General features: G+C 69.7%; 50 protein-coding genes and 2 pseudogenes (2 of these 52 cut by a window edge). 26 read left to right on the top strand and 26 right to left on the bottom strand.

What is annotated here, in order from left to right:
• Nucleotides 1-661 carry the 5' portion of a PaaX family transcriptional regulator C-terminal domain-containing protein gene (locus tag A5730_RS13395; RefSeq protein ID WP_067900856.1) on the bottom strand. The gene continues 146 nt to the left of window position 1, outside the view, so the window shows 661 of its 807 coding nt (coding positions 1-661); the start codon lies at nucleotides 659-661; the stop codon falls past the left edge of the window.
• Nucleotides 662-720: 59 nt separating this feature from the next.
• Between A5730_RS13395 and A5730_RS13390 the strand changes: the two genes are divergently transcribed.
• Nucleotides 721-1893, top strand: coding sequence for an SRPBCC family protein (locus tag A5730_RS13390; protein WP_067900853.1), 1173 nt, complete (start codon nucleotides 721-723; stop codon nucleotides 1891-1893).
• Here A5730_RS13390 and A5730_RS13385 read toward each other — a convergent pair.
• The 6 genes and pseudogenes from A5730_RS13385 to A5730_RS13360 all read right to left on the bottom strand — a co-directional run bounded on the left by A5730_RS13385 (nucleotide 1890) and on the right by A5730_RS13360 (nucleotide 8932).
• A complete protein-coding gene (locus A5730_RS13385) occupies nucleotides 1890-2699 on the bottom strand; it encodes a polysaccharide deacetylase family protein (RefSeq protein WP_067901129.1) in 810 nt (269 codons plus the stop codon). The two genes, A5730_RS13390 and A5730_RS13385, sit on opposite strands and share 4 nt — an antisense overlap.
• Before the next feature lie 194 nt (nucleotides 2700-2893).
• Nucleotides 2894-4285 (bottom strand): alpha/beta hydrolase family protein, encoded by a 1392-nt coding sequence (locus A5730_RS13380; RefSeq protein WP_067900850.1) that lies wholly within the window; start codon nucleotides 4283-4285, stop codon nucleotides 2894-2896.
• A 118-nt stretch (nucleotides 4286-4403) separates the two neighbouring features.
• The gene (locus tag A5730_RS13375; RefSeq protein ID WP_067900848.1) at nucleotides 4404-6638 is read right to left on the bottom strand and encodes a cation-translocating P-type ATPase; all 2235 of its coding nucleotides are present in this window, start codon (nucleotides 6636-6638) and stop codon (nucleotides 4404-4406) included.
• The gene (locus A5730_RS13370; RefSeq protein WP_067900846.1) at nucleotides 6635-6844 is read right to left on the bottom strand and encodes a heavy-metal-associated domain-containing protein; all 210 of its coding nucleotides are present in this window, start codon (nucleotides 6842-6844) and stop codon (nucleotides 6635-6637) included. The genes A5730_RS13375 and A5730_RS13370 overlap by 4 nt, the downstream gene beginning before the upstream one ends.
• A 116-nt stretch (nucleotides 6845-6960) precedes the next feature.
• Nucleotides 6961-8037 carry a hypothetical protein gene (locus tag A5730_RS13365; RefSeq protein ID WP_067900842.1) on the bottom strand — a complete coding sequence of 359 codons (1077 nt, stop codon included), beginning with the start codon at nucleotides 8035-8037 and terminating at the stop codon, nucleotides 6961-6963.
• A 74-nt stretch (nucleotides 8038-8111) separates the two neighbouring features.
• Nucleotides 8112-8932: pseudogene (locus A5730_RS13360) on the bottom strand (mycofactocin-coupled SDR family oxidoreductase).
• A 142-nt stretch (nucleotides 8933-9074) separates the two neighbouring features.
• Between A5730_RS13360 and A5730_RS13355 the strand changes: the two are divergent.
• Nucleotides 9075-9545: an SRPBCC family protein gene (locus A5730_RS13355; protein WP_067900839.1), complete on the top strand. Its 471-nt coding sequence runs from the start codon at nucleotides 9075-9077 to the stop codon at nucleotides 9543-9545.
• Between the two features lie 95 nt (nucleotides 9546-9640).
• A complete protein-coding gene (locus A5730_RS13350) occupies nucleotides 9641-10129 on the top strand; it encodes a DUF417 family protein (protein WP_067900836.1) in 489 nt (162 codons plus the stop codon).
• On the opposite strand, the gene A5730_RS13345 is transcribed toward A5730_RS13350, so the two are convergent.
• Complete coding sequence (locus A5730_RS13345; RefSeq protein WP_067900833.1) at nucleotides 10053-10727, bottom strand: TetR/AcrR family transcriptional regulator; 675 nt, start codon at nucleotides 10725-10727, stop codon at nucleotides 10053-10055. The genes A5730_RS13350 and A5730_RS13345 overlap by 77 nt on opposite strands.
• A 101-nt stretch (nucleotides 10728-10828) precedes the next feature.
• Here A5730_RS13345 and A5730_RS13340 point away from each other — a divergent pair, with 101 nt between their 5' ends.
• The 3 genes from A5730_RS13340 to A5730_RS13330 are packed head-to-tail and all read left to right on the top strand — an operon-like array spanning nucleotide 10829 to nucleotide 14920.
• On the top strand, nucleotides 10829-11464 hold the full coding sequence (locus A5730_RS13340) for a TetR/AcrR family transcriptional regulator (protein ID WP_067900830.1): 636 nt from the start codon (nucleotides 10829-10831) through the stop codon (nucleotides 11462-11464).
• Between the two features lie 49 nt (nucleotides 11465-11513).
• On the top strand, nucleotides 11514-13307 hold the full coding sequence (locus tag A5730_RS13335) for an NAD(P)/FAD-dependent oxidoreductase (protein ID WP_067900827.1): 1794 nt from the start codon (nucleotides 11514-11516) through the stop codon (nucleotides 13305-13307).
• Nucleotides 13304-14920 carry an NAD(P)/FAD-dependent oxidoreductase gene (locus tag A5730_RS13330; protein ID WP_067900824.1) on the top strand — a complete coding sequence of 539 codons (1617 nt, stop codon included), beginning with the start codon at nucleotides 13304-13306 and terminating at the stop codon, nucleotides 14918-14920. Before A5730_RS13335 ends, A5730_RS13330 begins: the two co-directional genes overlap by 4 nt.
• Here the strand turns inward: A5730_RS13330 and A5730_RS24315 are convergent.
• Nucleotides 14804-15961 carry a Zn-dependent alcohol dehydrogenase gene (locus A5730_RS24315; RefSeq protein ID WP_082946824.1) on the bottom strand — a complete coding sequence of 386 codons (1158 nt, stop codon included), beginning with the start codon at nucleotides 15959-15961 and terminating at the stop codon, nucleotides 14804-14806. The genes A5730_RS13330 and A5730_RS24315 overlap by 117 nt on opposite strands.
• A gap of 235 nt (nucleotides 15962-16196) precedes the next feature.
• Here A5730_RS24315 and A5730_RS13325 point away from each other — a divergent pair.
• Together A5730_RS13325 and A5730_RS13320 are read left to right on the top strand one after the other, a co-directional pair.
• Nucleotides 16197-17269 (top strand): annotated as a pseudogene (locus tag A5730_RS13325) (sulfate ABC transporter substrate-binding protein); the annotation flags it as partial.
• Nucleotides 17239-19005, top strand: coding sequence for a SulP family inorganic anion transporter (locus A5730_RS13320; protein ID WP_067900818.1), 1767 nt, complete (start codon nucleotides 17239-17241; stop codon nucleotides 19003-19005). The pseudogene A5730_RS13325 and the gene A5730_RS13320, both read left to right, overlap by 31 nt.
• A gap of 10 nt (nucleotides 19006-19015) precedes the next feature.
• On the opposite strand, the gene A5730_RS13315 is transcribed toward A5730_RS13320, so the two are convergent.
• From A5730_RS13315 to A5730_RS13295, 5 genes are all read right to left on the bottom strand, one after another.
• Nucleotides 19016-19852 (bottom strand): SDR family oxidoreductase, encoded by an 837-nt coding sequence (locus A5730_RS13315; protein ID WP_082946823.1) that lies wholly within the window; start codon nucleotides 19850-19852, stop codon nucleotides 19016-19018.
• Between the two features lie 41 nt (nucleotides 19853-19893).
• Nucleotides 19894-23055 (bottom strand): adenylate/guanylate cyclase domain-containing protein, encoded by a 3162-nt coding sequence (locus tag A5730_RS13310; protein WP_067900816.1) that lies wholly within the window; start codon nucleotides 23053-23055, stop codon nucleotides 19894-19896.
• Between the two features lie 109 nt (nucleotides 23056-23164).
• A complete protein-coding gene (locus A5730_RS13305) occupies nucleotides 23165-24457 on the bottom strand; it encodes a sodium:proton exchanger (protein WP_067900813.1) in 1293 nt (430 codons plus the stop codon).
• 261 nt (nucleotides 24458-24718) lie between these two features.
• Nucleotides 24719-25537: an SDR family NAD(P)-dependent oxidoreductase gene (locus A5730_RS13300; protein ID WP_067900811.1), complete on the bottom strand. Its 819-nt coding sequence runs from the start codon at nucleotides 25535-25537 to the stop codon at nucleotides 24719-24721.
• On the bottom strand, nucleotides 25538-25951 hold the full coding sequence (locus A5730_RS13295) for a nuclear transport factor 2 family protein (RefSeq protein ID WP_067900808.1): 414 nt from the start codon (nucleotides 25949-25951) through the stop codon (nucleotides 25538-25540).
• Nucleotides 25952-26021: 70 nt separating this feature from the next.
• On the opposite strand from A5730_RS13295, the gene A5730_RS13290 reads away from it, so the two are divergent.
• The 5 genes from A5730_RS13290 (at nucleotide 26022) to A5730_RS24955 (ending at nucleotide 30348) form a co-directional block, all read left to right on the top strand.
• Nucleotides 26022-26939, top strand: coding sequence for a helix-turn-helix domain-containing protein (locus A5730_RS13290; RefSeq protein ID WP_231994681.1), 918 nt, complete (start codon nucleotides 26022-26024; stop codon nucleotides 26937-26939).
• A gap of 53 nt (nucleotides 26940-26992) precedes the next feature.
• A complete protein-coding gene (locus tag A5730_RS13285) occupies nucleotides 26993-28381 on the top strand; it encodes an MmgE/PrpD family protein (RefSeq protein ID WP_082946834.1) in 1389 nt (462 codons plus the stop codon).
• A 55-nt stretch (nucleotides 28382-28436) separates the two neighbouring features.
• A complete protein-coding gene (locus tag A5730_RS13280) occupies nucleotides 28437-29201 on the top strand; it encodes a DUF2127 domain-containing protein (protein WP_067900802.1) in 765 nt (254 codons plus the stop codon).
• A 13-nt stretch (nucleotides 29202-29214) separates the two neighbouring features.
• Nucleotides 29215-30057 (top strand): SDR family oxidoreductase, encoded by an 843-nt coding sequence (locus A5730_RS13275; RefSeq protein ID WP_067900800.1) that lies wholly within the window; start codon nucleotides 29215-29217, stop codon nucleotides 30055-30057.
• 132 nt (nucleotides 30058-30189) lie between these two features.
• Nucleotides 30190-30348, top strand: a complete 159-nt coding sequence (locus A5730_RS24955; protein ID WP_197506251.1) for a hypothetical protein — start codon at nucleotides 30190-30192, stop codon at nucleotides 30346-30348.
• A 6-nt stretch (nucleotides 30349-30354) separates the two neighbouring features.
• Here the strand turns inward: A5730_RS24955 and A5730_RS13270 are convergent, their stop codons facing one another.
• Nucleotides 30355-30963 (bottom strand): CGNR zinc finger domain-containing protein, encoded by a 609-nt coding sequence (locus A5730_RS13270; RefSeq protein ID WP_231994680.1) that lies wholly within the window; start codon nucleotides 30961-30963, stop codon nucleotides 30355-30357.
• Nucleotides 30964-31048: 85 nt separating this feature from the next.
• Here A5730_RS13270 and A5730_RS13265 point away from each other — a divergent pair, with 85 nt between their 5' ends.
• From A5730_RS13265 to A5730_RS13255, 3 genes are all read left to right on the top strand, one after another.
• Complete coding sequence (locus A5730_RS13265; RefSeq protein ID WP_067901118.1) at nucleotides 31049-31744, top strand: SDR family oxidoreductase; 696 nt, start codon at nucleotides 31049-31051, stop codon at nucleotides 31742-31744.
• Between the two features lie 249 nt (nucleotides 31745-31993).
• Nucleotides 31994-32467, top strand: a complete 474-nt coding sequence (locus tag A5730_RS13260; protein ID WP_067900797.1) for an SRPBCC family protein — start codon at nucleotides 31994-31996, stop codon at nucleotides 32465-32467.
• A gap of 1 nt (nucleotide 32468) precedes the next feature.
• A complete protein-coding gene (locus tag A5730_RS13255; protein ID WP_067901115.1) occupies nucleotides 32469-33275 on the top strand; it encodes an SDR family oxidoreductase in 807 nt (268 codons plus the stop codon).
• 12 nt (nucleotides 33276-33287) lie between these two features.
• Here A5730_RS13255 and A5730_RS13250 read toward each other — a convergent pair whose 3' ends face one another.
• The 3 genes from A5730_RS13250 to A5730_RS13240 are packed head-to-tail and all read right to left on the bottom strand — an operon-like array spanning nucleotide 33288 to nucleotide 36118.
• The gene (locus A5730_RS13250) at nucleotides 33288-34031 is read right to left on the bottom strand and encodes a methyltransferase domain-containing protein (RefSeq protein WP_067900795.1); all 744 of its coding nucleotides are present in this window, start codon (nucleotides 34029-34031) and stop codon (nucleotides 33288-33290) included.
• A gap of 57 nt (nucleotides 34032-34088) precedes the next feature.
• Nucleotides 34089-35483, bottom strand: a complete 1395-nt coding sequence (locus A5730_RS13245; protein WP_067900792.1) for an adenylate/guanylate cyclase domain-containing protein — start codon at nucleotides 35481-35483, stop codon at nucleotides 34089-34091.
• A gap of 41 nt (nucleotides 35484-35524) precedes the next feature.
• On the bottom strand, nucleotides 35525-36118 hold the full coding sequence (locus A5730_RS13240) for a TetR/AcrR family transcriptional regulator (protein ID WP_067900790.1): 594 nt from the start codon (nucleotides 36116-36118) through the stop codon (nucleotides 35525-35527).
• 104 nt (nucleotides 36119-36222) lie between these two features.
• On the opposite strand from A5730_RS13240, the gene A5730_RS13235 reads away from it, so the two are divergent.
• Entirely contained in the window at nucleotides 36223-37143 is a 921-nt protein-coding gene (locus A5730_RS13235) for an oxygenase MpaB family protein (protein ID WP_067900787.1), read from the top strand.
• On the opposite strand, the gene A5730_RS13230 is transcribed toward A5730_RS13235, so the two are convergent.
• A complete protein-coding gene (locus tag A5730_RS13230; RefSeq protein ID WP_067900784.1) occupies nucleotides 37140-38117 on the bottom strand; it encodes an amidohydrolase family protein in 978 nt (325 codons plus the stop codon). The two genes, A5730_RS13235 and A5730_RS13230, sit on opposite strands and share 4 nt — an antisense overlap.
• 168 nt (nucleotides 38118-38285) lie before the next feature.
• On the opposite strand from A5730_RS13230, the gene A5730_RS13225 reads away from it, so the two are divergent.
• Together A5730_RS13225 and A5730_RS13220 are read left to right on the top strand one after the other, a co-directional pair.
• On the top strand, nucleotides 38286-39380 hold the full coding sequence (locus A5730_RS13225; RefSeq protein ID WP_067900782.1) for an AMP-binding protein: 1095 nt from the start codon (nucleotides 38286-38288) through the stop codon (nucleotides 39378-39380).
• A gap of 35 nt (nucleotides 39381-39415) precedes the next feature.
• Nucleotides 39416-40777, top strand: a complete 1362-nt coding sequence (locus A5730_RS13220) for an aldehyde dehydrogenase family protein (RefSeq protein ID WP_067901111.1) — start codon at nucleotides 39416-39418, stop codon at nucleotides 40775-40777.
• Between the two features lie 7 nt (nucleotides 40778-40784).
• On the opposite strand, the gene A5730_RS13215 is transcribed toward A5730_RS13220, so the two are convergent.
• On the bottom strand, nucleotides 40785-41525 hold the full coding sequence (locus tag A5730_RS13215) for a cutinase family protein (RefSeq protein WP_067900779.1): 741 nt from the start codon (nucleotides 41523-41525) through the stop codon (nucleotides 40785-40787).
• Between the two features lie 269 nt (nucleotides 41526-41794).
• On the opposite strand from A5730_RS13215, the gene A5730_RS13210 reads away from it, so the two are divergent.
• Together A5730_RS13210 and A5730_RS13205 are read left to right on the top strand one after the other, a co-directional pair.
• A complete protein-coding gene (locus A5730_RS13210; protein WP_067900777.1) occupies nucleotides 41795-42703 on the top strand; it encodes an SDR family NAD(P)-dependent oxidoreductase in 909 nt (302 codons plus the stop codon).
• Nucleotides 42700-44265, top strand: coding sequence for an AMP-binding protein (locus tag A5730_RS13205; protein ID WP_067900774.1), 1566 nt, complete (start codon nucleotides 42700-42702; stop codon nucleotides 44263-44265). The genes A5730_RS13210 and A5730_RS13205 overlap by 4 nt, the downstream gene beginning before the upstream one ends.
• A gap of 14 nt (nucleotides 44266-44279) precedes the next feature.
• Here the strand turns inward: A5730_RS13205 and A5730_RS13200 are convergent, their stop codons facing one another.
• Together A5730_RS13200 and A5730_RS13195 are read right to left on the bottom strand one after the other, a co-directional pair.
• Entirely contained in the window at nucleotides 44280-49103 is a 4824-nt protein-coding gene (locus A5730_RS13200; RefSeq protein ID WP_067900773.1) for a cation-translocating P-type ATPase, read from the bottom strand.
• A 159-nt stretch (nucleotides 49104-49262) separates the two neighbouring features.
• The gene (locus A5730_RS13195; protein ID WP_369829879.1) at nucleotides 49263-50261 is read right to left on the bottom strand and encodes a sigma-70 family RNA polymerase sigma factor; all 999 of its coding nucleotides are present in this window, start codon (nucleotides 50259-50261) and stop codon (nucleotides 49263-49265) included.
• Nucleotides 50262-50363: 102 nt separating this feature from the next.
• Between A5730_RS13195 and A5730_RS13190 the strand changes: the two genes are divergently transcribed.
• Nucleotides 50364-51122, top strand: a complete 759-nt coding sequence (locus tag A5730_RS13190) for an SDR family oxidoreductase (RefSeq protein ID WP_067900769.1) — start codon at nucleotides 50364-50366, stop codon at nucleotides 51120-51122.
• Nucleotides 51123-51153: 31 nt separating this feature from the next.
• Entirely contained in the window at nucleotides 51154-51891 is a 738-nt protein-coding gene (locus A5730_RS13185; protein ID WP_067900767.1) for a DUF899 domain-containing protein, read from the top strand.
• A 79-nt stretch (nucleotides 51892-51970) separates the two neighbouring features.
• On the opposite strand, the gene A5730_RS13180 is transcribed toward A5730_RS13185, so the two are convergent.
• Together A5730_RS13180 and A5730_RS13175 are read right to left on the bottom strand one after the other, a co-directional pair.
• The gene (locus A5730_RS13180) at nucleotides 51971-52195 is read right to left on the bottom strand and encodes a hypothetical protein (RefSeq protein WP_055404709.1); all 225 of its coding nucleotides are present in this window, start codon (nucleotides 52193-52195) and stop codon (nucleotides 51971-51973) included.
• 60 nt (nucleotides 52196-52255) lie between these two features.
• Complete coding sequence (locus A5730_RS13175) at nucleotides 52256-52618, bottom strand: nuclear transport factor 2 family protein (protein ID WP_067900765.1); 363 nt, start codon at nucleotides 52616-52618, stop codon at nucleotides 52256-52258.
• Nucleotides 52619-52716: 98 nt separating this feature from the next.
• On the opposite strand from A5730_RS13175, the gene A5730_RS13170 reads away from it, so the two are divergent.
• Genes A5730_RS13170 through A5730_RS13160 form a run of 3 tightly spaced genes read left to right on the top strand, consistent with a single transcriptional unit; the run spans nucleotide 52717 to nucleotide 55216 of the window.
• Nucleotides 52717-53583, top strand: coding sequence for a rhomboid family intramembrane serine protease (locus A5730_RS13170; protein WP_067900762.1), 867 nt, complete (start codon nucleotides 52717-52719; stop codon nucleotides 53581-53583).
• Entirely contained in the window at nucleotides 53580-54059 is a 480-nt protein-coding gene (locus A5730_RS13165) for an SRPBCC family protein (RefSeq protein ID WP_067900758.1), read from the top strand. Before A5730_RS13170 ends, A5730_RS13165 begins: the two co-directional genes overlap by 4 nt.
• Nucleotides 54056-55216 (top strand): NDMA-dependent alcohol dehydrogenase, encoded by a 1161-nt coding sequence (locus tag A5730_RS13160; RefSeq protein ID WP_255385180.1) that lies wholly within the window; start codon nucleotides 54056-54058, stop codon nucleotides 55214-55216. The genes A5730_RS13165 and A5730_RS13160 overlap by 4 nt, the downstream gene beginning before the upstream one ends.
• Before the next feature lie 56 nt (nucleotides 55217-55272).
• Here A5730_RS13160 and A5730_RS13155 read toward each other — a convergent pair whose 3' ends face one another.
• A complete protein-coding gene (locus tag A5730_RS13155) occupies nucleotides 55273-56055 on the bottom strand; it encodes an SDR family NAD(P)-dependent oxidoreductase (protein WP_082946821.1) in 783 nt (260 codons plus the stop codon).
• Nucleotides 56048-57267, bottom strand: the 3' portion of a protein-coding gene (locus A5730_RS13150; RefSeq protein ID WP_067901105.1) for an AMP-binding protein. 397 nt of this gene lie beyond the right edge of the window; 1220 of the gene's 1617 nt are visible here — the last part of the coding sequence; the start codon falls outside the window, past its right edge; its stop codon occupies nucleotides 56048-56050. The genes A5730_RS13155 and A5730_RS13150 overlap by 8 nt, the downstream gene beginning before the upstream one ends.

Below are 57267 nucleotides of genomic sequence, written 5' to 3'. Positions count from 1 at the left end.
CAACCGACAACGCGAATTCGGACGTGAACCTTCGGGTCGAACCGTCGCCCCGCCCGGCCTCGAGCGCGGCGTTCATGGCATCGATGAGCGACGCGGCGTCGTCGGCCCATTCGTCCAGCGAAAAAAGTGTTCGCACCTTGTCGGCGGCGATGTCGGTGGCGGCTCCGTGAAAGTGCGTGCACTGCCGGTCCACTACCGCCCGGAGGGTTGGAAACCGTTGCGGGTCAAGGTTATCCGGCCGAATCCACACGCCTTCCCGAAGCTCGGCGAGGTGCAGTGCCGTCGCGGCCTTTCTCAGTTCGAGGCGATCGGTGGCCGACCTGCGCTCGAGCGCGACGATCGCCAGTTCCCAGGTTCCGTCCCAGGCGGCCGCATCGTCGATCCGGGCCGCTTCGTCGACCCGTTGACGGCGCTGGAAGAGTCGGCCCGCGAGCGCGTAACTGCCGTCGTCGGCGGTCAGTTCGCCGTTGGACACCATGCGCCACAGGCAGGTGCGCGTCGCGCCCGGACTGATACCAAACAGCGAACCCACCGCGACCAGTTCCGCCACCGTGAGCCGTCCCCCGTCCGACCCGAGCAGCGCCGAGGCCAGCACGGACCGCGCACTCAACGGCCGGCCGTCGATCGGGTAGCTCGCTCGGGATCGCGATGCGGCGGGCACGGCTGAAACCGTATCACCATTTCATTGACGCGTGACATTAATAGTGTGATACTGCTCCAATGAGTTCGCCGACCAAGTCGGTGCTCGCCGACGATGCGGAGATCGTGCGGCGGGTCCTCGCCCATGTCGACGCCGGTACCACCGACGAGGGGGACGCCTGGCGCGAGCCGGTCGAAAATTACTTGAACCCAGGCCGATTCGCCGAGGAGCTGCGGCTGCTACGTGCGATGCCGAGCGTCTTCGTGCCCTCGGCGACGATCCCCAATCCGGGTGACCACGTCGAGCGCATCGCCTTCGGGGTGCCGCTGTTCGCCGTGCGGGGCCGTGACGGACAGGCGCGGGTGTTCCGCAACGCATGCCGGCATCGCGGCTTCGCGCTCGTCGAGGGGGCCGGCTGCTCGCACGCCTTGGTGTGTCGCTACCACGGCTGGACCTATCGCCTGGACGGAGCGCTCTCGCACGTGCCCCATGCCGAGGCGTTCCCCGGCCTGGACGCGTCGACCCGCGGCCTGGTCGAGGTTCCCAGCCGCGAGGTCGACGGGCTCGTCGTGATCGGCGCGCTCGACTCTGCCACGGGCACAGAGGTTTTGCTGGAAGAGGCGCTTGCCGCCTTGTGCGACGGGACCGCCTGGCGGGACAAGCTGCTGCCGGCGAGCCGGCTCGTGTACGTGGAGTCCACGCGCAAGGCAATGAACTGGAAGGTGCTGGTCGAACAGTTCCTGGAGGGCTACCACATCCGGTCGACGCACAAGGAAACTTTCTTCCCGGTGCAATACGACGACCTCAACGTGGTTGAGACGTTTGGCCCGAACAGTCGAATCACCTTCCCGTACCGCAACATCGAGCGGCTGCGTGAGCGAACGGAGAGCAGCTGGACGACGGACGCGCGGGTGACGTACCTGTACCAGCTGTTCCCCAATGTCATGGTGGCGACCTTTCCCGACCTGGTGCTCGTGATCGTGGTCGACCCGCTCGACATCGACCACAGCACGCTCGTCGTCTACACGATGGTCAAACCCGGGTTCGATTCGGCCCATGCCCCGAGCAACCCGGCGGGTGCCGGTAGCTTCATCGCCCTGGGCGCGGTGGAGGACAACGAGATGTCCGAGGGCGTGCAGCGCGGATTGCGCTCGGGTGCAAACGAATTCGTGGAGTTCGGTCGGCACGAGAGCGCCGCCGGGCACTTCCATGCCACCCTTGACGAGCGCCTCGCCGCGATCGCCGGCCGCTAGGGCGTTTTGAGGAAGACGTCGTTGAGCGTAACGGTGCGCAGGTTTCGGTCCCGGATGAAGTCGACGAGCTGCGGGTAGACGTGCGTGACGGGCAGGTGATTGAGGTGCCCGATGACGATGGCCTGCGGGGTGAAGTACTGATCGGCCATCTGCACGATGTAGTCCTCGGTGATCAGCGTCGAATCCGACAGCGACCCCGACCACAACGTGGGCACGGTGTAGCCGAGGTCGGCCGCGACGGCGTCGACGACGGCGTTGCGCTTCGCGTACGGCGGCCGCCAGTACGGCTTCGCGCCGATCCCGTACGTCTTCTTGAGGAACTCGTCGTTGCGGGTGAGCTGCTGGGCCACCTGCTCCTTGGTCAGCGTTGTCAGGTCGGGGTGCGACCAGGTGTGGTTGCCGAGCTGGATCTGCCCGCTGTCGACCAACGGCCGCAGCATTTCCTTGTTCTCGGTCCAGGAGTCGTAGGTGCCGTTGACGAAGTACGTCAGGCGCACCCCGGTGTCCTTGGCGAACTGGGTGTAGGCGCGCACCACCTCGCTGTTGACGCCGTCGTCGACGGTCAGCGCGAGCAGGTCACCTTCGCCGGGGATCTTCATCAGCGCGCCCCCGCCGGGCAGCTGGATGCGGGCGTCGGGCGGTGGGGGCGGCAGCAGGGCCGCCGGGGCGGTGGGGGCGGAAACCGGAACGGACGCCGACGGTGCCTGAGCGAAGGTTTGCGGTTGGGGGTCGACCACCAGCCGGGCGGCGCCCACGCCGGCGACGACGGAGGCGGCGAGCGAACCCAGGAATTGGCGGCGGCTCATCGCGGGCAGCCGAAGGCCCGGGGCGATGGAGCCGGACTGGTGCCGGGGTTGGCGGTGCCGTTGCGAGCGCCGGGCCGACCCGTGAAGGGGTCGCCCGTCGTACGCGAAATCGCCAGCCATCAGCAGCGAACCGTACCACTACCAGGATCAATATGTCGGATGCGTTACGGGAGGGTCAGCTGTGAATTTTGTGATTAATGTGGTTCGCCGCCGCTGCGGTGCGGCAGCGGCGTCGGTTCGACCCCGGGGGTGCCCAGCGTCGAGGCCAGCCAGGGCAGCGCCGCCTCGAGCGCCTGGGCGGCAAACGGCCAGTCGTGCTTGCCCGGCTGACTGACCACCGCGCAGTCGATGCCGTTGGCGGCGGCGGCCGAGCACAAGGCGTTGGCGGCGGCGTCCTGCCCCTCGGGGTTGGCGGCGGGGTCGGTGTCGGAAGCGCCGGCGGTGGGGTTGGCTTCCTCGGCGACGTTGCGCGGCTCCGAGGACCCCGGGACGTCGAACCATCCCGACAAGCCGGTGTAGCGACCGTGGCGCGCGATCACGGTGAGCGGGTCGAACGCCGCCCAGGCGGTCCGGTTGCCGCCGAACAGCTTGGCGATCGTCTGGTCCTTGGGGCCGACGTTGGGGCTGCGGTCACCGGCGATGTCCACGAACGCGCTGAACAGCTCGGGATGCATGACGGCCAGGTCGACCGCGCAGGTGCCGCCCATCGACCAGCCGGCAACGCCCCAGTTGGCCCGGTCGGCGCTGACGCCGAAGTTCGACACCATGAACGGGATGACGTCTTTGGTCAGGTGGTCGGCGGCGTTGCCGCGGCTGCCGTTGACGCACTCGGTGTCGTTGTCGAACGAGCCGGTGGGGTCAACGAACACCAGCACGGGGGAGAAGCCGTGGTGCGCGGCGGCGAAGTTATCGATCGCGGTGAAGGCGCCGCCGGGGCCCAGCCAGTCGGCCGGGGTGTTGAACGCGGAGCTGATCATCATCACCGTCGGCAGCCGGGGCGGCGGGTTGCTGTTGAACCATCCCGGCGGCAGGTACACCAATTCCCGGCGGTGCGGGAAGTGGGACGCGTCGGAGTCGATGTCCACCGGCACGACCACGCCCTTACTCGGCCTGGTGCCGGCGACCTGCATCTCGGTGACCCGCAGTCGGTCGATCTGGTCGGGGAGCGGCACCGAGGTCAGTTGGTTCCAAGCGGCGAGCGCCGTCGGGAAGTAGCCCACCCACCCGTTCAGGGACAGGGCCGCGCACAGCACGCACAGCGGGACGGACAGCACCGCCAGCCCGCGCCGCCACCAACGCGTGCCCGGCCAGCCGACCAACACCACCGCGGCGGCCAGGCCGCTCAGCGCGATCCAGAGCCACAGCGTGGTCGGGGCCGGGTCCCCGGCCACCCCGAGTGACGTGATGTACCAGTACGACAGCGCGGTCACCGCGGCGGCGGCGATCAGCCCCGCCGGCAGCACCCACTTGTGCCAGCGCCGCGCGCGCCATTGGATGGCGAAGACCAGCACCAACAGCGTCAGTCCCTGCACGGCCGGCGGAAACCAGCCGTGCAGCAAGGACAGTCGTCCGAAGAATTGGTCCAACGGTCGTTGCCTTTGCTAAGTCGATCGCTGCGGGCGGGCCCGTGGTCGAAGGTCGGAACAACTATCCCACACCAGCCTCACCAGCCCGCCTGCCAACGTGGCGCGCGGGCGTGGCGAACTACGCGGCCGCGGCGCTGTTGAATGAGCGCAGCCGCAGGCTGTTGGTGACCACGAAAACGCTGGAAAAGGCCATCGCGGCGCCCGCGAGCATCGGGTTGAGCATGCCGAGCGCCGCGAGCGGAATCGCGGCGACGTTGTAGCCGAAGGCCCAGAACAGGTTGGCCCTGATGGTGGTCAGCGTGCGGCGGGAGAGCCGGATCGCGTCGACGGCCGCGCGTAGGTCGCCGCGGGTGACGATGAGGCCGGCGGCTTCGATCGCGACATCGGCGCCGGTGCCCATGGCCACCCCGAGATCGGCGGTCGCGAGGGCCGCGGCGTCGTTGACGCCGTCGCCGACCATGGCGACGACCCTGCCCTCGGACTGCAACCGCTTGATGGCGGCGACCTTGTCCGCCGGCATCGTGTCCGAGATGACCCGCGCGATGCCGAGCTGGTCGGCGATCCGACGCGCGACGGTCCCGTTGTCGCCCGTGAGCAGGATCGGCGTCAGGCCCAGCCGCTTGAACTGGCCGACCGCTTCGGCGCTGGTCGGTTTGACGGTGTCGGCGATGACGAAGCATCCGCGGGCCCGGCCGCCCCAGCCGACGGAAACGGCGGTTTTGCCCTCGTCTTCGGCGCGGACGAGGGCCGCCGCGAGCGCGGGGTCGGGCGACTGGTCCCATTCGGCCAGCAGGCTGGCGCGCCCGACGACGACGGTGTGGCCGTCGACGTTGCCGCGCACGCCGTGGCCCTCGAAGCTGGTGAACCCGTCGACGGCGGGCAGGGCGCCGACCTCGGCTTTGGCGGCGGCGGCGACGGCTTGGGCGATGGGATGTTCGGACGCGTCCTCGAGCGCCCCGGCGTATCGAAGGAGGGTCTCGCGGTCGGTACCGGGGCCGGCGATCACGTCGACCAGGGTCATCTTGCCGGTGGTGACGGTGCCGGTCTTGTCCAGCACGATCGTGTCGACGGCGTGGGCGGACTCCAGCACTTCGGGCCCCTTGATCAGCACCCCGAGCTGGGCGGCGAGGCCCGTGCCGACCAGCAGGGCGGTGGGGGTCGCCAGCCCGAGCGCGCACGGGCAAGCGATGATCAGCACCGCGACGGCCGCGGTCAGGGCCGCGGCGGCCGGGGACCCGAACGCCAGCCATCCGCCGAGCGTTGCGAGGGCGATGCCGATGACCACGGGAACGAACACCCCGGAAATGCGGTCGGCGAGCCGCTGCACCTCGGCCTTGCCCGATTGGGCCTGCTCGACCAGCTTCGCCATGTGTGCCAGCTGGGTGTCGTCGCCGACCCGGGTGGCGCGCACGACCAGGCGCCCGCCGGCGTTGACGGTGGCTCCCGTGATGTTGTCGCCCGCACCTACCTCGACGGGGACGGACTCGCCGGTGAGCATCGAGGCGTCGACGGCCGAGGAGCCCGAGACCACGATCCCGTCGGTGGCCACCTTCTCCCCGGGCCGCACCACGAACTCGTCGCCGACGGCGAGGCGGTCCACGGGTATGCGGGTCTCGGCGCCGTCGCGCAGCACGGCGACGTCCTTGGCGCCCAGCTCCAGCAAGGCGCGCAGCGCCGCGCCCGCGGTGTGCTTGGAGCGCCGCTCAAAGTACCGGCCGGCCAGCACGAACAGGGTCACCCCCGCGGCGACCTCAAGGTAGATGTGGCCGGCGCCGTCCGAGGGCCGGGCGGTCAGGCCGAAGCCGTCGCGCATGCCCGGTCCGCCGGCCGTGCCCAGGAACAGCGCGTACAGCGACCACAGGAATGCCGCCAGCGTGCCGATCGAGACGAGGGTGTCCATGGTGGCGGCGCCGCGGCGCAGGTTGGTCCAGGCGGCGGCGTGGAAGGGCCGGCCGGCCCATACGACGACGGGGGCGGCCAGCACCAGCGACGCCCACTGCCAGTAGCGGAACTGCAACGCCGGGGTCATCGCCATGGCGATCACCGGGCCGGCGAGCAGCGCCGCGGTGATCAGGCGGGCGCGCAGCGCGCTCAGCTCGGGGTCGTCGGCCTTCGCGCGGCTTACCCGCGGCTGTGGCAAGGCGGCGGCGTAACCGGCCTTTTCGACGGCGGCAATCAACACCTGCGGGTCGTACCCGGGGGGAACCGTGAGGGCGGCCTTCTCGGTGGCGTAGTTGACGGTGGCGGCCACCCCGTCGAGCCTGTTCAGCTTCTTTTCGATCCGGGCGGCACACGCGGCGCAGGTCATCCCCCCGATCTGCAGCTCGATATGGTGCACCGGCGCCGCGCTCATGCGACCAGCGAAGCCTCGTAGCCGGCCTCGTCGACCGCGGCGAGTACGGCGGCGGCGTCGACGGGACGGGAACTGGTGATCACGAGCCGGCCCGTTTGCGCGTTGACCTCGACGCCGTCGACCCCGGGGATGTGCTCCACCTCGGCCCGGACGGCGGCCTCGCAGTGCCCGCAACTCATCCCGCTGACCTGGTACTCGCTGACCATGCCACTCCTTCCATCGCCACGGGCATACCCGTCGGGGATTTGCCCTCGGGCGCTACTTCCATCATGGGGCACAAATAGGAGTGCCATTCGCGGCAGAACGATTGTGCCCGATCGGCTCAGGGCTGGGACAACAGCAGCATGACCCGGCCCTGGGCGCCGGGCGCGGGAAACGCGCTCTCATCGAAGCCGTAGTACTTGCGCTCGTCGGGCGTGACGGCGGCGATCACCTTGCCGGTGGCCGTGAGCTCGCCGTGGTGAACGCGCGCCATCATGCCCTTGAAGTCGGGGACCGCCATGGACTCGGCGAGCACCAGCGCCTCGCCCCCGCTGGCCAGCGCCACCAGCACCCCGGCCCCGGCGTAGTTGTTACCGCCGCGGCCCGCCCCCCGCGGCGACCAGTAGACGGGCCCGGCGGCCACCGCGCCTTTTACCCGGCGATACTCGCCGGGATGTTCGGCGTCGGCGGCGGTGGCGACCGGTAGGCCGGCGATCGTCCGTTGCTCCTTCAGCCACAGTGCGCCCAACGGGATGCAGGCGATGGCGTACATCAAGACAACCAGGACCAGCACCGGTTTCCAGGCGATCTCCCATCCGAGCCGACGCGGCGAGATCGCCAGGCCGCGCAGTTGCGCGTCGAGCTGACGGCGCCCGAATCGGAAGACGTACCAAGCCAATACGCGTGCCAGCGCCATGCAGGCGATGATGATCAGGCCGACGATGCCGCAGACCCGCCAGTAGAACGTGCTGTCGCCCTGGTTGACGGTGGCCGCCAGCATCACCGCGGGGATCGGGGTGGTGATCAACAGGAGCAGCGCGTACGACGGGTGACTGGTCAGGTACGGGTACGTGACGCGCCAGGCGGTGTTGCCGCCGTAGACGGTCACCGGGCCGACGTCGGCGCGCACCGTCGGCGTCCAGGTCCCCTGCACCACGCGGGGCCTGACGAGGGAGCGGACGAAGAAGAACCCGAACACGAGCGAGACCACGAGCGCGCCCCAGAAGGTCCCATCGAGCCGTTCGCCGGTGCCGGGCACACCCAGCGCGCCGTGGATGTCGATGACCTTCCCGATGAAGAACGTCAACGGCATCACGACGAAGAACTCCAGCAGCCAGATCTGGATTAGCTGAGGGATGCGTGAACCGAGCCGGTCGAAGGCAAGCACGCGTTGCCAGAGGAACCGCAATATGCCCATGACCGGCGACCATATCGATCGGGAGCGATAGCGGCAACGGTTTGGGTGATCCGCGATGCGCTTTGCCCGCGGCCTCAGACGTAGCCCACGCCGATGTCGACCGAAACCTGGCTGGCCGTGACCAGGCGGGACTGGTCGGAGGCCAGCCAGGCGACCGCGTCGGCGATGTCCTCCGGCTGGGCCGTGCCCTCGGGCAACAGCGGCTTGTGCAGCCCGCGCAGGTGCGGGTAGCTGTCGGCGGCCGCGTGCAGGGCTTCACGCATGCGCCCGGTGCCCATCGGTGTGGCCACCGCCCCGGGGTTGAGGCTGTTGACGCGGATGTTGTACCGGCCGAGCTCGGCGGCGAACGCGCGCGCCATCCCGACGACGGCGTGCTTGCTCGCCGTGTAGTGGATCATGAACGACTGCATGTTGATGCCGGCCGCCGATCCAATGAGGATGATCGACCCGCCGCGACCGCCGTCGACGATGTGCCGAGCGCCGGCCATCACCGTGTTCCAGGTACCCGTCACGTTGGTGTCGATGGTGTCGCGGAATGCCTCCGCGGTGATTTGGTCCCAGGGCGCGGGCTGCAGATCCCGGCATTGGCGACGATGATGTCGAGCCGGCCCAGCTCCCCGACCGCGCGGTCGACGGCGTCTTTGAGCGCGTCCAAGTCCCGGATGTCGACCGCTGCGGGGATGACCCGTTTGCCGTTGGCTTGCACCAACCGGGCCGTCTCGGCCAGGTCATCCTCGGTCGGGGAGTCGTAGGGAACGCTCGGTGGCAACGGCCCGGCGATATCCACCGCGATGATGTCGGCGCCTTCGGCGGACAGCCGTGCCGCGTGCGCGCGGCCCTGTCCCCGCGCGGCGCCGGTGATCAGCGCCACCTTTCCCGAAATCGATTGAGTCATTGGCTGTTTGCTCCTCTCGGCGTGGGCTCCGCGTCGCGCCCACCGCGGCCCCCGGCCAGGCGGGGGCAATTCCGGTGTTCTGAATTCGACTCGGCGAGCGTAGCGTCGAGTCGACGCCGCCGGACAGCCGAAAGGAAAGAACATGACCGTCACCGTTGTCGACGCGGGTCCACGACAGGTAAGCCGGTCGGTCGAAGTGGCCGCGCCGGCCGCCGAGCTGTACGCGATGGCCGCAGATCCCCGCCGGCACAGCGAACTGGACGGGTCGGGCACCGTCCGGGACAACATCAAAGTGCCGCCGGAAATGGTTGTGGGGTCGAAGTTTTCGACCAATATGAAGATGTACGGCCTGCCGTATCGCATCACCAGCACGGTGACGGCCCTCAAACCGAACGAACTGGTCGAATGGCGCCACCCGCTCGGCCACCGGTGGCGGTGGGAATTCGAGGCGCTTTCGCCGACCCGCACCCGCGTCACCGAGACGTTCGACTATCACGACGCCGGAGCGGTCAAGAACGCGGTGAATTACTACCAGCTGATCGGCGCGGTGAAGGCCAACGCCGCCGGCATTGAGGCGACGCTGGCCCAGTTGCGCGATCGCTTCCCGGGATAGCCGGCCGCCCGGTTGAACGGTATTGCCGCGGCGATCGTGATCCATCGGGAGCGATTGCCCCGCAGCATCGTTGAGCGCCGGAAGGAAATTCCTCGATGATCGACCGCACCGTTGCCGCCGCCAGGATACTTCCGGACTCCCAGTCGTTGACCCGGCTCGGGCAGCTCGTCGGCCGGTACGGCCTGGTCGTGGTGTTGGCCTGGATCGGGTTCGGGAAATACGTGAAGATGGAATCCCGCGTGCTCATCGAGCACAGCCCGCTGATGAGCTGGATCTACGACGTGCTGAGCGTGACCGCGGTGGCGCGGCTGCTGGGGACCATGGAAATCGTTGCGGCGGTTCTCATTGCGCTGCGGCCGGTGTGGCCGCGTGGGTCGGCCATCGGCAGCGCGCTGGCGGTGGTGCTGTTCCTCGGCACGCTGAGCTTCCTGTTCACCACGCCCGGGGTGGTCGCGAGCCACGCCGGCGGCATACCCGTGCTGTCGGCGCTGCCCGGCCAGTTCCTGCTCAAGGATGTGGTGTTGATCGGCGTCGCGTTGTGGAGCTGGGGCGATTCGCTGGGCGCGCGAACAGCGTCCCACTGATCAACTCCTTCGCCGCAACCAGCGTGGCCCCGTATGCGTCGGCGTCCAGGCTGGCGGCGCGTTCGGTGAGGCCGCGCGCCAGCGCATGGATCGCGTCGGCCGCGGCGCCGGGGTCGGTGCCGGGCGGCAGCGCGCCCCGCATCCGGGCGTCGCGAAGGATCTCGGCGATCATGTCGCGCAACGCTTTCAGCCCCGGGTACTGCGGGCGCCCGCGCGCCGGGTGCTCGTTGCTTTCGACGCGGACCGCGCGGTCGAATGCGGCCAGGTGGGGATGCTCGCGCATTAACCGGCTCGTCTCGTCCAACACCGCCGCGAGGCGTTCGACCACGCCGTCGGCCCGTTCTGCGGCGGCCCGCAGCCGCGGCAGCGCGATTTGCTCGATCTCCTCGACGGCGGCGTCCAGCAGCTCGGACTTATTCGGAAAGTAGTGATACAGGCTGCCGCTGGTCATGTCGGCGGCCCGCGCGATCTCGCGAATAGTGGTGCGGGAGTAGCCCATCTCGGCCACGCACTGCATCGCCGCGGCGATGATGCGCGCGCGGGTCTGCTCGCCATCGGCGCCCACCGGGCGCCCCAGCGGTGACGGCAGAACGCTCATTTGCCTCCGCGCAACCCGGGACTAATCGATCAGTCGATTATATTCGATGTTGTCGGGCTTCGAGAGCCCGGCGGACAGGACACGCGAGTGGGCGGAGCACGGTGACGCGGGCGCAGCGGGGACGCCCGGTCGGCGCCAGCGGCGAGGACACCCGTCAGCGAATCATCGTGGCCACCATGCGTTGTGTGGCCAGGGCGGGCTACTCCCGCGCCACCATCCGTGAGATCGCCCGCACCGCGAACGTCACCAGCGCCAGCCTGTACAACTACTTTCCCAACAAGGTCGAACTGATCAAGGCCGCGATCGCGGCGCGAACCGACATCGCGCTGCCAAGGCTGCGGGCGGCCGCGGCGGGATCCGGCGGCGCCGTCGACCGCGTCGAGGCGGTGCTCGACGAATCGGGCCGGTTGATGCGCGAGTATCCCGACCTCGCCGCCTTCGAGTGGGTGATCCGCGCGCAGGGCACCGGCGCGCTGGATCCGCACCTCGAGGCCGGCGCGGGATTCCAGGCGTTCCGCGAAATCATCGAGGGCGTCATCGACGAAGCCGTCCGCAACGGGGAGCTCCCGGCCCGCGCCGATCGGGACAGCGTGGTCGAGGCGGTGTACGCGCTCATCTATGGGCTGGTCGAGCTGGCCGCCACGTCGCCGCCCCGGGACTACCACGCCGCGCTGGACTCGGCCAAGAAGATGATCAGGGGAACGTTGTTCAGCCAGGCCGGCCACGGCCGGCCTTGATATGATCAAGCGATTGATTATATAGTCGGGCCCACGAGAGGATCGGGTCGTGACTGAGACAGTTGGCGTGCCGTTCGACGTGGACGCGCTGCGGCGCAAGTACGCCGAAGAACGCGCGCGGCGACTGCGCCCGGATGGCATCGCGCAGTATGTGGAGATCGCGGGCGCGTTCGCCCACTTCGCCGACGACCCCTGGGCCGACGGGCAATTCGTCCGCGAGCCGCTGACCGACGACGTCGACGTGGCGATCATCGGCGCCGGCTTCGGCGGGCTGTTGACCGGGGTGCGGCTGCGCCAGCTCGGCGTCGAGAGCGTGCGCCTGATCGACAGGGCGGCCGACGTGGGTGGCACGTGGTACTGGAACCGCTACCCGGGCATCGCCTGCGACGTCGAGTCCTATGTGTACATGCCGCTGCTGGAGGAGCTCGGCTACGTCCCCAGCGAGAAGTACGCCAAGGGACCCGAGATCTTTGCGCATTGCCAGCGCATCGCCCGGCGCTACGACCTCTACCGCGACGCGTGCCTGCAGACCGATGTGCGCGAGATACGTTGGGAAGCGCAGCAATCGCGCTGGATCATCCGCACCGACCGCGGCGACGAGATGCGGGCGAGGTTCGTGTCGATGGCCAACGGTTACCAGGCCAAGCCCAAGCTGCCCGGCATCGAGGGCATCGGCGCGTTCCGCGGGCACGCCTTCCACACCAGCCGGTGGGACTACGCCTACACCGGGGCGAATCTGGAACATCTCGCCGACAAGCGCGTCGGCATCATCGGCACGGGCGCAACGGCGATCCAGTGCGTCCCCCACCTGGCCGGGGCGGCGCGGCGCCTCTACGTCTTCCAGCGCACGCCGTCGTCGGTGGACGTGCGGGCCAACCGCGCCACGGATCCGCAGTGGGCCAGCACATTACGGCCGGGCTGGCAGCGCCAACGCATCGAGAACTTCCAGATCCTCACCGCCGGCGGCCAGGCGGAGGAGGACCTCGTCGCCGACGCCTGGACGAGCATCACGCGCAAGCTTCCGGTGATGCGCCATGACGGGGACGGCGTCGTGGACCCGGCGCAACGCGGACGCGACATCGAAATCGCGGACTTCGCCAAGATGGAGGAGATCCGGGCGCGGGTCGACGAGATCGTCACCGACCGGGACACCGCGGAGGCGCTCAAACCCTGGTACGGGTACTTCTGCAAACGGCCCTGCTTCCACGACGAGTATCTGCACACGTTCAACCGCGACAACGTGACGCTGGTCGACACTCGCGGTCGCGGGGTGCAGCGCATCACCGAGTCCGGCGTCGTCGTCGACGGCGTGCCCTACGAGCTCGACTGCCTGATCTTCGCAACGGGTTTCGAGGTGGGCACCGACTACTGCCGCCGCACCGGGTTCGAGCTCATCGGCCGCGACGGGGTGTCGTTGACCGATCACTGGGCCAACGGGGTGCGCACCTTTCAGGGCCTGTGCACCACGAACTTCCCGAATTGCTTCATCGAGAGCATCGCCCAGGCGGGCCTGACGGTGAACTTCCCCTACCTGCTGGACGTGCAGGCCACCCATGCCGCGTGGATCATCGCCTGGGCACTCGAGCATGGCGTCACCGAAGTCGAGGCCGCACCCGCCGCCGAGGCCGCCTGGGTGGACACCGTCGTCACCCGCTCGGCCGCCAGCGCCGAGCGGTCCCAGACGTGCACCCCCGGCTACTACAACCGGGAAGGCAAGGCGGACAACAAGACTCGGCAGGGCAGCTTCTTCTTCGGCGCGCCGACCGAGTACGCCGACATGTTGCGCGCCTGGCGGGCACGCGGGGACCTGGACGGCTATCTGATTCGCGGGGCCGGGCCGTGACCAGCCGCCGGGCCCGCTGGCGCTATGGCGTCGGCCGCCTGCGGGCCGCGACCCGGCGCCGGCGGCCGCCCAGGGTGGCCATCATCGGCGCCGGCTTCGGTGGCCTCGGCGCCGCCGTCGCGCTACGCCGGGCCGGCATCGACGATCTGGTGATCATCGAGAGCGACGACGGCGTCGGCGGCACCTGGCGGCGCAACACCTATCCCGGCGCCGCGTGCGACATCCAGAGCCATCTCTACTCGTTCTCGTTCGCGCCCAACGCATCCTGGAGCCGCACCTACGCCCGCCAACCCGAGATCCTGGCCTACCTCGAATCGGTGGCCGACGACTTCGACCTGCGCCGGCATCTGATGCTCGGCACCCGGGTGCGCTCGCTCCGCTGGACCGGCGGGGCCTGGGAGTGTCGGCTGGACCGCGCGCGCGGGAGCGCCAGCCTGACCGCGGACGTCGTCGTCTGCGCCGTCGGATTGTTCGGCGCGCCCAGGCTTCCGGACATCGCGGGCCTGACCGAATTCACCGGTGCGCTGATGCACACCGCGCGGTGGGATCACCACGTCGACCTGGCGGGCAAGAAGGTGGCGGTCATCGGCACGGGCGCGAGCGGGGTTCAGGCGGTTCCAGAACTGGCCAAGATCGCCGATCGCGTGAGCGTCTTCCAGCGGACACCGCCGTGGATGGTGCCCAAGGACGATCGCCCCTACAGCGCAACCGAATTGGCGACGTTTCGGCGCAATCCCCTTGCCGTGCGCCGCGCCAGGTGGCAGATCTGGAAATTCCAGCACGACAACACGGCGACCTTCGCCGACGACCCCGTGGTCACCACGCGCACCCAGGTCGCCACGTCGTTCTTGGAGCGCACCGTCGCCGACGATCGGCTGCGCCGCGCGCTGACGCCGGACTACCCGTTCCGGTGCAAGCGGGTGTTGCTGGGCGACGAGTTCTACCGCGCGCTGCAGCGGGACAACGTCGAGCTGATCACCGACCCGATCGAGCGGATCGGCGAGTCATCGGTGCTCACCTCGGCGGGCCGCGCGGTGGACGCCGACGTGATCGTGCTGGCGACGGGGTTTGAGACGTCGCGCTACCTGTCGGGCATCGAGGTGATCGGGGCGGGCGGACGGCGGCTGCACGAGCGGTGGGGCGACGACCCGAGCGCGTACCTGGGCGTCGCGGTGAGCGGCTTCCCGAATTTCTTCATGCTCTATGGCCCCAACACCAACCAGGGGGGCAACTCGATCGTCTACATCCTCGAGGCCGGCGCGCGGCTAGTCGCCAGCGCGGTCAGCGGGGTGGCGCGCAAGGGCGGCCACGTCGACGTGCGCCCCGAAGCCGAAAAGCGCTACAACGACTGTCTTTCCGTGGACCTCGAACGCACCATCTGGACCAAGTGCGACAGCTACTTCCGGTCGCCCAGCGGGCGCATCGTCACCCAGTGGCCGTACACCGAGCTGGAGTATGCGCGGCGGACCTGGCGCCTGCGGCCGCGGGACTGGCTGCTAGGCAAGGCCGAAGTCGATGACTCCGCGGATCAGGCGGCCGGCGGCCAGGTCGGCGTAGGCGTCGTTGATGTCGTCGAGCCGATAGCGTCTGGTGATCATCTCGTCGAGGAGTAGCTGACCCGACTCGTACAGCGTTGCCAGCAGCGCGACGTCGCTCCTGGGGTTGCACGAGCCGAACACCGTGCCGCACAACGTCTTGTTCATCAGGATGAAGTCCTGCAGTGCGACGGCGATCGAGTGCGTGGCCGGCGCCGGCAGTCCGGTCAGCACGCACGTGCCGCCCTTGCGGGTGAGCGCCAGCGCCGCCCCGACGTCGGTGTCGCCGATCATGGCGGGGGAGACGACCACCGCATCCGCCAGCACGCCCCGGGTCAGGTCCCGCACCAGCTCGAGCGCGTCTGCGGCGGTCGCGGCCGTGTGGGTCGCCCCGAACCGGATCGCGGAGGTGCGCTTGAAGTCGCTCACGTCGACCGCGACGATGCGGGCCGCGCCGCTGATGCGCGCGCCCTGCACGGCCGCGGTGCCGATTCCCCCGGTGCCGATCACCACCACCGTGTCGCCGCCGCGCACCCCGGCTCGCCGCGCCGCCGAGCCGTACCCGGTGGGAACCGCGCAGGCCAGAAGCGCCGCGGGCACCAGCGGAAAACCCGGATCGATCTTCACCAGTGAATTCGCCGCCACCACAGTGTGTTCGGCGAAGGCGCCGATCTTGGACACGTGGCCGAGGTTTCGCCCGTCGCGCGTGTGATGGCGGAAGGTGCCGTCGGTCGGCATGCCCGGCGCGAGCGTCCCCGACCCGGTGTCGCACAGGTACTCCATCCCCGAGGCGCACCATCGGCAGCGGCCGCAGACCGCTACGAACGACGTCACGACGTGATCGCCCGGCGCGAACCCGTCGACGCCGGGCCCGACGTCGACGACCACCCCGGATCCCTCGTGGCCGCCGATCGTCGGAGACATGGCCGGTAATCCCATGGCGCGCAACGTCTCCGGTGGCGCGGCGAGGCGGCCCTGGCGGATGTGTTCGTCGGAATGGCAGAGACCGGTGGCGGCCAGCCGCACCAGGACCTCGCCGGCCTTCGGCGGATCCAGTTCGAACTCCTCGACCGACCACGGGCTGCCGTAGTCGTGGAGGATGGCCGCGCGGCTTCGCATCGCCTCGTGCCGCCTTTCTGCCGGGCGTTGACAGCGGCACAAATACTATCAATCGATTGATTCGGTGAACGCGGCGCGGCGGCAGTTATTTTCAGGCTGATTCTCACCGCTGCGCCCGGACGAGCCGATCGTTAACATGCTTAAAAAGTTTGGTGCCAGAGGAACGGCCATTGCCGCGGGAGGACGCTGGATGCTGGACGCGCGTCCGAGACTCCGGCGGTGGCGGGTCAACTGGCTCACCGTCCTCGGCGTCGTGGCCATCTTGGTCGCGGCCGGGGCGATCGCGGTGAAAAACATTTCTCCCCAGGGAGCCACCCGGATCCTCAACGTTTCCTACGACCCCACGCGCGAGCTCTATGCCGCCATCGACCGGGCATTCGTCGCGCAATATCGCGCGCAGACCGGAATCACCTTAAATATCAAGGAATCTCACGGCGGGTCGGGGCGGCAGCTGCGCAGCGTGCTGGACGGCAGCCAAAAGGCCAGCGTGGTCTCGCTGGCGCTGATCAGCGACATCGACACGCTGAGCAAGCGCGGGCTCGTCGCGGCCGACTGGCGGCAACGCCTGCCGAACCGTTCGGTGCCGTACACGTCGACCATCGTCTTCGTCGTCCGCAAGGGCAATCCCAAGGCCGTGCGCGACTGGCCCGACCTGATCAACAGTGACGTGTCCGTGGTGACCCCGAACCCGCGCAGCTCGGGTAACGGTCAGCTCAGCGTGCTGGCGGCCTGGGGCTCGGTGACCACCCGCGGCGGCAGCCAGGCCCAGGCGGCCGACTACGTGCGGACGCTGTTGCGGCACGTCGCGGTTTCGGACGCCGGCGCCCGCAGCGCCGGCGACAGCTTCACGCTGGCGAAGGTCGGTGACGTGCAGCTGACGTGGGAGAACGAGGCGCTGCGTGAGGTCGCGGCGAACCAGGACGAACTCGAGCTCGTCTACCCACCGGTCAGCATCCTCGCCGAGCCCGCGGTGGCGTGGGTGGACGCCAACCTCACGGACGCGAAGACGGCGGGCTACGCGAAGGCCTACCTCGACTACCTGTTCACCGACGCGGGTCAAGAACAGGCGGCCCAGTACGGCTACCGACCGTTCAAGGCGGAAATCCTTGCCCGGCACGCGGATCGGCTGCCTCCGCTGGCCCTGTTCCCCATCGGTGCCATAGCCAAGGACTGGGCCGACGCGCGCGAACAGTTCTTCGGCACCAACGGAATCCTCGACGCGATCTCCGCGCCGCCCGGCGCGGCGTCGGGAACATAGCGGAAGACGAGCACACACGGTGGCCATCGGTTTCAACTACGACCTGGTGAAGGGTCGGCATGATGTGATCGCCGGGCTCACCGTGGCCGCGATCTCGTTTCCTCAGGCGATGGCGTACGCGCTGATCGCCGGGGTGGATCCCCGGTTCGGCGTGTATTCGGCGATCGTCGTGACGATCGTCGCCTCGGTCTTCGGATCGTCGTCGCATCTGATCAACGGTCCGACGAGCGCGATCTCGCTGCTGGTGTTCACGGCGCTGGCGTTCATCGACTCCGAGAACGCGACCGAACTTTTCGAGGCACTGTTCCTGTTGGCCGTGCTGGTCGGCGCGTTCCAGATCGTGATCAGCTTGTTCAAGCTCGGCAACCTGACCCGCTACATCTCCGAGTCGGTGATCATCGGCTTCATGGCGGCGGCGGCGTTTCTGCTCGCCATCGGCCAGCTGGGCAACGCGCTCGGCGTGCGGGACAAGGGCAACGGCCACATGCAGGTCTTGCGCCGGGTGTGGCTGACGCTGGCGCACGGTGACCACATCAATTACCGTGCCCTGACGTTGAGCGCCGCGGCGGTGGTGCTGGCCGTGGTTCTGCGGAAGTTGGTGCAGCGCTACCGATGGCCGCAGATCGACATGCTCGCCGTGCTGATCGTCACCGGGCTGGTCGCCTATCTGGCGGGCTGGTCGGTTCCGGGCTCGAACGGGCACACCGCCGTCGCGGTGGCCGCCAAGATCCCGCGCAGCCTGCCCACCGCGCACGTTCCCGAGGTGCACACCGACTGGCTGCCGCACCTGTCGAGCGGCGCGCTGGCAATCGCCTTCGTCGGCATCATCGAGGCGCTGTCGATCGCCAAAGCCATTGCCTATCAGACCAACCAGCAGATCGACTACAACCGGCAGATCATGGCCGAAGGGCTGGCCAACCTCGCGGGCGGCTTCTTTCAGAGCCTGCCGGGCTCGGGCTCGCTGTCGAGGTCGGCGATCAACTTCCAGGCCGGCGCCCGCACGCGGTTCTCCGGAATCGTCTCGGCCGCAACGGTGGCCGCGGCGCTGCTGTTGTTCGCGCCGTTGCTACGGTACGTCCCGCAGGCGGCGCTGGCCGGTTTGCTGCTGGTGACCGCCGCCCGGCTGGTCGACTTCAGGCGCCTGGTCTACACGCTCAAGGCGTCGAAGTATGACGCCGGGCTGGTCATCGTGACCGCGTTCACCGGCGTGGCGATCGATCTGGACAAGTCGGTGTTGCTCGGTGTGGTCCTCTCGATCCTGCTGTTTGTGCCGCGCGCGGCGAAGCTGAAGGCCAGGGAGCTCGTCGTCACGACCGAACGCGTTGTGCGCGAACGCATCCCCGGGGACCCGGTGGATCCCTTTATCGTGATCTACGACTTGGAGGGCGAGTTGTTCTTCGGTGCCGCGCCGGAACTGGACCGCTACCTTTCCGAGATCAGCCGACGGGTCGCCGACGACGGCATCACGTTCGTGGTGTTGCGGCTCAAGCGGGTGCGACATCCCGACGTCGTCTGCATCGAGCGCATCGAGCATTTCCTGCGCGACGAGACCGCCCGCGGGGTGACGATCCTGTTGGCCGGCGTGCGCCCGGACACGCTCGGTGTTTTGCACAATGTCGGATTTCAGGGCTGGTTTCCCGCCGAGCAGGTCTTCCCCGAGGAGGACGAGGAATTCTCGGCGACACTCAAAGCGGTGCGCTACGCGCACAACAAGATCGACGTGCAGGCGCCCGTCACCACCCCGACCGAACTCGCCCCGCACCCGGAGCTGTACTACCTGGTCTGACCCGGCGGGCTCAGCCGGCGGCGGCCACCCGCGCCCGCTCGGTCATCGAGGCGATCACGCCGCCGTCGTTGAGGATGTCGGTGCCGGTGAGGTAGCCCGCCTTCTCGCTGGCACAGAACGCGAGCAGCTCGGCCATCTCCTCGGGCTTGCCCCACCGCGGGACCGCGGCGTTGCTCACCATCGCGCCGGCGCCGGCCTGCTCCTCGAGCCGGCCCATCTCGGTGTCGATCGAGCCCGGCGAGACGGAGACGATGCGCAGCCCGCGGCCGTTGAATCTCTCCGCCTGGGACTGGCTATACCACTTGACGAAGCTCTTGCTGACCGCGTAGGCGATGCCGGACTGCGCCTCCTCGGGCACGATGCCGCAGGTCGTCATCATCGCCTCGAGGAAGGCGTCGGCGTCTTGCAGCGCCAGCGGAAACTGGTCTGCCGGAACCATTTCCGCGGGCAGAATGTGGGCCGCCATCGACGCCACGTTGACGATCGCGGACCCCTCGCCGGCCGCGGCGTAGAACGCCTCGTTGACGTTGAGCGTGCCAATCGCGTTGGTCCGCATGACGTAGTCGGCGGGGCCCATGCTCGGGCTCACCCCCGCGGTATGGATGACCGACGCGAGCGTGCCGAGGCCCTTCGCGGTGTCGAGCAGCTCAGTCACCGCGCCCCGGTCGGTGACGTCGCAATTGACCGCGGTGGCGTTCGCCCTGAGCTCTTCCAGGGTTGCCGCAGCGGCCTTCAACCGGTCCTTCCGGACGTCGCAGAGGACGACGGCGTGGTCGCGCGCGACGAGTTTGGCCGTGGCCAGACCCATGCCACCCGCGCCGCCGGTGATCACCGAAACTCGATTCATACCTGGACCGTATACGTAGCGCGATTCGGGCCGGAAGCGGGTTACTCCATAGCGTTCGCCCATGCGATATGCCGTTGGAAGCCAAGCGAATTCGCCTTGGCGCGATAGCGGTCGCGATAATCCCGATACGCGGGTTCGTCGCCGCGTGCCTGGGCCTCGAGCGCCCGCATCTGCAGCAGCCAGAGATCGTTCAGCACGAACCCCGGTTCGGTAGGCACTGCAGCCAGCCGGTCGATGGCCTGGCGCGCTTCAGGGACGTCCGACGGACCGCCCCTGCGGAGTAGCGCCTGCACCAGCGCAGCGGTGGTGGGACCGAGAATGAGCATTTCGGTGGTGGCGTACCCCTCCTGGAGAGTCGGGCGCAGCACTTCGATTGCGCCGTCGAGATCGCCCGTGCCCAACTTCTGGTTGCCGACGAACAGGTTTACGAACGCCGCCGCGCCCAGCGTGAAGCGCTCCTGGAGAGCGGCCTCACGCGCGGCGGCGAGCAAGCCAAACGCGTCCGCGGATCGAGATGCGTCGTACGTCGCGAGCACGACGCCGTGGACGTATTGCGCGCAGGCCAGCGTGAGATCGTCGCCGGATCGCTCCGCGATCTCGAGCATTTCGGCCGTCTCCTGGACGGCCGCGGCGTCCGGTGACCAGACACCGATCGGGATCAGGTTGTATTTGAACAGCAGCATGATCGCGCGCAACGCCGGTTCGAACGCGCGGGCCATGCCCACGGCAGTATCGATGTCGGTCTTCCAGTCCGGGTCCCCGGTGAAGCACCGCGCACACCCCCGGAGCATGATCGCGCATGTCAACGGGGACCCGATTATCAGGTTGCCCTTCGTGGCGTCACCGTCGGCCAGCTCGATAGTCCGTTGCGCGAGCCGTAGGGCTTCGGTCATCTCGCCGCGCTCTAACTTGGTCGGCAGCGCGGCGTACAGGAGACCGACGATCAATGCCGGATCGCCGATCGAGTCGAGCAGGCTCTCCAGCTCGGAGGCCAGCTCCGTGGCTTCGTCAAATCGGGAGTGAACGATCAGCGCCGGCAACCATCCGCCCATCGCCATCGCGAGAGACGCCTTGTCGCCGGCCGCGGTCGCGAGGTCGTGGAGTTCGTCGAAGCCGGTGTCAGCCAGGCTGCCACCGGCCAGCCACGCGCTCGCGCACAGCAGAGTTCGCGGAGCGATCCGCATGGCGGACCTGTCCGCATCATCATCGGCCAGTCGGTCGGCGACGTCGCGCGCTTGGCGCCAACTGGCGCGCGCTGCTGCGAGATTGCGGTGAGTCAGCCACGTCCCCGCCCGCATGTACCAGTCGAATGCGGCGTGCAGATCGCCCGCCGCTTTGAGGTGTTCCGCGATCAGCGCGGCGTTTTCGTCGTTTGATGCCGGCTCTTGCTGCTCGATCAGGGCGGCAAGCCGCCGGTGCAGCTCGTCGCGATCCGATTTCAATTGCGATTCGTAGGCCACGTACCGGATCAGTGGATGCCGAAACGCGTATTCGACCGTGGGTGTGAAGGCGACCTGGTCGATCAGCTCACCCTTGACCAGTTCGTCCAAGACCGGTTCGACACCCACCGCGCTGACCAGGTCCGGGCTGAACCGCGTGCCGATGACAGCGGCCGCGCAGAGGGTGTGTTTCGCTGGGAAGCTGAGGCGGTCGATGCGCGCGGCGATGACGGCGTGCAATGTCGGCGGGGCGGTGATGTCGGCGATTCCACCATGCAGCCGGTAGGAACCGCGCTTGCCGCGAATTGAGCCCCGCTCGGCGAGGTCACGCACGATCTCCTCGGCGAAAAAGGGGTTGCCGCCGGCCCGCTCGGAGATGACTTCCGCGAGCCCATGAACCGAGGCGTCGGTGCCGAGCAATTCGCCGATCAATGCCACGGTCTGGCTGTTGTTCAGCGGACGCAATGCGATGGTCTGGGTGCCCGGAATCGCGGTCAGCGCACCCTGGTACTCGGGCCGATAGGTGATCAGCATCATCGAGCGCGTTTGCCGGATCACCGTCAGAAAGTCGGCGAGCATCGACTCGCTGACCTCGTCGATCCAGTGGGCATCCTCGATCACATACAGGGCCGAGCCACGGCGATTCACCCAGGCGGCAGTCACGAGCGCGGTGAGGCGCCGTCGTCGGGCATCACCCTCGATGGTCGGCGCCTCGACGGCGGGATCCGCAATGCCGAGCAGGTCGTCGACCAGCCACAGATCCTCCCCATCGGCGTTCGGAAATCGGGCCACCAGCTGTCCCCGCGCGGCCACATCGTCCAGCCCCTCGACCCCGAGGGCGGCGCGCAACAACCCCGTGACCGCGTGGAACGGAATATCGCTGGTATGGGACTCGCAGTAAACGGTGATGACGTCCATGCCGCGACTTTTCGCCAATGCCGCCGATTCCCGAACAATACGGCTCTTGCCGATGCCCGGCGGTCCAACGACACCGATGAGGCATCCGGCGCCGCCTATCGCCTCGTCGAGGATGCCGGCGATGCTGTTGAGTTCCCATGTGCGCCCAACCAATTGCGGATCTTTCCGCCGGCTGTGATGGCTCGTGGCAGCTATCAGGCGGCGAGCGGGGACCGGATCCCTGCCGCCCTTGACGTACACCATTTCTGGATCCGCAAGGGTTGCGGCGTCGTCGACCAGCCGGGCGGTCGATTCGCTGAGCATCACCCCGCCCGGGGGCGCGACCGACTCCATCCGCTGGGCCATTCCCACCTGCTCGCCGATGGCCGTGTACCCCAGGGCGCCGGATCCGATCTCGCCGGCGATCACCTGACCCGAATTCAGCCCCACTCGCAGTCGCAGCTCGACCTGGTCTCGGCGCGCGACTTCACCGGCCACCAACCCGGCCTCAGCCTGGATCCCCAGGGCCGCCAGACAGGCGCGAAAAGCGTGGTCCTCCAAGGCGATCGGGGCACCGAACACAGCCATGATCCCGTCGCCGGTGAACTTGTCCACCCTGCCGCCGAATCTCTGCACCACCGTCGCTGCGCGCTCGACGAGTTCGCCCATGATCTCGCGGAGCCGTTCCGCGCCGACCGCGGCGGCGATATCCATCGAATGCACGACGTCCGCGAACAGCACGGTCACCTGCTTGTACTCGGCAGCCGCCGAAGTGGCCGCGATTTGCGATCCGCACGCGTCGCAGAACTTGGCGGTGGCACGCAGTTCCTCGCCGCATGACGGGCACGCCAGGCTCGACGTCGTCATGGAGCACCACCCATCCAGGTCGTACCACCCCGGCTGTTAACAATAGGTGGCTTGGCGGTGCGAAACGCGGGTATCGGCGCTTTGCTGGAAGGGCCGCGCTACGCCGCGACTAGGAGTCCGGCACCGGATGGTGCGGGTGACCGCTGTGCCGGACAGCCGTCCCGACGAACGGCGCCTTGACGGTGGCGGGCACGTGATGGCGGTAGCGGATCAGCGCGGCGACCGCCACGACGGTGTAGACCGCACAGAGCAACAGCCGGCCGTGCGTCGAGGCGATCGGGAACTGCACGACGAACAGGCCCAGCAGCGTGCACGCCGCGGCGCGCTGGAAGCGCAGCGCCAACAGCAGCGCGACGCCCATCATGGTTTGGGTGGCGGTCAGCAGCACTTCCTCCACCTGACGCGTGTCGAGCTGCAGCGAGTACCCGCCGCCGCCCAGCAGGTGGGCGATCGGTAGCGACCCGATCAGCAGCGTCCACTGGTTGACCTTGGACGAGATCAGGGTGGCGATGGCCGCGGTGCCCTTGCCCCTGGCGGCGAAAATGGTGGCGACGATGAACTCCGGGGCCTCGGACGCGAGCGGTGCGAGCCACTGGACCAGCAGGAACCGGTCGACGCCCAGCTCGGTGCCCGCGGCGACCAAGTTGTCGGCGAACGGCTTGGCGCACAGCAGAATCACCGCGCCGGACGCCAGGAAGAGGCCGACGACGACGATGCGACGCCCGCGGTCGGGCAGCTCGCCGAGGGCGGCGGCCGTCCCGATCAGATCGGGCTCCTCCACGTCGCCGTGGCCGACCTTGTACAGGTAGAACCCGAACCAGGCCAGCAGCGCCAGCCCGAGGCCGAAATGGATCTGGCCGCTCGCCGGAATCGCGAAGGCGATGACCCCGGCGATCAGCAGGAAGCCGAGTTCGACGCGATTGGTCGGTTGCAGCGCCAAACCTTTGGTGTCCTTGGCGCCGGCCTTGCGGGCCACCACGATGCTGACCAACACCACCACCGGCCAACCCAGCCCCATCAGCAACCGGTTCGAGCCGGTCATGTTGGCCGCGGCGTACTGCGTGTACTCGGCGTTGTGGCCGGAGACGTACGCGTAGTACAGGTCGACGGCGTATTCGGGCAGCACCGCGATCAACGCCAGGATCGCGGTCGCCAGCCCACCGGAGACGTCGATCTGCGCGGTCTCCGCCGCCCAGGCCAGCAGGAAGCTCGCCGATACGACGGCGGCCCCGTAGATCAGCAGGGCGACGACCGGGTCCGGGTGCAGTCCGACGATGCGGATGATCACCGCGGGGGCGACGAACGCCCCGGTGATCAGGCCCGACCGGGTCAGGGTGCGATGCCGCGACCGTGCTGCCGTCGCGGTGGCGACCGCGGCCCTGTCGCTGGCGAGCATCGTCATCCTTCGATCGGGAGGGGTGGCGAATCGGAGCGGCTACTCCGGCTGGATTAGCCGTGCCTAACGCCTTCTCAAACTACCCGCCGAGCGCGTGGCCAGCAACGTCGTCGATCAGGCGAGCGGGGACGCAACCGGACGTATCTTTGCTGGCCAGAAGCGCAGCGTCGGAAAGTTAGGCTGTCCTGATTTCGAAGTTTGGCAAACCTTCCGGATCGAAAACCGCCGCTACCCAGTACGACGCGCCGCGAGCGGGGCAGCTGCGCCCTACTTGTCCGGGCCCATCGCCGCCGCCGCGGCCTGTGCGAACAGTTCGACCGCTTGGTTGCGGGTGAGCGACGTCAGCATTTGTTCGGCGGCGCGCATCATGTCGCCGACCATCAGGGTCGGCCCGTCGCCCAGGTTCTCGAACGCCTCCGCGATCACGTCCGGCACGGCGGCCGAGCCCGGCGGCATCTCGTCGAGCGAAGCGATCTGGCCGCGGCTGTGCTCGAGTTGCCGCAGGGCGGGCGTATCGGTCTTGCCCAGGATCAGGCCGAGGACGTCGACGCCCTTGTCGTGCAACTCGGACCACAGCGCCTCGGCGAAGACCATGTCGAACGCCTTCGTCGCGCCGTAGGCGACCATGTTGGCCCCGCCGGCCAGGCCGGCTCCGGAGCCGAACAACACGATCCCGCCCCGGCCGCGTTCCACCATTCGGGCGGCGAAGTGGTGGCACAGCTGCATCGGCACCATGCAGTTGCGCTGCACCATCGCCTCGGCAACTTCGATCGGATTGGCCAGGAACGGTTCGAAGTTCGGGTCGGCGCCCGCGCAGTACACCAGGAAGCCGATCTCCAAGTCGGCGGTCGCCGCCGCGATCTCCGCCGCCGCGCCGGGTGCGGCCAGATCGATGGCGAGGGTGCGGGTGGCCGCCGAGGTGCCTTTCTCGATCGCGGCCGCGACTTCGTCCAGTACGGCTTGCCGACGGGCGAGGAGCACCACGTTGACGCCACGCTCGGCGAGCCCGCGGGCGAAGGCCGCGCCCACCCCGTCCGAGGCGCCGGCCACCAGCGCCCACGGCCCGTACTTGGACGCGAACTCCACCTAGGGGCTCCCAACGGTACTCACGCGCACGACGGTGAAGCGCCGCCGCGCGATGCGCCAACCGTCGGTGGTGCGGACGATGTCGTCGTCGTAATAGCCGATCCCGTTGGCGCCGGATTGGTTGTCGGCGAACATGATCAGGGCATCGACGTAGGTGCGCGCCGTCGCCGTGTCGCCGGCTACCGTGATGGCCTGGTTGGTCAAGCGGTGCAGCGTGTGGCCCGCCAGGGCATGCGTCTTCTCCATGAAGTCCGTGACGGCGTCGACGCCGCTCCACGCGCCGATCTCGCCGTAGTCCAGCTCGCAGTCCGCGGTGAACACGGTGCGAAACAACGCCCAGTCGCGGCGGTCTATCCCGGTCGCGTAGCGGACCAGCAGCTCGCAGATGTCCTGGCGGTCATCGCGTTCGGTCATGCCAGCGCGCAATGTGCTACTTTCTCGAATAATCGATATAGAATCTCGAATGTTCGCCTAACTCTAAATCGTGCGGCGAAGGAGTCAAGCCATTCGCGGATCGACGTCCGCCCCCACCGCCCGGGTACTCGACGTTGTCGAGTTGCTGGCCCGGTCCGGAAACGCGCGGTTGCGGTTCTCCGACATCGTGCGGGAGCTCGATCTCACGCAGGCGACGGCGCACGCGATCCTGAAGACGCTGTGCGACCGGGGGTGGGCCAGCCGCGATCCGGTAGCCAAGACGTTCACCCTCGGCCCCGCGCTGGCCGTCGTTGCGGCGCGAACCGACACCGCCCGGCCGTTGGCGCACGCGGCCCGCGCCGCGGCGCTGCGCCTGTCCCGCGAGGTCGGCTACGCCTGTTCGGTGGTCGAGCGATTCGGGGATTCGCTGGTGCTCACCGCGGTTGAGGGCGAGCCCGCGACCCAGCCCTCCGGGATCCCGGGAGACCGCATCCCGTACGCCCCGCCGTTCGGCGTCGCGCTCGCCGCCTGGGACGACGAGGAGGAACAACGCGCGTGGATCCGCCGCGGTGCGGGCACCAACCCCGACCGCGCGCGGCGACTCGAGCAGGTGTTGCAACACACGCGGGAGCGGGGCTTCGACGTCGACTGGACCACGCCCGCGCTGGCCCAGGCCGCGCAGCTGGTCGGCACGCTGGACAGCGACGAGATGCCGACGCCGGTGCGCCACATCATGGATCAGTTGCTCGTCGAATTCACCACCATCGGCTTCCTGTCCGACGACAACCCGGGCCGCCGCAAGCAACCCGTGGTGACCATCGCGGCACCGGTCTTCGATGAACGACACGTTGCCCTGATGGTGGCCGTGCATCCGCTGTGTCCGTTGTCCGCGCGGCAGATTCGGGTGATCGGGAAACACCTGACCGACGAAACGACGGCCATCAGCGGGGTCGCCCCGCGACCGGGTGCGGTCGATCGCGCCGTCTAGGCTCGGCGTCACGGCTGCCGGGGAGGCGAAAAGTCATGGCGCACGACTATCTTGTGGATCGGCTGGCCGGGTTCGTCGTCGCGGCTCAGGATGCGGATCTGACCGGACGGCCGCGCGCGCTGATGAAGCGCAATGTGCTCGACAGCATCGCCTGCGCGGTCGGCTCCCTGAACGGGGAGCTGATCGGGACGATCCGCGAACACACCGACCAGTTCAGCGGCGCACCCACCGCCACCCTGGTGGGCGGGGGCCGGGCATCGGTGGACCAGGCCGCCTTCTTCAACGCGGTGCTGGTGCGCTATCCCGATCTGCTCGACACCTATCTGACCGTCGGCGGGCTGTGCCACCCCGCCGACAACTTCGGCGCCGTGTTGGCCGTCGCCGAGCACGTCGGTGCCAGCGGAGCCGATTTCCTGCTGGCCTTGGCGGTCGCCTACGAGGTGCAGTGCCGGTTCAGCGCCCGGGTGCCCGTCATGGCGCGCGGCCTCAATCACGCGTTGCAGCTGGCGATGTCGGTCGCGGCGGGTTCGGCGAAGTTGCTGGGACTGAACGCCGAGCAGACCGCCAATGCCATCGCGGCGGCCGCGGCCGACAACGTGTCGCTGGCGACGGTGCACGCCGAGCCGGTCTCGAACTGGAAGGGCATCTCGCCGGCCATCACCGGCATGCGCGCCGTCTACGCGACCATGTTGGCCGCCCGCGGCGTCACCGGGCCGAAGTCGTTGTTCGAAGGCCCGCACGGCCTGGTGCAGCTCTTCGATCAACCCATCGATCTCGCCACCGACGACCCGGTGCTCGACTGCGTCGAACAGACCTACCTGAAGCAGTACTGCGCGCTCATCCACGGCCAGGTCGTCATCGACACGATCTTGGCCCTGCGCGACGAGAACGGCCTGTCCGGGGGCGACGTCGACCGGGTGACCCTCGAGGTTTTCCAGGGCGCCTACGACTTCGCCGGCGGCGGAGCCTACGGCGCCAAGGACGATCCGCGCACCAAGGAGCAGGCCGACTACAACCTCAAGTACCTCGGCGCGGTCGCCCTGCTCGACGGCGGGGTCGGTCCCGAACAGCTGGAAACCGAGCGGGTTCTGCGGCCCGACGTGCAGGAGCTGGTGACGCGAGTCGACGTCAGACCCGCCGCCGACCTGACGGCCGACTACCCGAACCGCACGGCCGCCCGGGTGCATCTGCGGACGCGGGACGGACGCGAATTCGACCGTGAGCAAGCCGATTTCGAGGGGTCCCCGACCCGGCCCATGACGTGGGACCGCGTCGCCGACAAGTTCGGCTGGCTGGCCGAACCCTTCTGCGGGGAGGGGCTGCGGGCCGACATCATCGCCGCGGTCCACCACATCGACGAGATCCCCGTCGCCGACCTCACCGGACTGCTGGGTGCGGCGAGCCCCAGCGCCCAACGCCCGCGCGCCAAGCCCCGGTTCTGACGCCGGCCGTGCGCGCCCCCTTGCGTGGCCCGGTTGCGGCGGTCGATGATCGGCCATGCGCAAACGTCAGGGCATCAATCGGTGGGAGCTGGTCACCTGCGCAATCGCGGGGCACGCCACCTATGCGCCCGAGGAACAGGACCTCGCCGCCCGCTTGAGCGGCACCACCGGACTCGGCGAGGTGTGGCGCTGCCTGCGCTGCGGCGAATTCACCGTGGGCGAGCCGCACGGGCGAGGGGCCGCCGAGGATGCGCCGATGATCATGCGCGGCAAGGCTTTACGCCAGGCCATCATCATCCGGACCCTGGCCGTGGAACGTCTGTTCCGGGCGGTGGTGATCGCGCTCGCCGCGTATGCGGTGTGGAAGTTCCGCGGCGCGCGGGGGGCCATCCAGGCGACCCTGGACCGAGACCTGCCGATCTTCCGCGCGGCCGGGTTCAAGGTCGACCAGATGACGATCGTGCATGAGCTGGAGAAGGCGCTGGCGGCCAAGCCGTCGACACTGGCCCTGCTCACCTTGATGCTGGCCGGGTACGCGCTGATCGAGGTCATCGAAGCCGTCGGCCTGTGGTTGCTCAAGCGCTGGGGTGAGTACTTCGCGGTGATCGCCACCTCTGTCTTCCTGCCTCTGGAAATCCACGACCTCGCCAAGGGCATCACGATGACCCGGGTGGTCACCTTCGCCATCAACGTGGCAGCCGTGGTATACCTGCTGTTCTCGAAACGCCTGTTCGGCCTGCGCGGCGGCCGCGCGGCCTACGACGAGGAGCGACGGGGGGAGCAGCTCCTCGACGTCGAGAAGGCCGCGGCGAGCGCCTGACGAGGACGGAACGATGGGCACCTATGCGGTCACCGGATCGGCTTCCGGGATGGGTCACGAGACCGCGCGGCGGCTGAGGGCCGACGGGCACACCGTGATCGGTGTCGACATCAAAGACGCGGACATCGTCGCCGACCTGTCGACGCCGCACGGACGCCAAGGGGCCGCCGACGGCGTCCTGGCGGCCGCGGGCGGCAAACTCGACGGCGCCGTGCTGGCCGCCGGCCTGGGGCCCAGCCCCGGTCGGGACCGGGTACGCCAGATCGCCCAGGTCAACTACTTCGGCGTCGTCGAGCCGCTGCTCGCCTGGCGGCCGGCGCTGGTCGCGGCCGAACGCGCGAAAGTGGTTGTCGTGGCAAGCAACTCGTCGACGACCGTGCCCCTCGTCCCGCGCCGAGCGGTCAAGGCGTTGCTCGCCCACGACGCCGAGAAGGCCCTGCGGTCGGTGCGGCCGTACGGACCGGGCGCGCCGACGATGATCTACGCGGCGTCGAAGATCGCCGTCAGCCGGTGGGTGCGGCGAAACGCGGTGCTGCCGGAGTGGGCCGGCTCGGGCGTCCGCCTGAACGCCCTGGCGCCCGGAGCGATCATGACGCCGTTGCTGCAGGAACAACTCGCGAATCCGAGGCAGGCCAAGGCCGTTCGGTCCTTCCCGGTACCGGTCGGGGGCTTCGGCGAGGCGCGGCACATGGCCGACTGGATGTGTTTCATGCTCTCCGATTCCGCCGAATTCCTCTGCGGGAGCGTCGTGTTCGTCGATGGCGGGACCGACGCGTATTTCCGTGCCGACGATTGGCCGAAAGCCCTACCCGTGCGCGGGTTACCGGGCTACCTGCGCCGCTTCAGGCGTTCGTGACGCCCGTCGGGTGTGGGCCTCGCCACAGTGCGGCTTTTCGTGGCGTTAACCCCGGCGCGGCGGATGCGTAAAGCGACCCCGGTGGAATTCAATGGATCGGCGCACAGGCCGAACAGACGAAGGACCGAAACCATGGCGACACTGCCGTCCTGGATCAGCCAGAGCCAGACCAATCTCGATATGATTGCGCCGATCAAGGCGCGCGCCTGTCACGCGTTGCGGGTGGTGCTGCGCAGCGAACCAAGCCGCCCCGGCGTGACCCTCATGCGCCGGGGCGCCGAGCGCTGCTGACGCCGCCTACCGCGGCGAAGCGGCTGAGCCCGTCGCGCGCTCGCGTTCCCGACGACGCGCCCGCGAGGCGCGCAGATTGGCGGCGTTGCCGCACGTCTTGACGTCGTGCCACACCCCGCTGTTGTTCTTTGAGCGGTCGTAGAACGTCGACGCGCAGCGGTGGTTGTGGCACTGCTTGAGCCGCCGCCAGGTATCGGCGTGCTGGCTGAGCAGAATCTCGGCCCACAGCGCCGAGGCGAGCCAACGCCAGCCGGTGCCGGCGGGGTCCAGCCGCACCTCGCCGGCGTCGGATATCCGCAGGGATGCGGGCACCGGGCCGCCGTCGCGTGCGCTCGCGGGCTCGCCCGCGACCAGTGCGCCGATCCTGGACCGCAACGCGCGCAGCCTGGCCAGGTCCGTCTCGCCCAGCGCCGGCGGTGGCAGCTCCACGCCGCGCGCGGCCGACCAGCCGCGCACCGCGCCCGCCACCCAGTCGCGGGCGAGCGTGGGGTCGGAGAGCAGGTCCGGCCCGTATCCCGCGATGTCCCTCGTGTTGAGGAAGTCGTGCACCAGGGCCAGGCCGCCCGGCGCGGGGGCTATGCCGTAGCGCTGTGACGCAGACCATGAAATAGACATAACTAAAACATACTTGAGTATGTCATCACCGGCAACTATGGTGACAGAGTCAAAGTATCTATACATACGTCAAGGAGTGCGGATCATGGTAAACATCAACGGGTCGACGGTCGTGGTCACCGGCGGGCAGCGCGGGCTCGGCAAGGCCATCGTGGACGAGTTCTTGCGGCGCGGCGCGGCCAAGGTGTACGCGACGGCGCGGGCGCCGAAGCGCAGTGATGACCCCCGCGTGGTCAGCCTGGAGTTGGACGTGACGAGGCCGGAGTCCGTTGCGGCCCTGGCTGTTTCGGCGCCGGACGCCGAGATCGTGATCAACAACGCGGGCGTGCTCAGCGGGCGCAAGTTGCTCGACAGCGACATCGAGGACGTGCGCGCGGTGTTCGAGACGAACTACTTCGGTGCGCTTCGGGTCGCCAAGGCGTTCGCGCCGATCCTGGCCCGCAACGGCGGCGGCGCCCTGGTCGACATCGCCTCGATCCTGTCCTGGATGCCCGGCTCCGGTGCCTACGGTGACTCCAAGGCGGCCCTGTGGTCGACGACGAATTCGCTGCGCATCGAACTCGAGAAGCAGGGCACCCTGGTCGTCGCCGCGCACCTCAGCTTCACCGACACCGACATGGCCGCCGGCTTCGACGCGCCCAAGAACGACCCGCGTGAGGTGGCCCGCGCCATCGTGGACGGCATCGAACGCGACGAGGCCGAGGTGTTGGCCGACGACGACACCCGCTACGTCAAGGCCGCGCTGTCCGGACCGGTCGAGGCACTGCCCCGGATGCCCTGACCCCCCGGACGCATGAAGGTCTGCCCGAAGGCAGATCCCCGTCTTAAGACGGTGGGTCAATCAGGCCCTTGCGGATGGCCTCGCCCAAAAATGGGCTTGCTGCACTTCGGGCAGACCACCGGGTTATCCGGCACCCACCACGTTCGCACCGACTCGGCGGCGCTTCGACGGCCGAAGGTCCTCAACCCTTCGGCCGAAGGTCACAATCCATCGGGGCGCCGCGACCGGTCGACGTGTTTGGATAGCGATATGTCCGACATGGAAGCCGAACGCGTCGTGAGCGCCACCCGCGTGATCGCGGCCAACGCCGCCCGGATCTTCGAGCTGATCGCCGATCCCGCTCGCCAGCCCAGCTGGGACGGCAACGACAACCTGGCCTCGTCGGCCCCCGGACAACGCGTCCGTGGGGTCGGCGACGTGTTCAAGACGACGCTGACCAACGGCGCCGTGCGGGAGAACCACGTGGTGGAATTCGTCGAGGGCAGCAAAATCGCTTGGCGCCCCGCGGAACCCAGGAAGGAACCGCCCGGTCACCTCTGGCGTTGGGAGCTCAGCCCGGTGAACGCCGAACTCACCACGGTGACCCACACCTACGACTGGACGGCGCTGAACGATGCCACCCGCATGGAGCGCGCTCGCGCGACGACGCCGGACATGTTGCGCGAATCCATCGACCGGCTCGCGGTCGTCGCGCAAACCCCCGATGCGGGAGGGCAAGCCTGACATGGCCCTCCCCCCACCGGGCGACGACCGCGCGGCCATCATCACCGGCGCTTCGTCGGGCATCGGCGAACAGTTCGCTCAAATCCTCGCCCGGCGCGGCCACCACGTCGTGCTGGTCGCCCGCAGCGCGGATCGACTCGAGGCGCTCGCCGGGCGGCTGGGCGAGCGGGCGCACCCGCTACCGGCCGACCTGTCCGACCGAACGGAACGAGCCGCCCTGCCCGACCGTATCGCGGCCCTCGGGCTGGTCCCCGACATCCTGGTCAACAACGCCGGATTCTCCACCCTCGGGGTCGTCGCGAAATCCGTTCCGGCACAAGAGGTCAAGCTGGTCGAGGTCGACGTGGCGGCCGTCGTGGACCTGTGCAGCCGGTTCCTGCCGGGCATGGTGGACCGGCGTCGAGGCGCCGTGCTGAATGTGGCGTCGGTGGCCGGCTTCGGGCCGCTGCCCGGCCAAGCGGCGTACGGCGCCGCCAAGGCGTTCGTGCTGTCCTACACGCACAGCCTGCGCGGTGAACTGCGCGGCACCGGAGTCGGCGCGACGGCGCTGTGCCCGGGGCCAGTGGACACCGGGTTCGGGGAGGCGGCCGGCTTCTCCAAGGAGGAAGCCGAGGCCGCCCTGCCGCGGGTGATGTGGGTGCCCGCCGACAAGGTGGCACAGGCGGGGATCGACGGGCTGGCGGCCGGCAAGGCCGTCGTCGTTCCGGGTCGGGTGAACCGCGTGGCGGCGGCCCTGTTCCGGGTCACACCGCCCGAACTCCTGCTGCCGCTGCTGACGCGCGGTCACCCCGCGATGAAAAACCAATGAGCCCAGCCTGATTCAGCCCTTCTTGCCGCGCACCCATTGAACCGTGCCGTAGTTCTTCACCCGTACGCTGACGAATCCGTGGTTTTCCAAGATGTCACCGATCTCGTCGTCGTCGAAGACGTGCGCGCCGACGTTCGGCAGCTTCTGGAACAGCCGCGCGGCCGGGCCGACGGTGGGCACCATCACGGCCAGCCTGCCGGGCCGCAGCACTCGGGCCATCTCGCCGAGCGCTATCGCGGGGTGCGGGATCAGTTGCAACACGGCCGTGGAGATGACCGCGTCGACCGTATCGTCGCGCAGCGGAAGTCGTTGTGCGTCAGCCTTGATGAAGCCGACCTGTGGCCCCGCTTCGTTGCGGACGGCGCGCGCGAGCATGGGGTCGGAGATGTCGATGCCCAGGGCCAGCCCGTCGGGGCCGGCCGCGCGTGCCAGCGACGCGGTCACGTTGCCGGGCCCGGATCCGACGTCCAGCGCGATGCCGCCCGGCGGGATGTTCAGCCACTCGAGCGGGGTCTGCCAGGCGCTGATCAGCCGCCGCGACAGGGCCTGGGCGTTGTCGTAGAGCATCGACCCGATCGGTGACGCCCACGCCGCCTGGATCGGCCCGGTGTTCCTCGCGACGCCGTCGGCACCGGCGGATTCGGCGCCCAACAGATCGAGGTAACCCTTGCTCACGTCGGGATCCGCCGGTGGTTCGGCGAGCAGTTCCAGCGCACGCCGCAGGGCGGGCGGCAGCGAGATGTGCACGTCGGTCATGCGTACTCCTTCGGCGAAAAGCCAAGCTGTGGGCAGGAATCGAGGCCCACCGGCAGCCTACGCCGAGCCGCGCCTGGTCACCGCCCTGACGATCGCGTGCTCGCGCACCAGGGAGTACAGCCGCCAGTGGCCGGGCACGCCCTTGAGCGCGCTCTCGCCGCGGTCGTCGAAGCGGTGTCGCGATCCGGTGACGATGTCGCGCAGCGTGGAGGACACCAGCACTTCGCTGGGGCCGGCGAGCGCGGCGACCCGCGCGCCGATGTGCACGGCCATGCCGGCGACGTCGTTGCCGCGCACCTCGACTTCGCCGGCGTGGATGCCCACCCGCACCTCGATCCCCAGCACGCGGACCGCGTCGACGATGGCGTCGGCGCAGGCGATCGCGGCGCTCGGGCTGCTGAACGTGGCGACGAATCCGTCTCCGGCCGTGTTGACTTCGCGCCCGGCGAACCGCTGCAACTCGTGGCGCACCAGGGTGTCGTGGTTGTCCAGCAGGTCGCGCCAGCGGTGGTCGCCGAGCGTCGCGGCCCGCTCGGTGGAGCCGACGATGTCGGTGAACACGATCGTGGTGAGCAGGCGCTCGGCGTCGGAACCGCCGCGCACGCCGGTGATGAACTCCTCGATCTCGTCGAGCATGGGCGCGGTGTCGCCGACCCAGTACAGGGTGTCCCCGCCGGGGCACTCGACGAGGCGCGCGCCGGGGATGTGCTCGGCGAGGTAGTGCGCGTGCTCGACCGGGCTGAAGTCGGGGTTGTCGCGATGCAGGATGAGGGTCGGCACGGCGATGCGGGGCAGCCGGTCGCGGACGTCGCCCTCCCTGACCTTGTTGATGAACGCGCGGGCCATGCTGGGCGACGCGGCCCGGTTGCCGGCCATGTCCCACCACGCGCGGAACGCGTCGTCGCCCGCCACGGACGGGGCGATGATGCCCAGCATGTCGAAGCCCTGCTCGACGGCGTCCGGTTCCATCCCGACGGTCGTGAATTGATCCGCGTCCGTGAGCTCCGCGCCGATCGGGTAATCGGGGCCACGCAGCGTGCGGGCCGCGCCGTTGGCGATGACCAGGCTGGTCACCCGCTCGGGATGGTCGGCCGCCAGCACGATCCCGGCCAGCGAGGTGAAGCCCGGGGCGAATATCGTCGCCCGCTCGCATCCCACCGCGTTCATCACCGCGATCGCGTCCTGCGCCCACGATTCCGGGCCGAGCATGTCGGACGGGACCCGCGACGACAGGCCGATGCCGCGCTGGTCGAACCGGATCACCCGGCAGAACGAGGCGAGCCGGCGATGAAAGCGGTACATCGACGGCTCGAGGTCGACGCAGTCGATCGGGATCAGCGGGCCCGGCAGCACGAGCAGGTCGATCGGACCATCGCCGAAGACCTGGTAGGCGATGTCGATCTCGCCGCAAGTGGCGTACCGGGTCCGCGGAGCCGCGGAACTCCCAGCCACGGCTTCAAGGCTAGTGCAGGCCACCGACAGGCTGGAACCGGTCAGCGGCGGATGATCGGCACCAGATAGCGGGCGGCGTACTCCCGGACGGCCGCGGGATCCGCCGTGTCGAGCCGGTCGGTGGGGAAAACGATGATGCCGAGGGCGACGCGCAGCAGGATGTCGGCGATGTTGGCCAGGTCGCGGTCGGGAATGGCGGACCCGCACCGGCGCAGGGTGTGGGCGATGCCGTCGGCGAACTGGCCGATGGGGAAGGCCTGCGAGCGGGAGAACATGCCGAGCAACTCGGGCTCGCTGTCGGCGATCCGCGAGTACAGCGGCGAGTCGTGGACCAGGCGGACGCCGAGCGCGAACGCCTCGACGACGGCCTGCTGCGGGTCACAGCCGGCGGTGGCCCGGTCCAGCGTGGTGAAGAACGCCTCGGCCTCCCGCCGCACGACATGCCCGAACAGGACGTCCTTGGTGGGGAAGCGCCGGTACACGGTGCTGCGGCTGACGCCGGCGCGGGCGGCCACGTCTTCGATGTTGGCCCGGCGCACGCCGTAGGTCTCGAAGACGGTGCGGGCGGTGTCCAGAATCGTGCGCTCGAGCTCGGAGGCTTCGGCGAGGTCGCCGTCAAGGCTGTGGCTCCGCATGGATTGACGACCCCCATGGCAATCTCGACACCAGATTTGACACAAAGATACGCATTTGTTTCTCTGGTTCACAACTGGGTACGCGTGGGGGGCGAGGAGTCGGGATGACAGCGCAGCGGGACTTCGACACCGGCGTGCGGGAGGCCGTACCGATGCCCGTCGACGACCCCGACGACGTGCAGCGGCTGGGGCCCGAGTCGTTGATCTGGAAGTTCTACGGGGACAACCGCACCCAGTTCTTCGGATTCCAGCGCACCGCCGGTGTGGAGAACTGCATCGAACAGCTCGCCCAAGGCGTGCTCGACCACTCGGTGGTCTTCAGTGACACGCTGGGGCGGGCCAAGCGGACCGCGCCGCCGCTGATGAAGACCGTCTACTCCGACGCCCCCCGCGAGTGGGGACGCAAGGTCCGCGACTTCCACACGACGATCAAGGGGACCATCGCCGACGGCTCGAGGTACCACGCGCTCAACCCCGAACTGTTCTACTGGGCGCACGCCAGCTTCGTCGACCAGGTCATCTACAACACCGACACGTTCATCCGCCGCCTGTCGGACGCGGAGAAGGAACGAATCTTCAACGAGGGCAAGGTCTGGTACCGCCTCTACGGGGTCAGCGACCGCGCCCAACCGCAGACCTACGACGAGTTCCTCGCGTATTGGGACGAGATGCTCGAGCGGTTCGTCCCGCACAAGACCGTCTTGTACGGCACCGGTTACATCCGGAAGGGCATCCCCGGCCCGCGCTGGCTGCCGAAGCCGGTTTGGAAGGTGTTGTCCGCCCCGCTCAACGCCTACACCCGCCTGGTCTTGGTGGGGACCATGCCGCCGCCGATGCGCGAGGTCTGCCAGCTGGAGTGGAATGCGAAGAAGGAGAAGCGCTTCCAGCGGTTCGCCGCCGCCATCCGCGCGCTCAACCCGCTGATCAACCGGCTGCCCGTCGGCGCGATCTACACGCCGTGGGCCGTCGAGGCGTGGCGACGGGCGGGCGTCGACCCGCGCCGACTGCACAACCGCGCCGCCTAACCGATGCGCAGCAGCCGTTCGGCGTTGCCGTGCGCGATCTTTTCCCGGTCGGCGGCCGGCAGCGTCGTCCGCTCGAACCCGTCGACCGCCTCGCGGGACGACTCGTAGGGGTAGTCGACCGAGAACATCAACGCGTCGGCCCCCACCTCCAGCACCGCTCCCAGCATGACGGCCGGCGAGAACACCCCGCTGTTGGTGAAGACGATGTTGGTGCCGAGATAGGCCGACGGCGCGCGCGCCAGCGTGGTGGTCGTCGCGACCGTCGCATAGCGGGAGTCCAGCCGGCTGCGCTGAAACGGCAGGAACTCGCCCATGTGGCCCAGGATCAGCGTCGCGCCGGGATGCCGATCGAAGACGCCGCCGAAGAGGATCCGCAACGCGTGCCCGCTCACCTCGGCCGCCCAACTCCAGGTCGCGCCGTAAAGTTCCGGACGGCCATCGATGACCCGCCAGCGATCCGCGGGCGGCGCGCCGGGGTGTAGATAGAGCGGCACACCAAGGGATTCCACCGCCGACCACAGTTCGTCGTAGGCGGGCGCGTCCAGATAGCGCCCGCCCGGCCCGCTGATGCAGTCGTTGACCAGCCCCCCGCAGAACCCGTCCTGGGTGACGGCGCGCTCCAGCTCCGCCGCGGCGGCGGCGGGGTCCTGCATCGGCAGGGCCGCGAACCCGCGGAACCGATCGGGATGCTGGGCAACGACTTTCGCGAGGTAGTCGTTGGCGAACCGCGCGTCCCCGCGGGCCCGCTCGGCATCGAGGTCGACCTGCAGGCCCGGCGACGTCAGGGACAACACCTGGATGTCGATGCCCGCGTCGTCCATCTCCGGCAGGCGGTATTCGGTGAAGTCGGACAACCGGCGCTCGTACTCCTCGCCGATCCCGGGCCGCAGCAACCGCATCAACTGCTCATGGGCCGGCCGCAGCTCGGCCAGCTCGGGAATGAAGAAGGCCTCTTCCAGGGCGATGTACCGCATCGGTCCCCTTGCTCTCGCGGGTGGCACCACAGTCTATTTGCGCCGGCGCACCGGTGCGAGTGGCCGTGCGCTGAACGCGGGGTGCACACGGTTGAAACTCGCTGTGAAGTAAGCGAATAGGCGTACCGGTGCTTGGCGAGCCCGCGCGGATGGGCGAGGATCGGTGGCATGGCCGCTGTCGATTTCTCGTTGCTGGACGTGCCGCGATCCCGACCCGTCGAGGATCCCGAGGCCTACCTGCGCGCGGCGATCGCCTGGCACTTCGGCGAAGACACCGGTTCCCCATTCTGGTTGCGGGCCGCGGCGACGTTGGACTTCGACCCGATCGCCGACGTGCGCGGCTTCGCCGATCTGCGACTTTTTCCCAACCTCGTCAACGAATTGCGCGACGCGCCGGTGGAGGACCTCATCCCGCGCGGCTACGGCTACCCGCCGCCGGTGCCCCAGATATTCGAATCCGGTGGCACCACCGGCGCCCCGAAACGCACTGCGCAGCTTCCGGATTGGGTTGAGCAGGTGGTGCGCTGGCAGACCGAGGACTTCGCCGCCGGCGGATTCCAGCGGGGCCGTGGCTTCCTGTGCCTGATGCCGAGCGGGCCACATGGGGTGGGCTATTTCTCGCGGCTGGTCGCCGAGCGGCTCGGCGCAATCTTTCACGCGATCGACATCGATCCGCGCTGGGTCAAGAAGATCGCCGCCCGCGGCGCGGCGTCCGAAGTCGCCGCGTACATCGACCATGTCGTCGAGCAAGCCGTGTTCGTGTTGCGGACGCAGAACGTCGCGAACCTGCACACCACCCCGCCGTTGCTCGAGGCCATGGCCCGCGACGACCGAGTGGTCGACCTGCTGAACGACAAGATCCGCTACCTGTTGCTCAGCGGCGCGCACGTGGACGCCGACACCCTCGACCTGTTGCGCGGCATCTTCCCGGCCACCACGATCACCATGGCCTTCGGCAGCACGATGGTGCTCTCCCAAGCGGTGACCCGAACGACCGACGACGACGCGTTCGTCTTCGACCCGCGGACACCGTACGTGGTGTTCTGGGTGGTCGACCCCGACACGGGGGACCGGGTGCCCTACGGTCAGACCGGCCAGGTGGTGATGAACCACATCAGCAAGGGCATGTTCATCCCCAACAACATCGAACGCGACCTGGCGGTCCGCATGCCCGGGCCGGCGGGGGAACTCAGCGACTCGGTCGCAGCGGTGCGGCCGGTGAGCACCTTCGAGGGCGAGCCGGTCATCGAAGGCGTGTACTGATCATGACGGGCGAACGAGGCGGCGTCGCAGCCGATTTGGTGGCGATCGATGCGCTCGGCCCCGGCGGGGAGTACCGGACCCGCCGCCGCGAGATCATCACCAACACCGCCGGCGCCGACGTCGCCGAGCTGAGCCTGGTGCCCCCGCTGTACGTCGCGCGGACCCTGGCCGCGCAGCGCAAGGTGTTGCCCCTCCCGATCGCGCGGCGCGCGGCGGCACTGTCGCATGCCGCCGCCATCTTCGCGGACGGGGTGATCGCCAGCCTGGACTTCGAGGCCTATGTCCGCCTCGCCAGCCGGATTTCGGGGCTGCCCGTCGCGGTCGCCCGCGCCGGGGCGCGCGGGGTGGCCGACGCCGTCGGCGCCGCCTTCGACGCGGTCCGCCCGGCCCCGCCGGTGGGCGCGGCGCTCGATTGGCGCGAGGAGGGCGCCCGCCGCGGCGGCGCGGTATGGGCGCGGCGCGGGGAGGTGTTCGCGGTGCACGCCGCCGGAAACGGTCCCGGTGTGCACGGGCTGTGGCCGCAGGCGCTCGCGCTCGGCTACCGGGTGGCGGTGCGTCCGTCCCGCCGCGAGCCGCTGACCGCGCACCGGCTGGTGCATGCGTTGCGGCGGGCGGGTTTTCGGCCCGAGGACGCCGTGTACCTGCCCACCGACCATGCCGGCGCCGACGAGCTGATCCGGTCGGCCGACCTCGCCATGGTGTACGGGGGTCAGCCGGTCGTCGACAAGTACGCCGACGACCCGGCGGTGATCGTGAACGGGCCGGGACGCGCGAAAATCCTGATCACCGCCGACCGCGATTGGCGCGACCACATCGACGTCGTCGTCGACTCGATCGCCGGCCTCGGGGGCATGGCGTGTGTGAACACCACCGCCGTGCTGTACGAAGGCGATCCCGCGCCGCTGGCCGCGGCCATCGCCCGGCGGCTGGCGGCGATCGAGCCCCTTCCCGCCGACGACGAGCGCGCGATCCTGCCCACCCAGCCCCTCGAACAAGCCCGGGCCCTGGCGGACTTCCTGGCGGCCCGGGCCGAAGGATCGACGCCGCTCTTGGGCGCCGATCAGGTGCTCGCCGACCTCGGCGACGGCCACGCCGCGCTGCGACCGGCCGTGCACCTGTTGCCCGAACCGGCGGACGCGCTCAACGTCGAGCTGCCCTTCCCGTGCGTGTGGGTGGCGCCGTGGTCGCGGAGCGCCGGGCCGGAACCGTTGCGGCACTCACTGGTCGTCACCGCGATCACCGGCGACGACAGCCTGGTCGACGAGCTGCTCGCCGAGCCGACCATCGCCAACGTGTACGTCGGCCCCCACCCCACTTGGCACGCGGCGCCCGGGATCCCGCACGACGGGTTCCTGGCGGACGCCCTGATGCGCACCAAGGGGGTCATCGGGGACTAGCCGGGGGTCAGCTTCCGAAGCTGCCCCTACCGCTGGCGACCGAAGCGGCCCCACTGGTGCCCGCGTCGAGGTGGCTGGACGCAAAGGCGACGCCCTTGTCGATCGTGGCGCCGTCGTCGGCGTAGGTGTTGTGCGCGGAGAAGTTCATGCCGTCGGAGCAGACCGGGTCTTCGGTGGCGCAGACCTTGATCGTCTTGTCGGCGAACGTCGGTCCGATGACGACGGGGGGCTCGCCGAGGAAGTTCATCGCGCGGACGTTGGGCATGCCGAACAGCACGACCGAGGACACGTGGCTCGCGATGGACGGGTCGAGGGGCTTGGGCACGGTGTTGGGGTCGATGCCGTCGGGGACGCTGGGCGACGTGACGAAGCCCATCACGGCCGCGCCCTGGGAGTAGCCGCCGAGCACCATCTTGGTGTTGGGGCACTCGTGGGCCATCGAAACGACATGGGCGCCCGCGTCTCTGACACCGTCGATGCCGGTATCCCACTGGTCGCTGGCGGGGTAGTTGACGGGGTAGACGTCGAAGGACTTTGACCCCACCCGCGAGTGCAGGGCGTCGACGAAGGCCTGCCCGGTGGGGCCGACGCCGGGGGCTTCACCCGTGCCGCGGGCGAATACCACCTGAACGTCCGGACATTGGGCGGCGGCGCTGGGGATGACGGAACCGGCGAGGGCCGAGGCGCCGAGGGCGGACGCCGCGGCCACCGCCGGAGTAATGAAACGAGCTATTTGACGTGCGATCATGCCGCAATTGTGCCCATCCGATCCCACGGCTAAACGGGAGAAAGCCTGGAAATTACTGGGAATTCACACAAGCCCGTCGAACTCGGATTACGCGGGCCGAGAAGCCTTGCGCGCGACCCTCATCCGCGGCTACGGCGGCCGCCGCCGAGGCGCCCGGCCCGAGCGGGACGCAGAACGCCGGGGCGGGGTGTGCACACCGACCGCGATGTGGTCTGCTAATTGTGACGAGTCGAGCGCACGGTGAAGCCATCCGCCGGTCCTCGACACGAGTGAATGCGGCGGCAGAGTTGAACGCAATAGTGCAGGCCCTCAACGCGGTCACGGACCACGTGGCCAATCCGGCGCGGGTATCGGATCCCGACAAGCTGCGCCGAGCGGTCAGCGGCAAGACCGCCCTGGTGACCGGCGCCTCCTACGGAATCGGCGAGGCGACCGCCCGCAGGCTGGCCGCCGCCGGCGCCACCGTGCTGGCGGTGGCCCGCTCCGAGGACCGGCTGGGCGACCTCGCGGCGTCGATCAACGCCGCCGGCGGCCGGGCCGTCGCCTACCCGACCGACCTCACCGACGAGGCGGCCATCAACGCGCTGACCAAGGAGATCACCGAGGAGCACGGCGCGCTCGACATCGTGGTGAGCAACGCCGGCAAGTCGTTGCGCCGGTCGCTGCATCACCAGTACGACCGGCCGCACGACTTCCAGCGCACCATCGACATCAACTTCCTCGGTCCCATCTGGCTGCTGCTGGGGCTGCTGCCGGCCATGCGCGAAAGCGGCGGCGGGCACATCGTGAACGTTTCCAGCGTCGGCGCGCGCGTCGTGCCGGGGCCGCAGTGGGGCGCTTACCAGGCGTCGAAGGGGGCGTTCGACCGGTGGCTGCGCAGCGTGTCGCCGGAACTGCACGCCGACGGCGTGGAGGTCACCTCGGTCTACTTCGCCCTGGTCCGCACCCGGATGATCGCGCCCACACCCCTGTTGGGTCGGCTGCCCGGCCTGTCGGCCGACCAGGCCGCCGACGCGATCGCCAAGGCGGTCATCGAGCGGCCCCGCAGCAACGAACCCCCGTGGATGTTGCCGGCCGAGCTGGCCTCGGTCCTGCTGGCCGGCCCCGCCGAACGGGCGGCCCGGCTGTGGTACCGCCGCTTCTTCTCGGATTCCGGTACCGGCGAGGCCGGGCGATGAGCGGGGAAGGCCTGGCCGGCACCGCGGCCCGCGCGCTCCTGCGGTCGCGGCTGCTGAGCCCGCCGTCGCCGCTGGCCACCCTGCGGCTGATCGGTGAGGCGCGCCGGGGCGGCACCAACCCCTACACCTTGCTGGCGGTGACCGCGACGCGCTGGCCCGACCGCGCCGCGATCGTCGACGACGACGGCGTCTGGGACTATCGCCAGCTGCGCTCGGCCACCGATGCGCTCGCGCGCCGGTTGACCGGCGCCGGTGTGGGACCCGGCGACGCAGTGGGCGTGATGTGCCGCAACGGTCGGGGGTTCATCGCCGGGGTCTTCGCGGTCGCCCTGGCGGGCGCCGACGTGGTTCTGGTCAACACCGACTTTCGCAGCGACGCGCTGGCGTCCGCGATGAGCGCCCACGGGATCACCACGATGATCGCCGACGATGAATTCGGCGAACGCGCCCGCGCCGCAAACGAATCGGTGGTTCTGATCGACCCGGCGACGGTCACCGCCGAGGAGGGCGGACCGCGGCCCGACGTGGCCGCGCCCGGCCGGATCGTGCTGCTCACGTCCGGCACCACCGGAACACCCAAGGGGGTGCCGCGCTCCCCGCAGCTGCGTTCCGCGGTCGGCGTGTGGGTCACCATCCTCGACCGCACCGGCCTGCGCACCGGGTCGCGAATCTCGGTGGCAATGCCCATGTTTCACGGGCTCGGGCTGGGCATGCTGATGCTCACCGTGGCCCTCGGCGGCACCGTGCTCACCCAGCGCCAGTTCGACGCCGAAGCCGCGCTCGCGCAGGCCTCACTGCATCGCGCCGACGCGTTCACGGCGGTGCCGATCGTGCTCGCCCGCATCCTCGACCTGCCCGAGCGGGTGCGGGCCCGCAACCCGGTGCCCTATCTGCGGGTGGTGATGTCGAGCGGGGACCGGCTCGACCCCACCCTGGGGCAGCGGTTCATGGACGCCTACGGCGACATCCTCTACAACGGTTACGGTTCCACCGAGGTCGGCATCGGGGCGCTGGCCACCCCGGCGGAGCTCCGCGACGCTCCGGAGACCGTCGGGAGGCCGGTGGCCGGCTGCCCGGTGCGCATCCTCGACAAGAACGGCAGGCCGGTCGGCCCGCGGGTCACCGGGCGCATCTTCGTCGGTGGCGAGCTGGCGAGCGAGGGCTACACCGGCGGCGGCGCCAAGGACGTCGTCGAAGGCATGACCAGCACCGGCGACATGGGCTACCTCGACGACGCGGGCCGGCTGTACATCGTCGGCCGCGAGGACGACATGATCATCTCCGGCGGCGAGAACGTCTATCCCCGCGCGGTCGAGAACGCGCTGTCCCAGCACCCCGCCATCGCCGACAACGCGGTCATCGGCGTTCCCGACGAGAAGTTCGGTCATCGGCTGGTCGCGTTCGTGGTGCTGCAGCCCGGCAGCGGCACCGACCCGGAAGAATTGCGGGAGTACCTCAAGGGCAGGGTCTCCCGCTTCGAGCAGCCCCGGGACATCACGGTCGTCGACAGCATCCCGCGCAATCCCGCGGGCAAGGTCGTGCGCAGGGAGTTGTCGGGCTAGCCGGCGCGAAAGCCTCAGTCCCGCTTGGGTTCCAGGGCCGCGGCCTGCTTGGCCAGCCAATTGGGCGCCAGCACCGAGATGACGGTGGCGCCCGCGGTGGCGCCGATGACCCCGCTCCAGGCGACCGGGCCCAGCGGCGTGCACCCGAAGAACTGGCTGACGCCCGGGGTCTGCACGATCGCGACCAGCACCCCCGCGCTGCCGAGCGCCGTGCCCAACACGAGAGGGCTGTGGCGCCGCGTCAGCAGGGTCTGCGCGAGCTGCGTGCTCACCAGCGCGGTGAGTCCCATCGTCGACGTGCGGCGCTGCGTGCCCGGCGTCCAGCGGCCGATGGCCCAGGCGGCGGTGGCGCCGGCGGCCGTGACGGCGCCCCGGGTGACGATCTGGCGCATCAGCGGCGCGTCGAGGGAGGGCGAGGGCCCGGACAGCGTCGCCAGCTGGAAGGCGCGATGCAGCTCCTCGGCGTCGCGGTCCACCCCGTCCTCGGCGCCCTCCGGCTCGGGGTATTGCGGGGTGACGGCCACCGCGAGCGCCGGGAACATGTCGGTGAGCAGGTTGACCAGCAGCAGCTGGCGGGTGCCTACCGGCGCGCGGCCGGTGCCCAACGCGGTGCCGATCAGGGTGAAAAGCACCTCGCCCACGTTGCCGCCGACCAGGATGCTGACCGCGTCCCGGACGCCGCCCCACATCCCGCGGCCCTCGACCAGCGCGTCGAGCAGCACGCCGAGGTCGTCGTCGGTGAGCACGATGTCGGCCGCCCCGCGCGCTGCGGAGGAGCCGCGACCGCTGACGCCGACGCCGACGTCGGCCATCCGGATGGCGGCGGCGTCGTTGGCCCCGTCGCCCACCATCGCGACGGCCTGCCCGGAGGCCTGCAGCGCCGCAACGATCTGCACCTTCTGCTCCGGGCTGACCCGCGCGAAGACCTGCACGTCGGCGGCGACCTTCGCGCGCTCCTCCTCCCCGAGGCCGGCGAGTTCCGCGCCGGTGATCTCGCGCGCGTCCGCGGGCAGCCCCAGTTGCCGGGCGATCGCGCGCGCGGTGATCGGGTGGTCGCCGGTGATCAGCACCACCCGCCGGCCGGCCTCCACCAGCGTCTCGATCAGCGGCCGCGCGGACGGGCGGGCGGTGTCGGCCAGCCCGACGAAGCCGATCAGCTCGAGCTCACGCGCGGCGGCGTCGACGGCGTCGGCGTCGGTTTCCTCCTCACCGGTGCCCAGCTCCCAGCGGCGCCGCGCGACCGCCAGCACCCGCAGGCCCTGCTCGGCGAGCCGCATCACCAACGCCTCCGCGTGGTCGGCGTCGGCGGCCGAATCGGCGAAGCGGCAGCGCGGCAGGACCTCTTCGGGGGCGCCCTTGACCATGAGCATCGGCCCGCCGTCGCCGGTCGTCGCGCCGATCGCGGCGGAGTAACCGCGGCTGGACTCGAACGGCACCTCCGCGAGCACGGTCCAATTCGAGGCCCATTGGGCGTCAACGGAATTCGCGGCCGTGAGGATCGCCTCGTCGGTGGCGTGCGCGTGGCCGCCGCCGTTGTGGGGCTGGGTGCTGCTGCGCGCGGCGGCCCGCAACACGGCCGCGGAGGCCGGGTCGTTCACGTCGGGGAACTCCGCGTCCGAGCCGTTTTCGTGCGGGACGCCGTGGACGACGCGCAGGCGGTTTTCGGTCAGCGTGCCGGTCTTGTCGAAGCACACCGTCTGGACCCGGCCCAGCGCTTCGACCGCCCGCGGCGTGCGCACCAGCACCCCGTGCCGCGACAACCGCTGGGCGGCCGCCAGCTGGGCCAGGGTGGCGACCAGGGGCAGGCCCTCGGGCACGGCGGCGACGGCGATGGCGACCCCGTCGGCGACCGCCTGGCGCAGCGATCCCTGATGCAGCAGGGCCAGGCCGGTCACCGCCGCGCCACCGGCCAGGGTCAGCGGCAGCACCTTGCTGGTCAACTCGCGCAGCCGGGCCTGCACCCCGGCCGCCGACTCGACGTCGGCGATCGCCGAGATCGCGCGCTGCGCGGCGGTTCCCGCCCCGGTCGCGACGACGATCGCGCGGGCGTGCCCGGCGACGATGGTGCTGCCCTCGAACAGCATGCTGGCGCGGTCGGAGTCGGCGACCGCGACGGGTTCGACCTGCTTGTCCACCGGCAGCGACTCGCCGGTGAGGAACGACTCGTCGACTTCCAGGTCCTCGGCCACCAGCAGGCGGGCGTCCGCCGGCACCACCTCGGGGGCGGCCAGGTCGATGATGTCGCCGGGGCGCAGCGATTTGGCGTTCACCGAGACGGTCCGTTCGACGGTGCGGGCCGCCTCCAGCCGGCGGTGGGCCGTGGCCACCGCGGGCAGAACCACCCGCCGCGCGTACTGGTCCTGCTCGGCGAACAACTCGGCGACCGCGGCCTCGGCGCGCAGCCGCTGCACGCCGCCGGCGATCGCGTTGGCGGTCATCACGCCCGCGACCAGGAGCGCGTCGACGCTGCTGCCGACGATCGCCGAGGCCGCCGCCCCGACCGCCAGGATGGGCGTCAGCGGATCGGCGAGCTCGGCCCGCGTCGCGGTCAGCAGCCTTCCCACCCGGCCCGCCGGCCCGCGCAGCGGCGCGACCACCGGGTTGTAGGACAGGTCGTCGAGGAGCTGCCGCCACGGCGCGGTGCCGGGCTCGACGGCCAACGGCCGGGTGCGGCTGGCCAGCCGGGAGTAGACGATCTCGGGGTCCAGGGCGTGCCAAGCGGTCAGCGGCTGCGGGGTCGGGTCGGGCAGCCGGAGCACCCGCGAGGCCGCGAAGGTGCCCTGCATCAACGCGGCCGCGGCGGCGGCGTTGACCGGGTTGAGCCACCGCTGCACCGCGAACGGGCTCAGGGTGCGCGGGTCGCCGGTGACCAGCAACAGCCCCGCCAGGGTGCTGCCGCCCTTCGCCAGGCGTACCGCCGACTCGGTCGCCTCCCGGGCCACCGGCAGCGCCGACAGGATGCGCACCGCGGCGGCCAGGTCCGTCCCGGTGATGATGTCCGCGGTCCACGGGGTCGCCGCCTGCGGATCGTCCAGCGCGACGCCGATGTCGGCGATGGCCAGCGCGGCCAGCGTGTCGGTGGACGCGAAGTCGCGGTGCAGCGCGGTGATCAGCAGCACCGGCCCGCGATCGGTGCGCAGGTCGCGCACCAGCTGCAGCAGCGGCGTGCCGGGCGGGTGGCTCACGGCGACGCTGGCGGACAGGTCCTCGGTGCCGGCGACGTGCCGCAACACCACTCGGGAGCTGGTGCGGTTCGCGATCTGCAGCAGCGGGACGGCGAACGGGTCGACCTCCCAGCCGACGTCGACGCTGCCCACCCGCTCGCCGTCGACCACGAGGTCGGCGTGCTCCAGGCCCTGCGCCGGCGTCGCGGACGACCCTTGCGCGCGGACCCACCGCAGGCGGGCGCCGGTGGCCGGCAGCTCGTCGGGGTCCGGCTCGGGGGCCTCCTCGCCGTGCAGCAACGCGTCGGCGACCTCGTAGACGCGGTCCTCGTCCCACCCGGGCACGTCCCCGCGCGCCTGCAGCACGGCCCGGTTGTCACCCCGCAGCGCGGCCCCGTCGACGACGATCACCTTGACCCGGTCCAGGCGCCGCAGGGCGCCCGGGTCGAGGATCAGCTGCCCGGCGTTGGCCAGCCCGCGGCCCAGCACCGCGGCGAACGCCTGCCGGCCCACGTGCGCCGCCCTGGGCACGCCGGCCAGCAGCGCGCCGGCCGCGTCCTCGGTGCCGCCGCCGGCCAGCAGCGCACCCGCCGCGGCCACCAGCGAGGCGTTGGCGGCCTGGTCGGCGTACTCCTCCACCGGCCCGGCCATCGACCCCTTCGCGGTGTCGATCGCGGCGTCGATGGCGCCGCCCACCACGACGTGCGAGGCCTCTCCCGCGGCGGCGGCCGCCCAATTATGGCGCGGCGCTTGCGATTTGGGCCCGGCCGACGAGATGACCGGCACCACCGGGGCCTGCGGCCGCTTGGGCGAGGCCAGCTCCGGTTCCCGGTCGCGCCACCGCTGGCGGTGCGCCGTGGCCTCGGAGACCTGCAGGCTGCGCTGCGCCAAATCCAGCAGCGGCGTGCCGACGGCCTGCGTCAGCCCGTTGGCCAGCGCGGTGGACGCGCTGAGCGCGATGTCGGTGCCGACGCGACCCAGCCGCGACTCCAGCACGGCAACCACCCGGGGCTGGTGGTTGAGCAGCGCCGCGGCGGCGCGGGCGCTGCGCGGCGCGACGGGAAGCCGGCCCAGCCAACCGGTCACGGCGGCGCCGATGGCCGCCGCGTCCATTGCCGCGGCGCTGAATGGGACGAGGATCGCCAGCGGATTTCCTGGGTCGGCGAACGGCGCGGTCCGGGTCGTGCCTTTGGGGGCGACCAACGTCAGGTCCGCCGCTACGCCGCAGACCGTTTCGCGGACCCGATCCAGGGCGGCGTCGATGTCGGCTTCGTTGTCGAACTCGACCACCAACCGGCCGAGTGCGCCCTCGACGTGGGCTGAGGCCACGCCCGGAATCCGGCGGACCGGCTCTTCCACCGCCGGCGCGTGCTCGTGCCACCCCGGGAACGGGAGCAACGGATCCAGGTCCAGATGCACCCGCCGCCCGCTCTGCCACCGAACCGGCGGAGTGACCCTGGGTCCGGATCCGTTGGCGGAACCGGTCAATCCGATCGCCCGGCCCGTCGTGTGCGCCATCGACTGGGCGACCGGGACCGCCAGTTCGGCCACCGGGCTGGCCAGCGACTGCAGGGCGTCCGCGGCGCCGGCGGCGGTGGACACCCCGGCCCGCACCAGCTGCGCGGCTCCGTCGGTCACGCCGGCGACCACGCTGGCAACGCCCGGAATCCTCACTCGGTCACCCTTCGATTACGACTACCGCGCCTAATGATCCTGGGGGGCTGGGGACCTGTCCACACTTGCGCCGGTGGACCGCGCGACGGCACCGATGACTCCGGCGGGTCGGGCCTTCCTTGGGTGACCGGTGATGCAGTCGCTTGCCCTTTGGACAGGTTACCGGCTCGGCGGGAACCCAAACTTGCCGAACAGGCTTGGGTCGAGGAAGACGGTGATCGTGGCGATCCCGTCGGCGCCGGTGGTGAGGACGTGCAGGGAATGCGCCCGCAACTTCCCGTCCGCGCCGCGGCGGTACTCGGCGACCGCGGGTTGGGTGTTCGCGGCGGTCGGGATCATCGCGACGTCACCGGCCTTGGCGAACGCACGCGCGGCAAGGAAGCGCAGCACGGGGTCACGGCCGGCGAACCACACAGGGAGCGGAGGCATTTCGAGTTTCACATCCGCCTGCAGCAGCGCGGTGAGGGCCGCCATGTCCGCGTTTTCGAACGCCGCGCAGTAGCGGTCGAGCAACGCGCGGCGCTCGGCGTCGTCGGGCTCGGACAGGGCTTCCTCTTCCGGGGACAGGTCGGCGAGGCGGGCCCGCGCCCGCTGCAGCGAGCTGTTGACCGCTGCCGGTGTGGTCTCGAGCAGCTCGGCGACCTCGCCGGCGCTGAACTGCACGACATCGCGCAGGATGAGCACCGCCCGCTGCCGGGCGGGGAGCTCTTGCAGGGCCGTCATCACGGCCAGCCGCAGGCTTTGCCGCGCGGTGACGTCGTCCTCCGGCGTGGGGAACGTCAGCGCGTCGGGGATGGGCTCCAGCCACTCGTGCGTGCCGGCCGCGCCGAGCGCGGCGTCCGGGTCGGTCGTTCCGTCGCCCAGCCCGGCGGGCAGCACCCGGCGGGCGCGGTTCTGCAGGGCCCGCAGGCAGGCGGTCGTCGCGATCCGATACAGCCACGTCCGCAGCGCCGCGCGTTCCTCGAACGCCTCGTAACCGCGCCAGCCGTTGAGATAGGTCTCCTGGACCAGGTCCTCGGCGTCGTGCACCGACCCGAGCATGCGGTAACAGTGGGCGATCAGCTCGGCGCGAAAGGGCGCCGCCTGCGCGATGAAGTCCTCTTTCGCCGGCACGGCTTCTCCTCGTCTCGGCTGCCTCCGAACGCTACTCGAGTACAGAGACAGCGGGCCGCGGGAATTCATCGGTCCGCCGGCGATGAATTCGCGCGCCGCTCCGCATCTCAATTAGTGAACGCCTTACCTACCGAGAGCGAGGACGCAATGAACGAGCCCCTGACGAACCTGTCCGGCGCCCCGGCGATCGTGACCGGGGCCAGCCGCGGATTCGGCCGCGCCATCGCCGGCGCACTGGCGGCGGCCGGTGCGGCGGTGGTCGGACTGGCGCGCGGCCGGGCCGGCCTCGACGAGGTGCGCGACGAGCTGGGCGGCGGCTTCACCCCAGTGGTCGCCGACGCCGCGGATCCCGAGACGGCGCACCGGCTCATCGACGAATACCGGCCGCGGATCCTGGTCCTGAGCGCCGGGGCGGCCCCGCACATGGCACCGCTGCAGGAGCAGAGCTGGCACACCTTCAGTGAGAACTGGAATGTGGATGTGGCGCAAGCGTTTCACTGGACCCGCTACGCGCTGCGCCGCCCGCTGGCGCCGGGCAGCTCGGTGATCGTCATGTCCAGCGGTGCCGCCCTGGCCGGGTCGCCGCTCAGTGGCGGCTACGCGGGCGCCAAGGCGGCGGTCCGGTTCGTTACCGGCTACGCCGCCGCCGAATCGCAGCGGGGCGGGCTGGGGATCCGTTTCGTGTCGGTCCTGCCCCGATTGACGCCCGCCACCGATCTCGGCGCCAAGGCCGTCGCGGCTTACGCCGATCGGCAGGGGGTCGATGTCGAGGCGTTCGTGCGGGCCGGTGGGCCCCCGCTCACCGCCGAGCAGGTGGGCCGATCGATCTTGACGATCCTCACCGCCGACTCCGGCAGCGAGGACGCGTACCTGCTCACCTCGGCCGGCCTGTCGGCGGTCGCCTGAGAACGCCGAATTGTTAAGGAGGACAACGCCAATGAACACACCCCCCATTGTCTCGGCCCAGGACTGGGCGGCGGCGCGCGCGCGGCTGCTGGTGCGGGAGAAGGAAGTGATGCGGGCCCACGACGCCCTGGCGGCGGCGCGTCGGCGGATGCCCTGGCTGGCCGTCGAAAACCAGTACGCGTTCGACGGGCCCGAGGGCCGGGTGAGCCTGCGGGGGCTGTTCGCGGGCCGGCGTCAGCTCATCGTGTACCGGGCCTTCTTCGAGCCGGGCGTGGACGGCTGGCCCGACCATGCCTGCCGCGGCTGCTCGATGATCGCCGACCACGTCGGGCACCTGGCCCACCTGAACGCCCGCGACACCACGCTGGTGTTCGTGTCGCGGGCGCCCCAGCCGGAGATCGCGCGGCTGAAGGAGCGGATGGGTTGGCGGATGCCGTGGTACACGATCACCGACGGATTCGACGCCGACTTCGACGTCGACGAATGGCACGGCACCAACGCGTTCATCCATGACGGCGAGCGCGTCTTTCGGACCTACCTCATCAACAACCGCGGCGACGAGGCGTTGGGCAACACCTGGAGTTACCTCGACATGACCGCCCTCGGGCGCCAGGAGAACTGGGAGGACTCCCCGGACGGGTACCCGCAAACCGCGCCGTACGAGTGGTGGGAATGGCACGACGCGTACGGCGAGAGCGCGCCGTCACGGTGGTTCGGCGATCCGGATCCCGACGATCCCAACGACCCGCGTCCGGCCCGCGACGGCTGAATTTCGATTTCCGATAAACACGAATGCGCGGTAGCCGTCCAACGGCTACGCGCGCAATATTCGGCTGAGTTGTTTTGGGCTATAAAATGCGGTGGTTCGCCCTGTTGACGTGGTATCCCGCCGGAAACGACTTCTCGATGACCTGCAGCTGGTGGTCCACCCTGGACTCGAGCTCGAGGACCACGCAGCTGTCGCCGACGGCCTTCGATTCGAGGACTATGTACCGTTGGCCGCAATCCATGATGGGATCACCTGAGTGCAATGTTTCGACGGGCACCAATTCCGGGGTTCCGTTTGATTCCACCCGTCACACGCTAGGTCAATTTCACGAGTGAGGGAATAGTTTGCCCGCGCCGCGGGCGATTCACTGCGCGCCGGGCTGTTTGAAGAACACGCTGACGCGAGAGATCAGCCCGTCGTCGCCGCGCTCGAACAGCAGGCATTCCGGCCACCGCTTGGTGGCGCCGTCCATCTCGAACGCCTCGGTCAGCTCGACGTAGGACAGGTGGCTGTCCACGTGCGAAACCCGCTGCACGTCGAGCCGGTGGCCGTCGAGGTTGGTGAGGACCTTGCGCAGGTAGGCGATGTAGTGCCGCTTGCCCTCGACGACATCGCAGAACGGGCCCTCGCGGACCAACCCGTCGTCGGCGATCGTCGCGGCGAGGCCGTCCCAGTCGTGCGCCGCCAGGCACTCCAGGTAGCGCTCGACCACCCCCGGCTCGGTCACGTCGACTCCACGCACAACACAGTAGGCGAATGGGAGGGGGGAGAACAGGTTCGTTCAAGCGGCGCACCGGGCCCGCCGGTGCGGGCCAGAATAGGGCGATGAGCGCACCCATGGCTCCGGATTCGCCGCCCGCGGTTCCCAGTTGCTATCGGCATCCGGGCCGCCCGACGTACGTCCGCTGCAACCGTTGCGAGCGCTACATCTGCGGGGACTGCATGCGCAACGCCGCCGTGGGTCATCAATGCGTCGAGTGTGTCCGGGAGGGCGCCCGCACGGTCCGTCAGCCGCGAACCCGCTTCGGCGGCCGGCAGCGCTCGGCCACACCGGTGCTCACCTACGCCCTGATCGCGATCAACGTGGTCGCGTTCGTGGTTCAGATGGCCTCGGGGAATCTGGAAAAGCAGCTGACGCTCTGGCCGCCGGCGGTGGCCGGCGGGGAGTTCTACCGGCTGGCGACGGCGGCGTTCCTGCACTACGGGGCGGCGCATCTGTTGCTCAACATGTGGGCGCTCTACGTGGTGGGTCCGCCACTCGAAATGTGGCTGGGCCGACTGCGATTCGGCGCGCTCTACGCGCTCAGCGGGCTGGGCGGTTCGGTGCTGGTCTACCTGCTCTCGCCGCTCGACACCGCGACGGCGGGTGCCTCGGGCGCGATTTTCGGGCTGTTCGGTGCCACGTTCGTGGTGGGCAAGCGGCTGGCGTTCGACGTCCGCTGGGTGATGGTGGTCATCGCGATCAACCTGGTTTTCACCTTCGTTGCGCCGGCGATCAGCTCCCAGCGCATCAGTTGGCAGGCGCACGTGGGCGGGCTGGTCACCGGTGGACTGGTCGCCGCGGCCTACGTTTACCCGCCGAGGGAGCGCCGGAACATGATCCAGGCCGTCGTGACCATCGCCGTGCTGGCGGTGTTCGCCGCGCTGATCTGGTGGCGCACGGCGCAACTGCTCGCGGAGTTCTCCGCATGAGCTGGTGGATCACCCACGCGGAACGCACGCTGACCGAGGACGTGCCCGCGGCGCCGGATCAGGTTCGCGACTTCTACGTGGACCTGGACAACATCAAGCTGGTCCACCCGTTGATCGTGTCGGTGGAGCCGTTGTCGCGCAGCGAAACCGCGGACGGCTATCAGCAGACGTATCGGGTGGTCGACCGAATCCCGTTGGGGCCGTTCACCTTGCGGACCGCCTACCGGGCGCGACTGCGGGTGCCCGCGGCGGGCGACGTGCTGACCGAGGCGGATCAGCCGCCGGGGGTTCACCTGCGGGGCACGGTGAGTTTCGAGCCGGCCGACGGCGGCACCCGGGTCACCGAGCGAATCCAAATAGCCGCGCCGCGGCCGCTGGCCGGCGTGACCATCCGCGAGGGCGTCAAGGCGCACATCAAGATGCTGGCCGGCATCCGGAGTCACTTCGAATCGGGAACACCGAGGAGGTCGCAATGAAATGTCGTGGCGCTGTGATCCGCGGGGTCGGACAGGACTGGGAGATCCGCGAGATCACGCTCGATCCGCCCCGCGCAGGCGAGGTCCTGGTGCGAATGACCGTCGCCGGCATCTGCCACTCCGACGACCACCTCGTCACCGGCGACGTGTTGCCCACCCCGGAGGTCCGGGCCTCAACGGGCATCCCCGAACCGGATTGGTACCCGATGCTCGGCGGGCACGAGGGCGCCGGTGTGGTCGAAGAGGTCGGGCCCGGCGTGACCACCCTGCGGCCGGGGGACCACGTGGCGATGTCCTTCATCCCCGCGTGCGGCAGCTGCCGGTTTTGCGTGAACGGCCAGAGCTACATCTGTGACGCCGGCGCCAGCCTGTTTTCCCGGGAGATGCCGACCGACGGAACCTGCCGGCGGCACCTCGGCGACGAAAACCTCATGGCCTACGGCCAACTCGGCACCTTCGCCGAATACGCGGTGCTGACCGAGAAGTCGGTCATCAAGATCGACGACGCGATCCCCTTCCATGCCGCCTCGCTGGTGTCGTGCGGCGTCAGCACCGGCTGGGGCTCCGCGACGGTTACGGCGGGCACCGAGCCCGGCGACACCGTCGTCGTCATCGGCACCGGCGGGGTCGGGATGAACGCCGTGCAAGGGGCGCGCGCGGCCGGCGCGACCTACGTCGTCGGGGTGGATCCCGTTGATTCCAAACGGGATTCGGCCAAAATCTTCGGGGCCACGCACACCGCCGCGTCCGCGCAGGAGGCGATCCCGCTGGTCACCGATATCACCGCGGGGGTGATGGCCGACCGCGTCATCCTGACCCCCGGCGTTCTGCACGTGGAGTTGATCCCGTTGGGAATGAGGCTGCTGCGCAAGGGCGGGACGTGCGTGGTCACCGGCATCACCCCCTACACCGAGCCGGTGGTTCCGCTCATCCTGCAGGAGATGGTGCTGTCGTCCAAACAACTCAAGGGGGCGCTCTACGGCGGGATGAATCCGCGCACCAGCGTGCCGTTGCTGTTGTCGATGTATCAGGCGGGCGCACTGAAGCTCGACGAATTGGTGACCCGGCATTACCGGCTCGATCAGATCAACGAGGCGTTCGCCGATCTGCGCAAGGGCCGCAACATTCGGGGCATCATCGATTTCGCGGGCGGGTGAGTCAGCGCCGATCGCGAGCGCGGCGAAGCCGGGCGATGCGGGTCGGCGCCATCAACTCATCGCTCGATCCACTGCGACGTCAACGCGAACTCCGACAGGTATTTCGTCGAGCTCCAGCCGCCGTCGACGACGATCGTCTGGCCGTTGATGAAACTTCCGCCCGGCGAACACAAGAAGCCCACGGTGCTGGCGATGTCGTCGACGCGGCCCAACCGCTGATGCGGCGTCATCTCAGTGTTGATCCGGCGGAATCGCTCGTCCTCCAACCGTTTTTCGACCATCGGTGTCACCGTCACGCCCGGCGCGACGGCGTTGCAGCGGATGCCGGCCGCGCCGTACTGGCAGGCGATGTGGGTGGTGAGCGCGGTCAGCCCGCCCTTGGCGGCGGAGTAGGCGCCGCCGCGCAGGCCGCCGACGACCGCGAAGGTCGACGTCACGTTGATGATCGCCGACCCGGGCGCCATGTGCGGCAACACCTCGCGAGCGAGCCGAAACGGCGCCCGCAGCATCAAACCCAGGAAGTAGTCCAGGGTTTCGTCGTCGGTTTCGTGCAGCGGCTTGGGCCCGCCCACCCCGGCGTTGTTGATCAGGAAGTCGATGTGACCCCAGCGGTTGACCGCGGTGTCCACGATGCGCCGCGGCGCGTCGTCGGCGGTGAGGTCGACGGCCACCGTCGCGACGCGATCCGGATCGCCGATCGCCCCCTCGAGCTCGGCCAGCCGATCGGAGTCGCGGCCCGTCCCGACCACGGCCATGCCCATCTCGGCGAGCTTGGTCGCGCAGCCCAGGCCGATGCCGCTGCTTGCTCCGGTGACGATCGCGACCTGCATCTCAGCCATCCTCAGTCTCCGCGCTCATCAGCGCGGCTCGGATCCGATGTTTGAGTATCTTCCCCGCGTCATTCTTCGGTAGGGCATCGGTGATCACGACCTGTTCCGGGGCCTTGAATTTGGCGACTCCCTTGCTCACCAACAGCTCCAGCAGGCTCGCGACGTCCGGGTGCGCCCCGCCCGCGGGCACGATCACCGCGCAAGCCCGCTCCCCGGTGCGCGCATCGGGCAGGCCGACGACCGCGATTTCCGCGATGCCGGGATGGTCGGCGAGCAGGTCCTCGACCTCCTTGGCCGAGACGTTCTCGCCGCTGCGGATGATGACGTCCTTGGCCCGGCCGGTCACCACGAGGTACGTCTCGTCGACCCAGCGCCCGAGATCCCCGGTGCGGAAAAATCCCGCGGCGTCAAATGATTCGTCTTCGGAATGGCGGTAACCCGACATCATCTGCGGGCCGCGCACGCAGATCTCTCCGTCCCCGGCGGGGGCGAATTCGTGCGCGACGAGCTTGATCTCGGCGATGCCGGGCCTGCCGTCGGTGTCAGCCGCGGGCCCGGTTTCGTCCGGCCGGGGCGCGCCGACCGTGGTGACGGGAACTTCGGTGCAGCCATACACCCGGGTGACCACCGCCCGCTCGAAATATGCGGCGGCGCGACGGATCAGCGACGGGGGTACGGAGGCGCCGCCGCAGATGAACACCTTCAGATCGGGCAGCCGGGTGTCGGCGCGCTCGGCGGCGGACAACAGTTGCTGCAGGAACGGCGTGGCCCCAGCCATGTGCGTGCAGCGTTCGGAGTTCATCAGCGCCACCGCCTCGACCGGATCCCATCGGTCCATCAGCACCGCGGTGGTGCCCAGCAGTAGCGGGCATTCGAACGCGTATATCGAACCGCCGATGTGCGCGACCGGGGAGGGGACCAGGAACGTGTCGCCCGGATCGATCATCCAATGGTCGCGGATCTGGCAGATCAGGGCGTGCATCGAATTGTGGCTGTGCAAAACGCCTTTGGGCCGGCTGGTGGTGCCGGAGGTGTAGAGGATCATCCGCGCGTCGTCGGGATTCAGCGCCGGAAGCGCGGCGTCATCGGGGGGCTGCTCCAGCAGGGCCCGGTAGGGCGTGTGCGGGCCCGCGGGCCCGGTTTCGGGGCCGCGCACCACCACCACTTCCGGGGCCGGGATCAGCTCGGCGGCTACGCGTTCGAGCATCGTCGCGTAGTCGT

Source organism: Mycobacterium sp. ACS4054 (genome assembly GCF_001667275.1).
Classification (GTDB): Bacteria; Actinomycetota; Actinomycetes; order Mycobacteriales; family Mycobacteriaceae; genus Mycobacterium.
Note: the sequence above shows the minus strand (reverse complement) of the source record. Positions and strands in the feature narration are given on the sequence as shown.

Bases quoted from the DNA above. Each gene is read 5' to 3' on its own strand.
- A5730_RS13345 (WP_067900833.1), bottom strand. From the start codon at position 10,727: ATGAGCGTTCTGCCGTCACCGCTGGGGCGCCCGGTGGGCGCCGATGGC.
- A5730_RS24315 (WP_082946824.1), bottom strand. From the start codon at position 15,961: ATGCGAAGCCGCGCGGCCATCCTCCACGACTACGGCAGCCCGTGGTCG.
- A5730_RS13235 (WP_067900787.1), top strand. From the start codon at position 36,223: ATGACAGCGCAGCGGGACTTCGACACCGGCGTGCGGGAGGCCGTACCG.
- A5730_RS13165 (WP_067900758.1), top strand. From the start codon at position 53,580: ATGAGCTGGTGGATCACCCACGCGGAACGCACGCTGACCGAGGACGTG.
- A5730_RS13365 (WP_067900842.1), bottom strand. From the start codon at position 8,037: ATGGGCATATTGCGGTTCCTCTGGCAACGCGTGCTTGCCTTCGACCGG.
- A5730_RS13370 (WP_067900846.1), bottom strand. From the start codon at position 6,844: ATGGTCAGCGAGTACCAGGTCAGCGGGATGAGTTGCGGGCACTGCGAG.
- A5730_RS13225 (WP_067900782.1), top strand. From the start codon at position 38,286: ATGGCCGCTGTCGATTTCTCGTTGCTGGACGTGCCGCGATCCCGACCC.
- A5730_RS13190 (WP_067900769.1), top strand. From the start codon at position 50,364: ATGAACGAGCCCCTGACGAACCTGTCCGGCGCCCCGGCGATCGTGACC.
- A5730_RS13305 (WP_067900813.1), bottom strand. From the start codon at position 24,457: ATGACGATGCTCGCCAGCGACAGGGCCGCGGTCGCCACCGCGACGGCA.
- A5730_RS13215 (WP_067900779.1), bottom strand. From the start codon at position 41,525: ATGATCGCACGTCAAATAGCTCGTTTCATTACTCCGGCGGTGGCCGCG.
- A5730_RS13170 (WP_067900762.1), top strand. From the start codon at position 52,717: ATGAGCGCACCCATGGCTCCGGATTCGCCGCCCGCGGTTCCCAGTTGC.
- A5730_RS13265 (WP_067901118.1), top strand. From the start codon at position 31,049: ATGGTAAACATCAACGGGTCGACGGTCGTGGTCACCGGCGGGCAGCGC.
- A5730_RS13185 (WP_067900767.1), top strand. From the start codon at position 51,154: ATGAACACACCCCCCATTGTCTCGGCCCAGGACTGGGCGGCGGCGCGC.
- A5730_RS13275 (WP_067900800.1), top strand. From the start codon at position 29,215: ATGGGCACCTATGCGGTCACCGGATCGGCTTCCGGGATGGGTCACGAG.
- A5730_RS13295 (WP_067900808.1), bottom strand. From the start codon at position 25,951: ATGACCGAACGCGATGACCGCCAGGACATCTGCGAGCTGCTGGTCCGC.
- A5730_RS13350 (WP_067900836.1), top strand. From the start codon at position 9,641: ATGATCGACCGCACCGTTGCCGCCGCCAGGATACTTCCGGACTCCCAG.
- A5730_RS13355 (WP_067900839.1), top strand. From the start codon at position 9,075: ATGACCGTCACCGTTGTCGACGCGGGTCCACGACAGGTAAGCCGGTCG.
- A5730_RS13255 (WP_067901115.1), top strand. From the start codon at position 32,469: ATGGCCCTCCCCCCACCGGGCGACGACCGCGCGGCCATCATCACCGGC.
- A5730_RS13230 (WP_067900784.1), bottom strand. From the start codon at position 38,117: ATGCGGTACATCGCCCTGGAAGAGGCCTTCTTCATTCCCGAGCTGGCC.
- A5730_RS13240 (WP_067900790.1), bottom strand. From the start codon at position 36,118: ATGCGGAGCCACAGCCTTGACGGCGACCTCGCCGAAGCCTCCGAGCTC.
- A5730_RS13155 (WP_082946821.1), bottom strand. From the start codon at position 56,055: ATGGCTGAGATGCAGGTCGCGATCGTCACCGGAGCAAGCAGCGGCATC.
- A5730_RS13385 (WP_067901129.1), bottom strand. From the start codon at position 2,699: ATGAGCCGCCGCCAATTCCTGGGTTCGCTCGCCGCCTCCGTCGTCGCC.
- A5730_RS13250 (WP_067900795.1), bottom strand. From the start codon at position 34,031: ATGACCGACGTGCACATCTCGCTGCCGCCCGCCCTGCGGCGTGCGCTG.
- A5730_RS13310 (WP_067900816.1), bottom strand. From the start codon at position 23,055: ATGACGACGTCGAGCCTGGCGTGCCCGTCATGCGGCGAGGAACTGCGT.
- A5730_RS24955 (WP_197506251.1), top strand. From the start codon at position 30,190: ATGGCGACACTGCCGTCCTGGATCAGCCAGAGCCAGACCAATCTCGAT.
- A5730_RS13390 (WP_067900853.1), top strand. From the start codon at position 721: ATGAGTTCGCCGACCAAGTCGGTGCTCGCCGACGATGCGGAGATCGTG.
- A5730_RS13205 (WP_067900774.1), top strand. From the start codon at position 42,700: ATGAGCGGGGAAGGCCTGGCCGGCACCGCGGCCCGCGCGCTCCTGCGG.
- A5730_RS13375 (WP_067900848.1), bottom strand. From the start codon at position 6,638: ATGAGCGCGGCGCCGGTGCACCATATCGAGCTGCAGATCGGGGGGATG.
- A5730_RS13270 (WP_231994680.1), bottom strand. From the start codon at position 30,963: ATGTCTATTTCATGGTCTGCGTCACAGCGCTACGGCATAGCCCCCGCG.
- A5730_RS13160 (WP_255385180.1), top strand. From the start codon at position 54,056: ATGAAATGTCGTGGCGCTGTGATCCGCGGGGTCGGACAGGACTGGGAG.
- A5730_RS13260 (WP_067900797.1), top strand. From the start codon at position 31,994: ATGTCCGACATGGAAGCCGAACGCGTCGTGAGCGCCACCCGCGTGATC.
- A5730_RS13315 (WP_082946823.1), bottom strand. From the start codon at position 19,852: ATGAATCGAGTTTCGGTGATCACCGGCGGCGCGGGTGGCATGGGTCTG.
- A5730_RS13280 (WP_067900802.1), top strand. From the start codon at position 28,437: ATGCGCAAACGTCAGGGCATCAATCGGTGGGAGCTGGTCACCTGCGCA.